This window comes from Paeniglutamicibacter sp. MACA_103, from assembly GCF_045798555.1.
In the GTDB taxonomy this organism is placed as follows: domain Bacteria; phylum Actinomycetota; class Actinomycetes; order Actinomycetales; family Micrococcaceae; genus Paeniglutamicibacter.
Genome location: NZ_JBIXLN010000040.1, coordinates 1 through 46,925, shown reverse-complemented (window position 1 = coordinate 46,925; position 46,925 = coordinate 1). Strand labels below are relative to the sequence as shown.

General features: G+C 67.2%; 44 protein-coding genes, 1 tRNA gene and 1 riboswitch. Of the genes, 22 read left to right on the top strand and 23 right to left on the bottom strand.

Annotation, left to right across the window (positions count from 1 at the left end):
• The 6 genes from ACIPVK_RS17085 to ACIPVK_RS17060 all read right to left on the bottom strand — a co-directional run.
• A partial coding sequence (locus ACIPVK_RS17085; RefSeq protein WP_407613180.1) for an amino acid ABC transporter substrate-binding protein occupies nucleotides 1-805 on the bottom strand: 805 nt, incomplete at its 3' end.
• 197 nt (nucleotides 806-1,002) lie between these two features.
• Nucleotides 1,003-1,929, bottom strand: coding sequence for an AEC family transporter (locus ACIPVK_RS17080; protein WP_407613179.1), 927 nt, complete (start codon nucleotides 1,927-1,929; stop codon nucleotides 1,003-1,005).
• 102 nt (nucleotides 1,930-2,031) lie between these two features.
• Nucleotides 2,032-2,102 (bottom strand) — tRNA-Gly (locus ACIPVK_RS17075).
• 88 nt (nucleotides 2,103-2,190) lie between these two features.
• Nucleotides 2,191-3,378, bottom strand: a complete 1,188-nt coding sequence (locus ACIPVK_RS17070) for a cation:proton antiporter (RefSeq protein WP_407613178.1) — start codon at nucleotides 3,376-3,378, stop codon at nucleotides 2,191-2,193.
• Between the two features lie 16 nt (nucleotides 3,379-3,394).
• Complete coding sequence (locus ACIPVK_RS17065; RefSeq protein WP_407613177.1) at nucleotides 3,395-3,877, bottom strand: cation:proton antiporter regulatory subunit; 483 nt, start codon at nucleotides 3,875-3,877, stop codon at nucleotides 3,395-3,397.
• Nucleotides 3,878-3,950: 73 nt separating this feature from the next.
• On the bottom strand, nucleotides 3,951-4,442 hold the full coding sequence (locus ACIPVK_RS17060) for an SseB family protein (RefSeq protein ID WP_407613176.1): 492 nt from the start codon (nucleotides 4,440-4,442) through the stop codon (nucleotides 3,951-3,953).
• A 110-nt stretch (nucleotides 4,443-4,552) separates the two neighbouring features.
• Between ACIPVK_RS17060 and ACIPVK_RS17055 the strand changes: the two genes are divergently transcribed.
• A complete protein-coding gene (locus ACIPVK_RS17055) occupies nucleotides 4,553-6,259 on the top strand; it encodes a fumarate hydratase (protein ID WP_407613175.1) in 1,707 nt (568 codons plus the stop codon).
• A gap of 120 nt (nucleotides 6,260-6,379) precedes the next feature.
• Here ACIPVK_RS17055 and ACIPVK_RS17050 read toward each other — a convergent pair whose 3' ends face one another.
• On the bottom strand, nucleotides 6,380-6,931 hold the full coding sequence (locus ACIPVK_RS17050; RefSeq protein WP_407613174.1) for a hypothetical protein: 552 nt from the start codon (nucleotides 6,929-6,931) through the stop codon (nucleotides 6,380-6,382).
• A 143-nt stretch (nucleotides 6,932-7,074) separates the two neighbouring features.
• Nucleotides 7,075-7,908, bottom strand: coding sequence for a D-alanyl-D-alanine carboxypeptidase family protein (locus ACIPVK_RS17045; RefSeq protein ID WP_407613173.1), 834 nt, complete (start codon nucleotides 7,906-7,908; stop codon nucleotides 7,075-7,077).
• A 180-nt stretch (nucleotides 7,909-8,088) separates the two neighbouring features.
• Between ACIPVK_RS17045 and dcd the strand changes: the two genes are divergently transcribed.
• A complete protein-coding gene (dcd, locus tag ACIPVK_RS17040) occupies nucleotides 8,089-8,670 on the top strand; it encodes a dCTP deaminase (RefSeq protein ID WP_407613172.1) in 582 nt (193 codons plus the stop codon).
• Nucleotides 8,671-8,756: 86 nt separating this feature from the next.
• On the opposite strand, the gene ACIPVK_RS17035 is transcribed toward dcd, so the two are convergent.
• The 3 genes from ACIPVK_RS17035 to ACIPVK_RS17025 are packed head-to-tail and all read right to left on the bottom strand — an operon-like array spanning nucleotide 8,757 to nucleotide 11,673.
• Complete coding sequence (locus ACIPVK_RS17035) at nucleotides 8,757-9,248, bottom strand: GNAT family N-acetyltransferase (RefSeq protein WP_407613171.1); 492 nt, start codon at nucleotides 9,246-9,248, stop codon at nucleotides 8,757-8,759.
• A gap of 26 nt (nucleotides 9,249-9,274) precedes the next feature.
• Entirely contained in the window at nucleotides 9,275-10,303 is a 1,029-nt protein-coding gene (locus ACIPVK_RS17030; protein ID WP_407613170.1) for a malate dehydrogenase, read from the bottom strand.
• A 26-nt stretch (nucleotides 10,304-10,329) separates the two neighbouring features.
• Nucleotides 10,330-11,673: an MFS transporter gene (locus tag ACIPVK_RS17025; protein WP_407613169.1), complete on the bottom strand. Its 1,344-nt coding sequence runs from the start codon at nucleotides 11,671-11,673 to the stop codon at nucleotides 10,330-10,332.
• A 247-nt stretch (nucleotides 11,674-11,920) separates the two neighbouring features.
• On the opposite strand from ACIPVK_RS17025, the gene ACIPVK_RS17020 reads away from it, so the two are divergent.
• The 6 genes from ACIPVK_RS17020 to mnhG are packed head-to-tail and all read left to right on the top strand — an operon-like array spanning nucleotide 11,921 to nucleotide 18,272.
• Nucleotides 11,921-14,908, top strand: a complete 2,988-nt coding sequence (locus ACIPVK_RS17020) for a Na+/H+ antiporter subunit A (protein ID WP_407613168.1) — start codon at nucleotides 11,921-11,923, stop codon at nucleotides 14,906-14,908.
• Nucleotides 14,905-15,369, top strand: a complete 465-nt coding sequence (locus ACIPVK_RS17015) for a Na(+)/H(+) antiporter subunit C (protein WP_407613167.1) — start codon at nucleotides 14,905-14,907, stop codon at nucleotides 15,367-15,369. The genes ACIPVK_RS17020 and ACIPVK_RS17015 overlap by 4 nt, the downstream gene beginning before the upstream one ends.
• Nucleotides 15,366-16,994: a Na+/H+ antiporter subunit D gene (locus tag ACIPVK_RS17010; protein WP_407613166.1), complete on the top strand. Its 1,629-nt coding sequence runs from the start codon at nucleotides 15,366-15,368 to the stop codon at nucleotides 16,992-16,994. The genes ACIPVK_RS17015 and ACIPVK_RS17010 overlap by 4 nt, the downstream gene beginning before the upstream one ends.
• A complete protein-coding gene (locus ACIPVK_RS17005; RefSeq protein WP_407613165.1) occupies nucleotides 16,991-17,605 on the top strand; it encodes a Na+/H+ antiporter subunit E in 615 nt (204 codons plus the stop codon). Before ACIPVK_RS17010 ends, ACIPVK_RS17005 begins: the two co-directional genes overlap by 4 nt.
• Entirely contained in the window at nucleotides 17,602-17,865 is a 264-nt protein-coding gene (locus ACIPVK_RS17000) for a monovalent cation/H+ antiporter complex subunit F (RefSeq protein ID WP_407613164.1), read from the top strand. The genes ACIPVK_RS17005 and ACIPVK_RS17000 overlap by 4 nt, the downstream gene beginning before the upstream one ends.
• Entirely contained in the window at nucleotides 17,865-18,272 is a 408-nt protein-coding gene (gene mnhG / locus ACIPVK_RS16995) for a monovalent cation/H(+) antiporter subunit G (protein ID WP_407613163.1), read from the top strand. Before ACIPVK_RS17000 ends, mnhG begins: the two co-directional genes overlap by 1 nt.
• A 97-nt stretch (nucleotides 18,273-18,369) precedes the next feature.
• On the opposite strand, the gene ACIPVK_RS16990 is transcribed toward mnhG, so the two are convergent.
• Nucleotides 18,370-18,630 (bottom strand): DUF4235 domain-containing protein, encoded by a 261-nt coding sequence (locus ACIPVK_RS16990; RefSeq protein WP_407613162.1) that lies wholly within the window; start codon nucleotides 18,628-18,630, stop codon nucleotides 18,370-18,372.
• A gap of 71 nt (nucleotides 18,631-18,701) precedes the next feature.
• Nucleotides 18,702-18,823, top strand: a riboswitch (TPP riboswitch).
• Nucleotides 18,824-18,877: 54 nt separating this feature from the next.
• Between ACIPVK_RS16990 and ACIPVK_RS16985 the strand changes: the two genes are divergently transcribed.
• Both ACIPVK_RS16985 and ACIPVK_RS16980 read left to right on the top strand, forming a co-directional pair.
• Nucleotides 18,878-19,501 carry an ECF transporter S component gene (locus ACIPVK_RS16985; RefSeq protein ID WP_407613161.1) on the top strand — a complete coding sequence of 208 codons (624 nt, stop codon included), beginning with the start codon at nucleotides 18,878-18,880 and terminating at the stop codon, nucleotides 19,499-19,501.
• A gap of 15 nt (nucleotides 19,502-19,516) precedes the next feature.
• Complete coding sequence (locus tag ACIPVK_RS16980) at nucleotides 19,517-21,886, top strand: ATP-binding cassette domain-containing protein (protein WP_407613160.1); 2,370 nt, start codon at nucleotides 19,517-19,519, stop codon at nucleotides 21,884-21,886.
• Between the two features lie 84 nt (nucleotides 21,887-21,970).
• On the opposite strand, the gene ACIPVK_RS16975 is transcribed toward ACIPVK_RS16980, so the two are convergent.
• Both ACIPVK_RS16975 and ACIPVK_RS16970 read right to left on the bottom strand, forming a co-directional pair.
• Nucleotides 21,971-22,432 (bottom strand): NUDIX hydrolase, encoded by a 462-nt coding sequence (locus ACIPVK_RS16975; protein WP_407613159.1) that lies wholly within the window; start codon nucleotides 22,430-22,432, stop codon nucleotides 21,971-21,973.
• Nucleotides 22,433-22,488: 56 nt separating this feature from the next.
• Nucleotides 22,489-23,364 (bottom strand): aminodeoxychorismate lyase, encoded by an 876-nt coding sequence (locus tag ACIPVK_RS16970; protein ID WP_407613158.1) that lies wholly within the window; start codon nucleotides 23,362-23,364, stop codon nucleotides 22,489-22,491.
• A 100-nt stretch (nucleotides 23,365-23,464) separates the two neighbouring features.
• Here ACIPVK_RS16970 and cls point away from each other — a divergent pair, with 100 nt between their 5' ends.
• Nucleotides 23,465-24,955 (top strand): cardiolipin synthase, encoded by a 1,491-nt coding sequence (cls, locus tag ACIPVK_RS16965; RefSeq protein WP_407613157.1) that lies wholly within the window; start codon nucleotides 23,465-23,467, stop codon nucleotides 24,953-24,955.
• Nucleotides 24,956-24,987: 32 nt separating this feature from the next.
• Here the strand turns inward: cls and ACIPVK_RS16960 are convergent, their stop codons facing one another.
• Nucleotides 24,988-25,551: a TetR/AcrR family transcriptional regulator gene (locus tag ACIPVK_RS16960; RefSeq protein ID WP_407613156.1), complete on the bottom strand. Its 564-nt coding sequence runs from the start codon at nucleotides 25,549-25,551 to the stop codon at nucleotides 24,988-24,990.
• A gap of 75 nt (nucleotides 25,552-25,626) precedes the next feature.
• On the opposite strand from ACIPVK_RS16960, the gene ACIPVK_RS16955 reads away from it, so the two are divergent.
• On the top strand, nucleotides 25,627-26,523 hold the full coding sequence (locus ACIPVK_RS16955; protein WP_407613155.1) for an alpha/beta fold hydrolase: 897 nt from the start codon (nucleotides 25,627-25,629) through the stop codon (nucleotides 26,521-26,523).
• A gap of 15 nt (nucleotides 26,524-26,538) precedes the next feature.
• Here ACIPVK_RS16955 and ACIPVK_RS16950 read toward each other — a convergent pair whose 3' ends face one another.
• The 6 genes from ACIPVK_RS16950 to ACIPVK_RS16925 form a co-directional block, all read right to left on the bottom strand.
• Nucleotides 26,539-27,738: an FAD-dependent monooxygenase gene (locus ACIPVK_RS16950; RefSeq protein WP_407613181.1), complete on the bottom strand. Its 1,200-nt coding sequence runs from the start codon at nucleotides 27,736-27,738 to the stop codon at nucleotides 26,539-26,541.
• A gap of 103 nt (nucleotides 27,739-27,841) precedes the next feature.
• Nucleotides 27,842-29,884, bottom strand: coding sequence for a chorismate-binding protein (locus ACIPVK_RS16945; RefSeq protein WP_407613154.1), 2,043 nt, complete (start codon nucleotides 29,882-29,884; stop codon nucleotides 27,842-27,844).
• Entirely contained in the window at nucleotides 29,874-30,383 is a 510-nt protein-coding gene (locus ACIPVK_RS16940) for a low molecular weight protein-tyrosine-phosphatase (protein WP_407613153.1), read from the bottom strand. Before ACIPVK_RS16940 ends, ACIPVK_RS16945 begins: the two co-directional genes overlap by 11 nt.
• Nucleotides 30,384-30,498: 115 nt before the next feature.
• The gene (locus ACIPVK_RS16935; RefSeq protein WP_407613152.1) at nucleotides 30,499-31,119 is read right to left on the bottom strand and encodes a LysE family transporter; all 621 of its coding nucleotides are present in this window, start codon (nucleotides 31,117-31,119) and stop codon (nucleotides 30,499-30,501) included.
• 68 nt (nucleotides 31,120-31,187) lie between these two features.
• Nucleotides 31,188-32,678, bottom strand: coding sequence for a glycoside hydrolase family 1 protein (locus ACIPVK_RS16930; RefSeq protein WP_407613151.1), 1,491 nt, complete (start codon nucleotides 32,676-32,678; stop codon nucleotides 31,188-31,190).
• A 253-nt stretch (nucleotides 32,679-32,931) separates the two neighbouring features.
• Nucleotides 32,932-33,396: a MarR family winged helix-turn-helix transcriptional regulator gene (locus ACIPVK_RS16925; RefSeq protein ID WP_407613150.1), complete on the bottom strand. Its 465-nt coding sequence runs from the start codon at nucleotides 33,394-33,396 to the stop codon at nucleotides 32,932-32,934.
• Between the two features lie 110 nt (nucleotides 33,397-33,506).
• Between ACIPVK_RS16925 and ACIPVK_RS16920 the strand changes: the two genes are divergently transcribed.
• The 7 genes from ACIPVK_RS16920 to ACIPVK_RS16890 all read left to right on the top strand — a co-directional run bounded on the left by ACIPVK_RS16920 (nucleotide 33,507) and on the right by ACIPVK_RS16890 (nucleotide 43,432).
• Entirely contained in the window at nucleotides 33,507-35,633 is a 2,127-nt protein-coding gene (locus tag ACIPVK_RS16920; RefSeq protein ID WP_407613149.1) for an MMPL family transporter, read from the top strand.
• Nucleotides 35,634-35,891: 258 nt separating this feature from the next.
• A complete protein-coding gene (locus ACIPVK_RS16915) occupies nucleotides 35,892-37,670 on the top strand; it encodes a DEAD/DEAH box helicase (RefSeq protein WP_407613148.1) in 1,779 nt (592 codons plus the stop codon).
• A 702-nt stretch (nucleotides 37,671-38,372) separates the two neighbouring features.
• Nucleotides 38,373-40,229 carry a molecular chaperone DnaK gene (dnaK, locus tag ACIPVK_RS16910; RefSeq protein ID WP_407613147.1) on the top strand — a complete coding sequence of 619 codons (1,857 nt, stop codon included), beginning with the start codon at nucleotides 38,373-38,375 and terminating at the stop codon, nucleotides 40,227-40,229.
• Between the two features lie 15 nt (nucleotides 40,230-40,244).
• The gene (locus ACIPVK_RS16905) at nucleotides 40,245-40,805 is read left to right on the top strand and encodes a nucleotide exchange factor GrpE (RefSeq protein WP_407613146.1); all 561 of its coding nucleotides are present in this window, start codon (nucleotides 40,245-40,247) and stop codon (nucleotides 40,803-40,805) included.
• Nucleotides 40,806-40,996: 191 nt separating this feature from the next.
• Nucleotides 40,997-41,962 carry a DnaJ C-terminal domain-containing protein gene (locus ACIPVK_RS16900; protein WP_407613145.1) on the top strand — a complete coding sequence of 322 codons (966 nt, stop codon included), beginning with the start codon at nucleotides 40,997-40,999 and terminating at the stop codon, nucleotides 41,960-41,962.
• Between the two features lie 99 nt (nucleotides 41,963-42,061).
• On the top strand, nucleotides 42,062-42,493 hold the full coding sequence (locus ACIPVK_RS16895; protein ID WP_407613144.1) for a heat shock protein transcriptional repressor HspR: 432 nt from the start codon (nucleotides 42,062-42,064) through the stop codon (nucleotides 42,491-42,493).
• 9 nt (nucleotides 42,494-42,502) lie between these two features.
• Nucleotides 42,503-43,432: an alpha/beta hydrolase gene (locus ACIPVK_RS16890; protein WP_407613143.1), complete on the top strand. Its 930-nt coding sequence runs from the start codon at nucleotides 42,503-42,505 to the stop codon at nucleotides 43,430-43,432.
• Between the two features lie 53 nt (nucleotides 43,433-43,485).
• Here the strand turns inward: ACIPVK_RS16890 and trmB are convergent, their stop codons facing one another.
• On the bottom strand, nucleotides 43,486-44,343 hold the full coding sequence (gene trmB / locus ACIPVK_RS16885; protein ID WP_407613142.1) for a tRNA (guanosine(46)-N7)-methyltransferase TrmB: 858 nt from the start codon (nucleotides 44,341-44,343) through the stop codon (nucleotides 43,486-43,488).
• 20 nt (nucleotides 44,344-44,363) lie between these two features.
• Complete coding sequence (locus ACIPVK_RS16880) at nucleotides 44,364-44,633, bottom strand: hypothetical protein (RefSeq protein ID WP_407613141.1); 270 nt, start codon at nucleotides 44,631-44,633, stop codon at nucleotides 44,364-44,366.
• A gap of 337 nt (nucleotides 44,634-44,970) precedes the next feature.
• On the opposite strand from ACIPVK_RS16880, the gene ACIPVK_RS16875 reads away from it, so the two are divergent.
• The 3 genes from ACIPVK_RS16875 to ACIPVK_RS16865 all read left to right on the top strand — a co-directional run bounded on the left by ACIPVK_RS16875 (nucleotide 44,971) and on the right by ACIPVK_RS16865 (nucleotide 46,881).
• On the top strand, nucleotides 44,971-45,378 hold the full coding sequence (locus tag ACIPVK_RS16875) for a YccF domain-containing protein (RefSeq protein WP_407613140.1): 408 nt from the start codon (nucleotides 44,971-44,973) through the stop codon (nucleotides 45,376-45,378).
• A gap of 209 nt (nucleotides 45,379-45,587) precedes the next feature.
• On the top strand, nucleotides 45,588-46,055 hold the full coding sequence (locus ACIPVK_RS16870; RefSeq protein ID WP_407613139.1) for a VOC family protein: 468 nt from the start codon (nucleotides 45,588-45,590) through the stop codon (nucleotides 46,053-46,055).
• Nucleotides 46,056-46,329: 274 nt separating this feature from the next.
• On the top strand, nucleotides 46,330-46,881 hold the full coding sequence (locus ACIPVK_RS16865; RefSeq protein ID WP_407613138.1) for a YceI family protein: 552 nt from the start codon (nucleotides 46,330-46,332) through the stop codon (nucleotides 46,879-46,881).
• Nucleotides 46,882-46,925: the final 44 nt, after the last annotated feature.

Here is a 46,925-nt window from a genome sequence, read left to right as displayed (position 1 = left end):
CCCCGAAGTACTTCTCGGAGATCTTGGCCAGCGTGCCGTCCGCGGAGAGCTCGGCCAGTGCCTTGTCCACGGCCTTGCGCAGGTCCTCGCTGCCCTGGCGGAATGTCACGGCACTGAGTGACTTGTCGGTGGTTTCGGCGGCGATCTTGATGCCGTCGTCCTGCTTGGTCGTCTGCGCATCCAGGTAGGTCAGCTTGTCGTTGACGGTGGCGTCCACGCGGCCCTGCTTCAGCAGCGTGATGGCCTGGGCCCAGCCCTCCACGGCCTCAACCTGTGCCCCGGAGTCCTTGGCCAGCTGGTACCAATTGCTCGTCAGCGACTGGGCGGTGGTCTTGCCCTTCAGGTCCGCGAACGAGGAAATATCGCTGTTCCCGGCCTCGGTCACGATGACGCCGGTGCTAACGGTGTACGGCGTGGAGAACTCGTACTTGGCCTCGCGCTCGGGGGTGATGGAGACCTGGTTGGCGATCACGTCGAAGCGCCCGGATTCCAGCCCGGCAAAGATCGCATCCCACTGGGTTTCCTCGAACTTCGGTTCCACGCCCAGTTTCCCGGCCACCGCGGTGATCACCTCGACGTCGAATCCGGTCAGCGGGCCGGTTCCGCCCTCGTGGAAGGAGAAAGGCTTGTAGGTGCCCTCGGTGCCGACCGTCAGCACCCCGGCGTCCTGGACCTGCTTGAGGGTCAGCCCGGTGGCGGTACCGCTGGCCGCCGGCGAGCCCGAAGGCTCGGAAGAGCCGCCGCAGCCGGTTGCGGCCAGGGCGATGAAGGCGGTGGTCATGAGGGCGATGAGTTGGCGCTTCATGGGGAAACGGTCCTTTCGGTGGCAATCGTCCATGCGCCGGCGGGGGACCGGGGCCCCTGGTGCAAGGAGCCGCTCTACGGAGTGGCACATGGATCCTGATCAGACGCTAACACGGAGGTGGGGCTGGCATAAGCCCCATATTCCGCCATGCGTCGACGCCGCGTCGCATCCGGCCCGTTTGGGACCGCCCGCGCGCCTCAGGTCAGAAGCAGGGGGACCAACATCATGGCCGGCACCGCGACGATCGTGGTGAGCAGGACCGTATCCTTGGCCAACACGACGCCGCGCTCGTAGCGTGAGGCCGTCACAAAGATGTTCTGGGCGGTGGGCAGCGCCGCCATGACCACCGCGACAAACACGGCGTCGCTGTCCAGGCGGAAGAGCCACACCGCCAGGACCCAGGCCACCACGGGCTGGAAGAACAACTTCATACCCGTGGCCAGCAGCGTATCCGCGCGGCGGCCGCCGGAGGCCTCCAGCGGCTTGGAGCCGACCAGGGAAATGCCGAAGGCAATGAGCATGGCCGGGATGGAGGCACCGGCAATGAGCTCAATCGGATCGGCCAGCGGCTGGGGGAGCTCCAGGTCGAAGAGCGCGCACACCAGACCCGCCAGGGAACCGACGATCATCGGGTTTTTCAAGGTCTGGACCAGCATCGAAAACACCGTGGTGCGATGCCGGGACGTGCTGGCATCCAGGATGGCCAGGCACACCGGGGAGAACAATGCCAGCTGCCACAGGATCACGGGAGCAGCGTGGGCCATGTCGCCCAGGACATAGAGGGCAATGGGCAACCCGAGGTTGGCCGAGTTCACGGTGGACGCGCTCATCGCGCCGATGGTCGACTCGGTCAGGTCGCGCCGCAACCACCAGCGCGTCACCAGCACGAAAACGACGGCGGTGGCGAGGGATGAAATCGCCGCAACGCCCAGGAAAGGGCCGAGCACCGATGCGGGGTCCGAATCTGCCAGCGTGGTGAACAGCAGGGCGGGGCTGGCCACGAAGAAGGTGAGCCGGTTCAGCACGTAGCGGGCATTTTCGCCCAGCACGCCGCTTCGACCGACGAAGTAGCCCACTACGATGACGGTCCACACCACGGCAAAACCAGACAGTACGCCATTCATTGGACTTGGATTCCCACTTTCCCCTATTCGGCGCACCGCACCGAGGGGTGCCCCTTTAACGCATTGGGACCCGGCCGCAGGCCGGGTCCCAATTTCATAGCGAGCGGGCGACGGGAATCGAACCCGCGTGTCCAGCTTGGGAAGCTGGCGCTCTACCATTGAGCTACGCCCGCAGTGCTCCGGGAAGCCTATTGGCGTCCCGGGCAGAAAACAGCATATCCCAAGGTGGGGTGCCAAAACCTAATCGGGAATCCCGGCGCGTCAAAAAGCGACGTCGGGCGCCGGCGACGCCTTGGGCATGAACGGCCTGGCCAGCGGCTCGGCCAGGCGGGCTGCCACGGGGCCCAGGACAGCCAACAGCAGCACGTAGGCCGTTGCCAGCGCGGCAAGTTCCCCGGTGATGGCACCGGAGGCCACCGCCAAACCGGCAATGACAATGGAAAACTCGCCTCGGGCAATCAACGCGACACCGGCGCGGACCCGTCCCGGGATCCCGATGCCGGCCCGCTTCGCCGCCCAGACCCCGGTGGCGACCTTCGTCAAAGAGGTGACGATCGCCAACAGAATGGCCATGGGCAGGACCGCGGGAATGCTGGTCGGATCGGTGTTCAACCCGAAGACCACAAAGAAGATGGCGGCAAAAAGGTCCCGCAGCGGTTCAAGGACCTTGGTTGCCGAGTGCGCCGTCGACCCGGAAATGGCGATGCCGAGCATGAAGGCGCCCACCGCCGCGGAGACCTGCAACGCCGAGGCCAGCCCAGCGACCAGCAGCGCGGCGCCGATGAGCTTGAGCAGGAAGTTTTCCCGGTCCGCGGAATGGATCAGCCGTGAAATCTGCGGCCCGAAGCGCAAGGCGGCCAACAACACCAGCGTGATGGTGCCCATCGCAATGCCCACCGCACGCAGGCCGCCCAGGAAACCGAGCCCGGCCAGGGTGGCGGTGAGCACCGGCAGGTAGATGGCCATCGCGAGGTCCTCGAGCACGAGGATGGACAGGACCACCGGCGTCTCGCGGTTGCCCAACCTGCCCAGGTCGGAGAGCACCTTGGCAATGATGCCGGAGGACGACACATAGGTGACACCGCCCAGGACCAAGGCCCCGGCAACTCCCCATCCCATGATCAGGGCCAGGGCGGCTCCCGGGGTGAAATTCAGGACCAGGTCAACGACGCCCGCAAGCCACGAACCCTTCAGGCCCGTGACGAGTTCCCGGGCGGTGTATTCCAGCCCGAGCATCAGCAGCAGCAGGATCACGCCGATCTCGCTGGCGATCTCCCCGAACTCCGAGACCCCTTCCAGGTTGACCACGCCCCCGGTGCCGAAGAGCAGGCCGCCGAGCAGGTACAACGGAACCGGTGACATGCCGATTCTCGCCGCCAGGCGTCCCAGCAGGCCAAGCCCCAAGAAGACGGCGCCGAGCTCAACGAGTATTAGCGCAGTGCCGTGCATCAGCCATGCACCTCCCCTAGCCGTCGTTGATCAGGTGCGCTGCGTTTTCCAACCCTGCAGAGGTGCCGACGATGATCAGCACGTCCCCCGCATTGAGTTCAAAATCGGGGGTGGGGGAGGGGAAGACCTTTCCGCTGCGGGAAATGGCGACGACGGAGGTGCCCGTGCGGGTCCGCAGGCGGGTGTCGCCCAGCGTCTGGTCCACATAGGGGCTTTCGTGGCTCAGCACGAATTGTTGGGTGTTGACCCCGGGCAGCTCGCGGTGTTGGTCGGACAGCTGTGTCACCAGCTGCGGGGCACCGAGCATGGCGCCAATGGCACCGGCTTCCTCAACGCTCAGCGGAATGGACGCGGCACAGGCGTCGGGGTCATCGCGCTGGGAAATGATCAACTGCATGGTTCCGTCACGCAGGATCACCACGCCCACCCGGCGTCCTGAAGCGAGGATTATTTCGCGACGGACGCCGAGCCCGGGCAACGACGTATCTTCAAAATCCATGCTCCCACTGTAGACCTCCGGGCTTGGAAACGGAGTTAGGGGATGGCGGGCGACACCCGGGGGATTTGTGGCCCTACTTCGAGGGGTCCTTCGGTGTTCCGTCGAGGTTGAATTCCTCCCGGATGGTCTTCACCCCGGCGGCATCGATCTCGAAGCACAGCTCGTGCCCCGGGTTGATGACCAGCCCGGTGTCCTGCAGCGAGCGGACGACTGTGCCGCCGAGCACCTGGACGCCATACGGGGCGACGTCGATGTAGGCGCCGGGGATCCGGGCCAGGTGGGTAAACAACGCGATCACCGGGTCGCCCGAGGCGTTTTGCAGGATCATGGGCTGGGCATTGCGGGCTTCGCCGGCGACTTCCTCTCGACTGAGGAAATAAACTTCCGAATTCATCAATGACGAGATGACTTGGCCGTTGAGAGCAGGGTCGTTCTGTGCCGCGCGGATCATCATCTCAAAATGGGTGGCCGGTTCGTTGCCGGTGACCTTCGGTTCGATGCCCAGTGCCGCCTGGATGTCGTCGGTGCCTTCGGTGGACTTGGCTTGCTGGTTCTCTTCGCTCATGCTCCCAAGCATGTCTACTTTGCGCCCGTCGGCGCAACCCAATGTCCGGTTGCCCGCCCAACCGTCCTAAACTAGGGGGAAACGATTTGAATCTTTTGCGAGGAAGCCTCATGCCCGAATTCCAGTACGAAGACCTCCTGCCCATCGGGGCGGACGAGACCACCTACCGCCAGATTTCCACCGAGGGTGTCCGCACCGTCGAGGGTCCGGGTGGCCGGACGTACCTCGAGGTCGACCCCGAGGCGCTGCAGCAGCTGGCCACCACCGCGCTGCATGACATTTCGCACTACCTTCGCCCGGCCCACCTGCAGCAGCTGCGCAACATCCTCGACGACGAGGAAGCCAGCCCCAACGACAAGTTCGTCGCCCTTGACCTGCTCAAGAACGCCAACATCGCCGCCGGCGGCATCCTGCCCATGTGCCAAGACACCGGAACCGCGATCGTCATGGGCAAGCGCGGCCAGCAGGTGCTGACCCAGGGCCCGGACGAAAAGGACCTGTCCAAGGGCATCTACGACGCCTACACCACGCTGAACCTGCGCTACTCGCAGCTGGCACCGCTGACCACGTGGGAGGAAAAGTCCACGGGCAACAACCTGCCGGCGCAGATCGAGATCTACGCCGACACCGAGCCGGGCCACGAGAACCAGTACAAGTTCCTGCTCATGGCCAAGGGCGGCGGAAGCGCCAACAAGTCCTTCCTGTACCAGGAAACCAAGGCCATCCTCAACGAGAACGCCATGCTGCGCTTCCTGGACGAGAAGCTGCGCTCGCTGGGCACCGCGGCGTGCCCGCCGTACCACCTCTCCATCGTCATCGGCGGCACCAGCGCCGAGTTCGCGCTGAAGACCGCCAAGTACGGTTCGGCCAAGTACCTCGACAACCTGCCGACCACCGGGGCGATGACCGGCCGCGGCTTCCGCGACATCGAGCTCGAGGAGCAGGTCCTGGAACTGACCCGCAACTTCGGCATCGGCGCCCAGTTCGGCGGCAAGTACTTCTGCCACGACGTGCGCGTGGTGCGCCTGCCGCGCCACGGCGCCTCGCTGCCGGTGGCCATCGCCGTCTCCTGCTCGGCCGACCGCCAGATGCTGGCCAAGATCACCCCCGAGGGCGTGTTCGTGGAGCAGCTGGAGACGGATCCGGCCCGCTTCATGCCCGACGAATCGCACCCGGCGCTGGCCGCGCACGATGACGAGACCGACGGCGTCACCGGCACCGGCGGCTCCTCCGTGGTGAAGATCGACCTGAACCAGCCGATGGCCCAGATCCTGGCTGAACTGGACAAGCACCCGGTCAAGACCCGCCTGTCGCTGTCCGGCCCGTTGGTCGTTGCCCGCGACATCGCGCACGCCAAGATCAAGGAACGCCTGGACGCCGGAGAGGACATGCCGGCATACCTCAAGGACCACCCGGTGTACTACGCGGGTCCGGCCAAGACCCCCGAAGGCATGGCCTCGGGTTCGTTCGGCCCGACCACGGCCGGGCGCATGGACTCCTACGTGGACCAGTTCCAGGCCGCCGGCGGCTCGATGGTCATGCTGGCCAAGGGCAACCGCTCCAAGGCGGTCACCGACGCGTGCAACGCGCATGGCGGCTTCTACCTCGGCTCCATCGGCGGCCCGGCAGCACGTTTGGCACTTGACTGCATCAAGAAGGTCGAGGTCGTCGAATACGAGGAGCTCGGCATGGAAGCGATCTGGAAGATCGAGGTCGAGGACTTCCCCGCGTTCATCGTGGTGGACAACAAGGGCAACGACTTCTTTGCCGAGACCTCCAAGCCGACCTTCACGGGAATCCCTGTCCGCGCCAAGTAGGCCGCGGCGGGCAGGACCCCGGGGCACCGTCGGATGCGGGCGAAAGCCGGCATCCGACGGTGCCCTTTGTCTTGGGCTGCCGTGCCGAAGTGCCGACCCGTCCCCGCGGCATCGCGATGGTCAGGGCCCGCGGGGAATTTCCCACCAAGGGGCGCGAGGCCGTTCAGGCCACGGTTCCCGGCGGATTGCCAGCTCCTCGATTTCATCCAGCGGCACGTATCCGTGCCACACCGAACGATCCACCTGGTGGAGATGGCGCAATCCCTTGAGCCGTTCCTGGAGTCTTGGCGGCACCGACCCCAGGTAGCCGCCGATCAAGTTGCCCTCGGGCAGGTAATCCAGGCCGCCCATCTTCAGGCCACGCCAGAAAACGGTCCCCAGGCACCGGAAGGTCTCCTCGGCCCGGGACAGGGCAATCACCTTGGTCCATTCCGTGTGGGAGCTTCCCCGGTGCTCGAGTGTCAGTTCCCATTCGGAGCCAGGCCGCTTGCCTGTCTCGATGATGACCAACTGCGGGTCGCTGCCGTTGCCGGTTAACCGGTCCGTGGTCCGACTGGAATACAGCGTGCCGCCAAAGCGCGCATAGTTGCCGTGGATCGGGATGCCGCCCGGCAGAAATAGCTTGAACGGGTGAAAGTTCTCCGTGAGGGCGGCGGATTCAGCGTTGGGCATGGACGCCATGCTATGCGAAATGCCGCCCGACCCCGTAGGCGGAATTTGTTGTGTGGCCGGCGGAAAAGCGCAACGGGGCTCCCCGATTCCATGCAGCATTGCTGCACACCGGGAAGAATGCGGGCAGCTGCCGGGAGGACTGCCTAACGGGCGAAGTCGTAGCCGATCGACCAGTCGCGGTAGGGCGGCAGGAACCGCAGGATCAGCAGCGACTCGCGCTGCTTCTTGATCTGGGCCGCGGTGGGCGGCTTGACCTTGGAGGCCTTGACCAGGGCCGCGTGGAACGCCTCGAAGGTGCCGGCCTTGGACTTTTCCATGGCCTTGGCCTGGTCCACGCCGATAAAGCGAAGATGCCACGGCTCGTATTTGTAGCCGGTCACCTTTTCGCCGTCGGCCGGGTAGCGGATAATGAATCCGAAGTCCGCAGCGTTGGCTGCCAACCACTTTCCGCCCTCGGTCTCGCCGAAGCAGGCCTTGAGGTTGCACACGCCACTGCTGAGACCGATGTCCGCCGCGAGCCCGAGCTGGTGTTCGCTGGTGCCGGCCGGTGCCGAAATCCGCGTGGCGTAGTCGGTCCCGTAGCGGGCCTTGTAACCGTTGAACAGCGCAATCTGCCGGTCGTAGGAGCGGTAGGCGCTGAGCACACTCAGCGACTGTGCGTCCTTGCGCGAGGCCTTGAGCAGGCTCTCGAGCGCCGTGGCCGCATCCTTGCGCAGCTCCATGCCGGTACCGGAAACGGTTCGCAGGTCCTTGGGCTTGTAGTTCGCCGGATCCAACGGGTGGTCGCGGCTCACCAGCGCCAGATAGGAGTCCTGGTCCTTGGTCAGCTCTTTCGTGGTCGGTGGTTTCGCCGGTTTTTCGGCACGCACCTGTGCCGCCGCGGCATCCATGGGGGCGGCCTGTGCGGCGAGCGGGGCCGCCAGCACCAGGCAGGCGCCCAAGAGGAGGGCGGGAAGGCCGGCACGAAACAAAGACACGATGTCCCTTTCGGGGATAAAGCTGGATGGAGCCCTTTCAGGATAACCGCAGACCCCATGGTTCCGCCCATGCAAAGCGGGCGCATATTCCCCGTCCCGGGCCGCGATCGGCCCCTCGCCATGCATGCACCCTGGTCTCCGATGCCGGAACCACGCGCCAAATGGGATATTTTGGGTACTGTGCTGATTTCTGATGGTGATATTCGACGCGAGCTGGCCTCCGAACGTATTAAGCTCGACCCCTTCGACCCGGCGATGGTCCAGCCGGCAAGCGTGGACGTACGGATCGACCGGTTCTTCCGGCTTTTCGACAACCACAAATATGCCCACATCGATCCGGCGTTGGACCAGCCCGAGCTGACTCGTTTGGTGGAAGTCGAGCCGGATGAGCCGTTCATCCTGCACCCGGGAGAATTCGTCCTGGGCTCCACCTATGAAACGGTCACGCTTCCCACGGATATCGCCGCCCGCCTCGAGGGCAAGAGCTCGCTGGGACGACTTGGTTTGTTGACCCACTCCACAGCCGGCTTCATCGACCCCGGTTTCTCTGGCCATGTGACCCTGGAACTGTCCAACATGGCGACGCTCCCCATCAAGCTGTGGCCGGGTTCGAAGATCGGGCAGCTGTGCTTCTTCAAGCTCTCGTCCCCGGCCGAGCACCCCTACGGGTCCGGTGCCTACGGAAACCGCTACCAGGGCCAGCGCGGACCCACCGCGTCGCGCAGCCACCTGAACTTCCACAGGACCACGCTGGAAAACTGACAACAAGACAATGACGCGTTCGGGCCCCGATTCCTCGGGGCCCGAACGCGTCTGTGGGCCGGTGCCGGTGGTTGCGGAGAATCCCTTTAGAACACCAGCTTCATGCCCTCGTGGCTTGCCTCGAACCCCAGCCGCTCATAGAAACGATGGGCATCGGAGCGGCTCTTGTCGGTGGTCAGTTGCACCAGCGAGCAGCCACGGTCGCGTGCGTGCCCGATGGCCCACTGGATGAACCCCTGGCCCAGGCCGCGGCCGCGGAAGTCGGCGTGGGTGCGCACCGCCTCGATTTGGGCGCGCCAGGCCCCGCGGCGGGAAAGACCCGGAATGAAGGACAGCTGCAGCATGGCGACCACTTGACCCGCGCTCTCGCACACCAGCAGCCGGTGCGCCGGATCCCGGTCGATGGCGGCAAAGGCAGCGAGGTAGGGTTCCAAGTCTGCGTCGAAGCCGGGATCGCGGGATGCGCCCAAGGGGTCGTCGGCGAGCATCGCCAGGAGCGCGGGCAGGTCGCCCTGGACGGCATCGCGCACCGCGACCTCCAGCCCGTCGATATGCAAAACTGCGCCGTGCTCCACCATCCGGTTCCTTTCCGGGATTCCCCGTCTTAGACAAGCCCCAGGGACTTGACCATGTCGCGTTCCTCTTCGAGTTCCCTCACGGAGCCCTCGATCCGGGCCCGCACGTCCGCGGCCACCGAAAGTCCCTGCTGGATCTCCCAGGCACCGTCACGGGAGTTGACCGGGAAGGAACTGACCAATCCCCGCGGCACGCCATAGGATCCGTCGGAAAGCACCGCCGCCGAGGTCCAGGAACCCGTGGTTCCCCGGACCCAGTCGCGGACGTGGTCGATGGCCGCGGCCGCCGCCGATGCCGCCGAGGAAGAACCCCGGACCTCGATGATCTCCGCCCCGCGCTTGGCCACCCGCGGAATGAACGTCTCATCGAGCCACGTCGCCACCTTGCCTGCACCGCCGAGGGCCTCGGCCAGGGCGTCCGGCAGGGGGCGTTGGGCGCCATCGGCGCCGGTGAGGACGCCGTGGGAGATGTCGGGGACCTGGGTTGCCGAGTGGTTGCCCCAGATGATGATGTTTCCGATCGAGGCCACCGGGACATCCAGGGTGCCGGCCAGCTGCGCCAGCGCCCGGTTGTGGTCCAGGCGCGTCATGGCGGTAAAGCGTTCGGCGGGGACATCCGGTGCATGGGCCGCGGCGATCAACGCGTTGGTGTTCGCGGGGTTGCCCACCACCAGGACCCTTACGTCGTCGGCGGCGCCGGCGTTGATGGCCGCGCCCTGGGGGCCGAAGATGGCGCCGTTGGCCGAGAGCAGGTCCCCGCGTTCCATGCCCGGGCCGCGCGGCCGGGCACCGACCAGCAGCGCAACATTGGTGCCGTCGAAGGCGCGGGCGGCATTTTCGGTGACCTCGACCGAGTCCAGGGCGGCGAACGCGCAATCCTGCAACTCGAGGGCGGTGCCCTCCGCGGCCTTCAGGCCCGCCGGGATCTCCAGCAGGCGCAGCCTGACCGGGGTGCCCGGCCCGAACACGGCCCCCGAGGCGATGCGAAATAGCAACGCATAGCCGATCTGCCCGCCGGCACCGGTCACGGTCACGGTCCGGGGTTCCTGTGCGCTCATGGCACCCATGCAACCATCAATGCCCGTCAAAGGCCACGTTCCAGCGGCGTCGGCCCGTGGCGCGGTGCACGCACCGGAATCAGCAGGAGCAGCCCGAGCAGCAGGACGGCCAGGATGCCCAGGATGCCGTAGCGCTGGGCCTCGGCCACGTGGGGTGCCGCCAGGGCGATTGCCGCCGCAAACAGTGCCGGGGCCAGGAAGCTGACCGCGCGCCCGGTGGTGGCGTAGAGGCCGAAGAGCTCGCCTTCCTGTCCGACGGGGGCCAGCCGGGCCAGGAACGCGCGGCTGGAGGACTGGGCCGGACCGACGAACAGGCAGAGCAGCAAACCGAAGATCCAGAAGCCCGAGGCGCCGGGGGAGAGGAAGACCCCCGTGCCGGCCACCAGCAGCCCGATGAGCGAGGCGATGATCACGCGCTTGGGGCCGATCTTGTCATCGAGCAGCCCGCCGACCATGGCGCCGGCGGCCGCGACGACGTTGCCGACGATGGCGAAGATGATCACCTGCTGCAGCGGGAACCCGAAGGTGCCTGCGGCGATGATGCCCCCAAAGGTGAACACGGCCGCCAGCCCGTCGCGGAAGACCGCGCTGGCCAGCAGGAAGAAGACGGTGTGGCGGTCGGTGCGGGCCAGGGCGACGATCCGGCGCCACAGCTCGGCGTACGACTGCAGGACGGTGAAGCGCGGCCCGCCCGATTCGCCGGGGATCTCGGGGACGGCGAAGAGCACCGGGAGCCCGAAGCCCAGGAACCAGACCGCGGAGAACACCGCGACAAGGCGCAGGTTCAGGGCATCGGCCTCCGAGGCGCCCGCCCAATCGAAGAGCGGGGTCACCAGCGTGAACAGGACGATGGCCAGGGCCAGGATTCCGCCGAGGTAGCCCATGCCCCAGCCAAACCCCGAGACCTTGCCAATGGTGGAGGGCGTGGAAATCTGCGGCAGCATGGCGTTGTAGTTCACCGTCGCAAACTCGGCGAAGACCGAGGCCAGCGCAATGAGCGTAACGCCGAGGACCAGGAATCGCGGTTCGGGGAAAACGAAGAAGCAGGCCGCGGTGAGCACCGCGACGATCACCGTGTTCACGCCCAGCCATAAGCGGCGGCGCCCCCCGGCATCCGAGCGCAGCCCGGTCACCGGGGCCAGCAGCGCAATGGCCACGCCGGCGATCGCCAGCCCATTGCCCAGGACCACCGAATTGGCGTCCTTGTTCCCGAAGAGGTCGCTGGTCAAGTAGACGGTGAAGACGAAGGTCGTCATCACCGCGTTGATGGCGGCCGACCCCCAGTCCCAGGAAGCCCATGCCACGACCGGCTTGGTGACAATTCTCTGCCGGTCGGTCGAGGCCGACGGTGCCGCAGGAAACTCGCTCATGGGTGCATCGTAGCCGCATCGAACCAACAACGGGGACGCAACGGAATAATGCCCGCTGACGTGCCGCGGAAATGTCCATTGCGGCACGGGTCTTAAACAATCCGGAAAGGCGAATTATTCCGCGAGATTTCATCAGCTTAATCCCGGGTCAAATCGCTTGGCGGGAGGTGTCGGCTGATAGGCTGGAATCTGCCTTTTTGACCGTTTTGCTGCCAGGGCACTGGCCCGCCGACCATAGGAGATACGTGTGCTCCTTGTCCTGATTGCGCTTTTTGCAGTTGCCGGAATTGCGCCATTAATTTTTCGACTTCTGGGCCGATCGACGTTCTACGTTTTGGCTGCCGTTCCGGCGTTGGCCTTCGTCTGGCTGGTGGCGAATTTTTCGGCATTCACGGGCTCCGACCAGGCCGTCGCCAGCGGCGGGCCCAATGCACCGCCGTCCGAGCTCTACAGCTGGATCGGCCCGCTGAACGCCCATCTTGATTTCCGGATGGATGCGCTTTCCGCGGTGCTGTGCCTCCTGGTGCTGGGCATCGGGGCCCTGGTGCTGTTCTACTGCGCACGCTATTTCAAGAACGAGGATCCACACACCGGTGCCTTCGGCGCCCAATTGCTGGCCTTCGCGGCGTCCATGTTCGGCCTGGTGACCGCCGACGACATGCTCCTGCTCTTCATTTTCTGGGAACTGACCACGATCCTCTCGTTCCTGCTGATCGGTTTCAACCGGACCCGCATGAGCGCCCGGCGTTCGGCACTCACCGCCCTGATGGTCACGACCTTTGGCGGCCTGACGATGCTGGCCGGGCTGATCATGCTCGGCCACGCCGCGGGCACCTACCGCATCTCCGAGATCCTGGCCAAGGCGCCGGAGCTCACCGCCCTGGGCACCTACATCGACGTGGCCATTGCCCTGGTGCTGATCGGGGCGATCTCCAAGTCCGCGTTGGTCCCCTTCCACTTCTGGCTGCCCGGTGCCATGGCCGCCCCGACTCCCGTCTCGGCCTACCTCCACGCCGCGGCCATGGTGAAGGCGGGCATCTACCTGGTCGCGCGCCTTGCCCCCGGCTTTGCCGAGACCGCCTTCTGGCAGCCCATGCTGCTCTGGGTCGGGTTGGCCACCATGCTGATCGGCGGCTGGCGGGCGCTGCGGCAACACGACCTCAAGCTGCTGCTGGCCTACGGCACGGTCTCCCAACTCGGCTTCCTGATCCTGATCCTGGGCATGGGCACCCCCAACGCCTATCTGGCCGGCCTGGCCATGATGCTGGCACACGGGTTCTTCAAGGCAACGCTCTTCCTGATCGTGGGCATCATCGACCACAAGTCCGGCACCCGGGACATCCACCAGCTCTCCGGGCTCTACAAGTCCTCGCCGCTGCTCTTTGCCGTCGCCGCGATCGCCGCCGCCTCCATGGCAGGGCTCCCTCCGGTCTTCGGCTTCGTGGCCAAGGAAGCGGTGTTCGAGTCCCTGCTGGAACATGCCAACGGCAATGGCGCCGCCGGCGCGGTGCTGCTCGTCGGCGTGGTCATCGGGGCCATGCTGACCTTCGCCTACTCCGCGCGCTTCCTCTGGGGCGGCTTTGCCGCCAAGGCCGGCATGAAGGCCACCGCCTTCCCGAAGGTGCCGTTGCTGTTCCTCACGCCGCTGCTCGTGCTCACCGCGGCCACCGTGGTCTTCGCCTGGATCCCGCAAGTGCTTGAGGGGACCATCGAGCCGTACCTCGGGCTCTTCGCCGCCGCGGACGCCCCCATCCACCTGGGACTCTGGCACGGGTTCACCCCGGCGCTGGGCCTGAGCGCCCTGACCATGGTGGCCGGCACACTGCTCTTCCTGGCCCGCGGCAAGGTCTTTGCCTTCCAGGCCAAGGTCCCGCCGGTCTTCGACGCCGAACGCGACTACAAGTTCACGATCACCGTCCTGGACAACCTGGCGATCTGGCTCACCGGCCGCACCCAGCGCGGTTCCCTCTCCTTCTACCTCGTGGTGATCCTGACCGTGGCGCTGGTGCTGCCGGCGACGACCTCGATCTGGCTCAGCACCCCGGCCCCGGGGAACTTCATCGCCTTCGACCACCCCGCGCAGCTGGTCATCGGGCTCGTCATGGTGGTGGGCGCCATCGGGGCCGTGCAGGCCAACCGGCGCTTCCTGGCCGTGCTGATGGTCTCGGTCAGCGGCTACGGCATGGCGGCGATCTTCGCGCTGCAGGGCGCCCCCGACCTGGCCGTCACCCAGCTTTTGGTGGAAACCATCGTGCTGGTGGCCTTCGTGCTGGCCCTGCGCGCACTGCCCGTGGAACTGTGGGCCAAGAACCCCACGGGCCACCGGTTGGGACGTGCGCTGATCGGCATCGGCTTCGGCGCCTCGATGATCTACATCGCCGCCACCGCCATGGCCTCGCGCGTCGCGGACCCCATTTCGCTGGCCTACCCGGAACTCGCCTATACCGGCGGGGCGGGCAAGAACATCGTGAACGTGACCCTGGTGGACATGCGCGCCTGGGACACCTTCGGCGAGATCACGGTGCTGGCCGCGGCCGCCACCGGGGTCGCCTCGCTGATCTTCGTGCGTGGGCGCGGGGACAAGCGCCTGCGCGTCTCCGCGGTGCCCTCCGGGTCGGTGGACCACGGCTCCGAGGCCATCGGCGGGAAGTCCCCGAGCCGCGCGGGACTGTCCGTGGCGCGGAACTTCGCGATCTCCAAGAAGGACTCCTGGCTGGTGGCCGGCCACACGCTGGCGCCGGAGCGGCGTTCCATCACCTTCGAGGTCGTCACCCGGCTGCTCTTCCACACCATCCTGCTGGCCTCCGTGTACCTGCTGCTGGCGGGGCACAACACCCCCGGCGGCGGCTTTGCCGGCGGCCTGCTGGCCGGGCTGGCCCTGACCATCCGCTACCTGGCCGGCGGCCGGGTGGAGCTGACCGAGTCCACCCCGGTGAGCCCGGGAACGCTCATGGGCACCGGGCTGGGGCTCGCGGCGCTCACGGCCGTGGGACCGCTGTTCTTCGGCGCGCAGATGTTCACCTCCGCCGCCATCGAATTCACCTGGCCGCTCTTCGGGGAGCAAAAGTTCGTGACCTCGACGCTCTTCGACATCGGGGTCTACCTGGTGGTGGTCGGGCTGGTCATCGACGTGCTGCGCTCCCTGGGCTCGGAAATCGACGACCGCTCCGAGGGCCGCAGCCCCACCGACACGCATGACATGGTTTCCGACGCGGAGACGGGAGTGGGACGTTGAGCACCAATATCACCTTGCTCATAGTGATGGGCATCCTTTTCGCCGTGGGGATCTACCTCCTGCTGGAGCGTTCCCTCACCCGGGTGCTGCTGGGCATCGTGGTCCTGGGCAACGGCGTGAACCTGCTGATCCTCTCCGCCGGCGGCCGCCGCGGGCAGGCCCCGCTGTACCAGGCGGGGCTCGACGCTGAGCAATACAGCGACCCGCTGCCCCAGGCGCTGATCCTCACGGCCATCGTGATCACCTTCGCGGTGACCGCGTTCATGCTGGGCATCATCTACCGCTCCTGGGTGATCTCCCGGGCCGACGTGGTCGCCGACGACGACGAGGACCGTCGCGTCTCGCAGCAGTCGACCTTCGACTTCGAGGAAGACTCCCCGGTTCCCGAGGACACCACCGAATTCGAGGGGGACGGGCTCGTGCCCGCAGAAGACACCAAGGACGAGGGGCCGCGCGCATGATCGATGCACCACTGACCGCCGTTTCATTTGCCCCGCTGGCGGTGGCCCTGCCGATCTTCGGCGCGGCACTGGCCTTCATCCTGCGCCGCAAGCAGCGCACCCAGCGCGCGGTGACCATCGGCGTCCTCGTGGCCACCCTGTGCCTCGAGGCCTGGATGCTGGCCCTGGTCTGGGACGGCGGGACCTACTCGGTCACGCTCGGCGGCTGGGCACCGCCCTTCGGCATCTCCATGGTCGTGGACGGGTTCTCCGCCTTCATGCTGGTGGTCTCCACCATCGTCTCCCTGGCCGTGTTGCTCTACGCCACCAGCCAGGGCCTGGCCGACGGGGACGAGGACGGGCCGGTGTCCATCTTCCACCCGGCCTACCTGATCCTGGTGGCGGGCGTGTCCAACGCCTTCCTGGCCGGGGACCTGTTCAACCTGTACGTGGGCTTCGAGATACTGCTCACCGCTTCCTACGTGCTGCTGACCCTGGGCGGCACCACCGCGCGCATCCGCGCCGGGACCACCTACGTGGTGGTCTCGGTGGCCTCCTCGCTGCTGTTCCTGATCTCCATCGGCATGATCTACGCGGCCGTGGGCACCGTGAACATGGCCGACCTGGCCCAGAAGCTGCCGGACATCTCCCCGGGCACCCAGACGGTGCTGCACGTGATGCTGCTGGTGGCCTTCGGGATCAAGGCCGCGGTCTTCCCGCTGTCCTTCTGGCTCCCGGACTCCTACCCGACGGCGCCAGCGCCGGTCACCGCGGTGTTCGCCGGGCTGCTGACCAAGGTCGGCGTATACGCCATCATCCGCACCGAGACCCTGCTCTTCCCCGGGAACCAACTCTCCGACGCGCTGATGCTTGTGGCGGGGCTGACCATGCTGGTGGGAATCCTGGGCGCCGTGGCGCAGACCGACATCAAGCGCATGCTTTCCTTCACGCTGACCAGCCACATCGGCTTCCTGATCTTCGGCGTCGCCGTGGGCAACCAGCTGGGCCTGGGCGCCACCATCTACTACGTGGCCCACCACATCGTGGTGCAGACCTCGCTGTTCCTGGTGGCCGGGCTCATCGAACGCCGCGCCGGGACCTCGAACATCGACCGGCTCGGCTCCCTGGCGAAGCTCTCCCCGCTGCTGGCCCTGCTCTTCTTCGTCCCGGCCATGAACCTGGGCGGCATCCCGCCGTTCTCCGGGTTCCTGGGCAAGCTGGGGCTGGTCCAGGGCGGCGCCGAGCTGGGCACGCCCATGGCCTGGGTGCTGGTCGGCGTGTCCCTGCTGACCTCGCTGTTGACGCTGCTGGCCGTCGCGCGCATCTGGAACAGGGCGTTCTGGCGCAATGCCGAGGACGCCACGGACCCGGACCCGCTGCTGCTGGTGGGCGTCTCCGCGGCCCGCGGCGCCACCTACGACATCGTCGCCGACGAACCGGCCAGCCGCTATTCCGACCGCGGAAACGCCGCCCTGCTGCCCAACGGCATGCTCGCCATGACCGCGGCCCTGGTGCTGGTGGGCGTGGCCCTGACGGTGTTCGCCGGGCCGCTCTTCGACTTCAGTGACCGGGTGGCCGGGCAGATGCTGGACGAGGGCAACTACATCGAGGCCGTACTCGGCGCCGGAGAGGGGCAATCGCGATGAGCCGGGAACAACGTCTGGCCGATGCCAAGGACGAGCACGGGCAGCGCCAGCGCTCCACGCTGCGCCAGGAAATTCCGCTGCTGCTCGGCATGACGCTGGTCTGGGGCGCGCTCTGGCAGGACTTTGCCCTCGGCAACCTGGTCTTCGGGCTGCTGATCTCGCTGTTGCTGGTGCGGGTCTTCCGCCTGCCGCCGGTGATCCTCTCGGGACGCTTCAACATCTGGCGCGCGGTGGTCTTCGTCGGGGCTTTCCTGCGCGACGTGACACTGGCCAGCTTCGAGGTCATGTACCTGGCGGTGTTTCGCGGGCCGCGGACCACCAGCGCGGTCATCACCGTCACGCTGCGCACGGAGTCGGACCTGCTGGTCACCTTCGTGGGCCACGTGCTGACGCTGGTGCCCGGCTCGTACGTCGTGGAGGTGGACCGCCGGAGCTCCACGCTGTACCTGCATGTGCTCAACGTCAACGACCAGGCGGGCGTGGAAAAGGCCCGCGCATCGGTCCTGCTGATCGAGGAACGGCTGATCCGGATGATGGGCACCACCGAAGAGCTGGCCGCGCTGAAGGCCGAGAAGAAGGCACCGAGCAAGGAACACGGAGCAACCTCATGAACATCGTCTTGTGGATCTGCGGAATCACGCTCTCGATTGCCGCCTGCCTGGCCATCGCCAGGCTGGCGATGGGACCGTCCATCCTGGAACGCGTCATCGCCACCGATGTCCTGTTGCTGATCATCTCCGCGGCGCTGTGCATCGAGATGACCGTCAACAGGCACACCAACAACCTGGTCTTCGTGCTGCTGGCATGCCTGGTCGGGTTCGTCGGCTCGGTCACGGTTTCCCGCTTCGTCACGGACCGGAGGAACGCCTGATGCTTGACACCATCATCGACATCGTCGCCGGGACGTTCATGATCGTCGGATCCCTGATGTCCCTGGCCGCGGGAATCGGCATGCTTCGCTTCCCCGACCTGCTCTCGCGGCTGCACGCCGCGACCAAGCCGCAGGTGCTGGGACTGTTCCTGCTGCTGGCGGCGCTCGGGCTGGAACTGCGTTCCTGGGCCGTGCTGCCGGTGCTGGCGCTGGCGTGGCTGCTGCAGCTGCTCACCGCACCGGTCTCGGCGCACATGGTGGGGCGCGCCGGCTACCGGACGCGGCACCTCAAGCGCGAGACCCTCGTTGCGGATGAGCTGGCGGCGGTCGTCGAGGCCGCTGAACAGCGGGAGGAAGACGAAAGCGGCCGGGGCGGAACGCGGGACCGCACCGACTTCATCGACTAGGCCCCGCGGCGCGCATCCCTGCCCGGGATCCAGGGGAGCGCCGGAAACGATTCAGGTGCCCACGGGAAATCCGTGGGCACCTGAATCGTTTGTGGTGTTAGGCCTTCTTGGCGAACCGGGCCAGGGCCCTTTGGGTTCCGCGGTCGGTGAGCACCTGGATCAGGGCGGCGGTCGTGGCCGAAAGCACGGCGAAGACAATCGCCTGGCGCATGCTGGCCTCGGCCTGGGCCTCCTTGTTGCCGTGCTTGGGCGGCTGCTGGCCGGTGAATCCGATCCAGGCCTTGTCAACGATCTTTCCACCCACGAATCCTGCGGCGATCGAAATAAGCGGGCCGACGAGTTTCATCAAGCTGTTCACGGGAACTCCCAAATGTTGCGGGCAACGGTACCTGCCCCAGCATAGCGTGAGGTAGCATCATAGGACTGAAACAATCACGACAGGGGAGCGTCGTGCGGAGAAATTCGCACCAAGGCGCTGAGAGTGCGGAGAGCCGCAGACCCTCGAACCTGCCCCGGCTAGTACCGGCGAAGGAAGTCGAGTTCTCAGGGGTGCGTTCGCATAGACGCGTTCCCTCCCCTCCTTGAATCCAAGGAGGATCTCCACCATGAGCATCGCCAACCAGCCCGCCGGGCACCACACGGCCAGCAAGTCCTGGCGTGTCGTCGACATCGTCATCGCCGCCGTCATCGCCGTGTCCTCGGGCGTCATCTTCTGGGCCTGGAACAGCACCCACCACCTGCTCGACGTGCTGTTCCTGGCCTTCCCGCCCTCGGCCGCCCTGGTCTCGGGCATGTGGCTCTTCCCCGCGGTGCTCGGGGCGCTGATCATCCGCAAGCCCGGCGCCGCACTGTTCTGCGAACTGGTCGCCGCCATGGTTTCGGCGCTCATGGGTTCGGAATTCGGGCTGACCGTCCTGGCCTCCGGCCTGATCCAGGGCCTCGGCGCGGAGCTGGTCTTCGGCGCGTTCCGCTACCGCAAGTTCAACCTGCCCGTGGCACTGCTGGCCGGTGGCGCGGCGGGACTCTTCGGCAGCGTCAACGACACCTTCATCTTCCGCTGGTTCCCCGAATACACCACCGGCATGCTCTTCGCATACATCGCGTTCATGACCATCTCGGGAGTCGTCATCGCCGGGCTGCTGTCCTTCTTCGCCACCCGTGCCCTGGCCAAGACCGGCGCCCTCGGAGCCCTTGCCAGCCGCAAGGCAGCCACCGAACCCATCATCTAGGCCGCGGTCGCCTTCATGACTTCACATTCGATGCTGCACCGTGAAGCCGACGCCCCCGGCAAGGAACGCCGGCTGGCCTCGGCCGTGTCCGTCAGCGCCCGCAACTGGGGGTGGCGGCATGCCGACCGCGCCCAACCTGCACTGTGGGGCCTTGACCTGGAAATCCGCGCCGGGGAGCGGGTGCTGCTGGCCGGGCCCTCGGGTGCCGGCAAATCCACGCTGCTCTACGCCCTGGCCGGGGTCCTGCACGAGGACGACGATGCCTATTCCTCCGGCGAGCTCCTGCTCGACGGAACGCCGGCGGCACAGGGCCGGGGACTGGTCGGGCTCATGCAACAGGACCCCGAGACCCAGGTCGTCCAGGCCCGGGTCGGGGACGACGTGGCCTTCGGCGCCGAAAACCTCTCCGTGCCGCCGGAAGAGATCTCCCGGCGCATCATCGAGGCCCTCGACGCCGTGGGGCTCGACGTCCCGCCGGAGCACCCCACCGCGGCGCTCTCGGGCGGGCAAAAGCAACGCCTGGCCCTGGCCGGGATCCTGGCCATGGGCCCGGGGCTGGTCCTGCTGGACGAGCCGACGGCGAACCTCGACCCGGCCGGCGTGCTGGAGGTCCGCGACGCGGTGATCCGGGCCTTGGATGCCACCGGTGCGACCCTGCTGATCGTCGAACACCGGCTGGAAGCCTGGGCGCCGCACATGGACCGGGTCATCGTGCTGGAACCGGGCGGGGGCATCGCCCACGACGGGACCCCGCAGGAGCTCTTCGGGCCCGGCGAGGTTCGCGAGGAACTGATCTCCGCCGGGGTCTGGGTGCCCGGATACACCCCCGCCATCGGCGCCGGGGATGAGCGCGCGGAAGGCGGCACCCTGCTGCTCGAGGCCAGTGCCCTGGCCGTCGCCCGGAAGCGCGGCGGTGTTCCGGCCGCCGACGGGCTTGACCTGCGCCTTGCGGCGGGCGAGGCCTGGTGCGTGCGCGGGGCCAACGGCTCGGGCAAGTCGACCTTCGCGCTGACCCTCGGGGGATTGCTGCCGGCGGCCGCCGGCACGGTGCTGGCCACCGCGGAACTGGCGGCCGGCTCCGAATCGCGCCCCTACCATTGGCGCGCCACCGAGCTGGTGGGCCGCATCGGCTCGGTGTTCCAGGAACCCGAACACCAATTCGTCACCAACACGGTGGCCGAGGAACTGGCCTTCGGCCCGAAGCACGCGGTCAAACAGGGCACCCGGGACCCGCTGTTCACCGATGAGGAAATCGCCTCGCGGGTCGAGTCATTGCTGGAGCGGCTGCGGCTGGGCCACCTGGCCGAGGCAAACCCCTTCACCCTTTCGGGCGGGGAAAAGCGGCGGCTCTCGGTGGCCACGGTCCTGGCTTCCTCCCCGCAGGTCCTGATCCTGGACGAGCCGACCTTCGGGCAGGACGCCAATACCTGGCGCGAGCTTGCACTGCTGCTGCGCGAGGAGCTGGAGGGCGGCACGGCGATCATCGCCGTGACCCACGACGCCGACTTCGCCCGCGCACTGGGCGCCCACGAATTCGTCCTCGATGCCCGGGGCACCCGGGACCGGACCCCGGACGCGGAGGTCCGCCCCGGGTTGCTGGAGGCCGATGTCCGCGGCGGGGCCAGCTTCCTGGGCCGGGCGAACCCGCTGGCGAAGCTGGTCGCCGTCGCACTGGCAACGATCCCGCTGGTGGCCTCGATGGACTGGGCCAGCAGCTCCCTGGTGGTCCTGGCGACCGTCCTGGCATTGCCGCTGGCCGGGCTCTCGATCCCGCGCTTCCTGGCCCGGGGCTGGCCGCTGCTGCTGGCGGCGCTCTTCGGCGCCTGGGGGACCGCGCTGGTGGGCAACGACTCCGGGGCGGTGTTGTTGGACCTGGGCATCTTCGACGTGACCGAGGGGTCGCTGGCGGCCGGTGCCGCCACCGGCCTGCGGGCCTTCGCCGTGGCCATCCCCGCGGTGCTGGTGCTCTTCACGACCGACCCCACGGACCTGGCCAATGCGCTGGCGCAGAAGGCGCGGCTTCCGCACCGCTTCGTGCTCGGGGCGCTTGCCGGCATGCGGCTGCTGGGGTTGCTGATCGAGGAATGGACCACGCTGGGCATGGCCCGGCGCGCAAGGGGCGTGGGCAGCCGCGGCTCGGTGGGCCAGCGGATGCGCGCCAACCTGGGGCAGGTCTTTGGCCTGCTGGTCCAGGCCATCCGCCGGGCCTCGCGCCTGGCGGTGACCATGGAGGCCAAGGGCTTCGGCACCAACGAGCGGACCTGGCTCAGGGAATCGGTGTACGGGCGCCGCGATGCGGGCATCGTTGCCGCGGGCCTGCTGCTGGGCGCCGCCGCCACCTGGGCCGCGGTCGCGCTGGGAACCTGGAACCTGGTCTGGACCTAGTGGTGGAGACACGATGGGTCCCGGTCCCGGTGCATCTTGCCATGCGCGCAGGGAGGGGGACCCGTTCGTTTCCCGGAGCGGTGGCTAGGCACCGAAACCCATGGAGGCGATGGCCGGCAACGCCCCGGCCGCAAGGTTTTCAAGTACGTAGCGTTCGTGTTCCGGCATGGGATCGGGCAGCTTATCCAAATCGAACCATTCAAGGGCCGCGCACTTCTCCGGCTCCATGATCCTCGGCTCCCCGTCCCAGCGGGTGGCGGCGAAGAAGAAGTCCACGCGCTGGGCGCGCGGGGAATCCCCGCCGTTGGTGCGGTGCAGGGTGGCCAGCGGGAGCAGGTCCCGCGGCTCCAGCCGCAACCCCGTTTCCTCGGCCGCCTCGCGCACCGCTGCGGAGCCCACCGATTCTCCGGCCTCGACGTGCCCGGCCGCGGCGCAGGCCCAGTGCCCGTCCATGAAACCGGTGTTTTGCCGCAGCTGCAACAGCACCTGGCCGCCGCGGCGCAGCACCACGTAGGCGGCGGGCACCAGCTGGAACAGTTCTTGCATGGGATACCTCGATTCCTGCGCGGCATCCGCCGGGGGACTGGATGCGGGAAAGTCCCTTATTGGATGGCGTCGACCATGGCGGTGAGCTCGGCATGCAGCTGGCCGTCGCGGGCGATGGCGGTGCCGTCGATCGAATTCACCGGGGTGAGCAGCCTGACGCTGGAGACCAGCCAGACGCCCTCGGCATCCATCAGGTTCTGCGGGGTCAACGGCCCGTAGCCCAGTTCCCACCCGGCTTCCCGCGCGGCGGTGAAGATGGCGCCCTGGGTCGTGCCCGGAAGGATGCCGGTCTCCAGGGTCGGGGTGATCAGGCGCTTGGTGTCCCCGTCGCGGTGCGCGATCAGCACCGTGGAGGTCGGGCCCTCCAGGACGATTCCGTCGCTGGAAACGAAGATGACGTCATCCGCTCCCATTTTCTTGGCATGGCGCAGTGCGGCCATGTTCACCGCGTAGGACAGCGTCTTGGCGCCCATCAGCAGCCAGGGGGCGCGCTCGGCAACCTTCGAGTCGTAGCCGCGGTCCAGGAAGATCACCGAGACCCCGCTCTCGCGCTGCCGGCGTCCCAGCTCGGGGGCCGCGGAGACCATGACCCAGGACGTGCCGTGGTCCGTACCCTCGGTGCCGCGGGTGGCCACGAGCTTTACGACCGCTTCCTCGCACGGGGTGGCGGCATCGAACTCGGCCACGGCGGTGGCGATCGCCGCGCGCCAGGCCTCCTCGTGCGGAATCAACAGGTCGCTGGTCGAGGCCGAGACGCGCAACCGCGCCAGGTGGGCGTCGAGCTTGCGCACGACCCCGTTGGCGTAGAGCGCGGATTCGAAGATCCCGTCCCCGCGGGTCACTCCCTGGTCGAGGACCGAAAGCTGGGCGGTTGCGGCATCGGCGACGCGGCCGGCGGAAAAGTCGGGGTCAAGGAACACAAGTGCAGTCATGGCTACCAGATTACCGCCGCGAAAGTGGTTCTCCGGTGCGCGCCGTGCTGGCGGTAGGGTGGGGTATGGCCGGGAAACCGACTTTGGCAAGGAGGGATCCATGGAAGCAGGCAACGACGCGCTGACGGTTGGTGCCGCCCTGTGGTCGATTGCCGTGGGCGTCGAGCTGACCATCCGCATCACCATGGTGGGAATCGTGCCCGGCAACCGCCGCCCCACCACCGCGATGGCGTGGCTGCTGGCCATCTTCTTCCTGCCGGTCGCGGGCCTGCTGCTCTACCTGCTTTTCGCCAACATCAAGCTGTCGAGGCGCCGCATCGAGCGCCAGCGCAGTGTCAACGAATCGATCCTCGAGGCCACCCAGCACCTGAGCGGGGGCACCTGGGCGCCCGAAGCCCCCGACTGGGTGCTCTCGGCGGTCGAGCTGAACCGGAAGCTGGGGGCGCTGCCGCTGCAGGACGGCAACGCGGTGGAGTTCATCACCGGGTACAAGGAATCCCTCGAGGCGATGCGCCTGGAAATCGACAGGGCCAGGCTATACGTGCACGTGCAGTTCTACATCATCGGCGACGACGAGCACTACGTCGCCCCGATCCTCGAGGCCCTCGAGCGTGCGGTGGCCCGCGGGGTCAAGGTCAGGGTGCTTTTCGACCACCTGGGCTCGCTGCGCGTCAAGGGCTATTTCGCCCTGCTGCGGCGGATGAGCGCCGCGGGCATCAACTGGCGGCGGATGCTTCCGCTGGCACCCTTCCAGCGCAGGTGGCGGCGCCCGGATTTGCGCAACCACCGCAAGATCGTGGTGGTGGACGGGCAGGTGGCCTTCACCGGCAGCCAGAACCTCATCGAACCCGGGTACAAGCGCGGCAGCGCGCACAAGATCGGCCGGGAATGGGTCGAGCTCATGGTCAAGGTCCACGGCCCGCTGGTGACCAGCCTGGACGTGGTCTTCGCGACCGACTGGTCGCAGGAATCCGACGAGGACCTGCTGCACGACCTGGCGGTCGTGGAGGAGGCGATCCGCGAGGCACCGGACGCGGGGGAGGACCTGGGGCAGGTGGTGCCCAGCGGACCGGGCTTCGAGACGGAAAACAACCTGCGGCTGTTCAACACGCTGATCTATTCGGCCACCGAGCGGCTCTCGATCACCAGCCCCTACTTCGTGCCGGACGACTCGCTGCTTTATGCCATCACCACCGCCGCCCAGCGCGGGGTGGCGGTGGAGCTCTTCGTCTGCGAGAAGGGGGACCAGGCCCTGGTGCAGCATGCCCAGCAGTCCTACTACGAGGCCCTGCTGCGGGCCGGGGTGCGGATCTACCTCTACCGGGCCCCGGCGGTCCTGCATTCCAAGTGCATGGCGGTGGACGACGACGTGGTGGTCATGGGGTCCTCCAACATGGACATGCGGTCCTTCTCGCTGAACCTCGAGATCACCCTCATGCTGCTGGGGGCGGATTTGGTCAGCGAGCTGATGAAGGTGCAGGACAGCTACCGGGAAAACTCGACCGAGCTGACCCTGGAGCAATGGAACCGGCGCACGCCGGTGAACCGCTGGATCGACAACGTGGCGCGGCTCTCGGCGACCTTGCAGTAGGCGGCGGGACCCGGGACGGTGAACCAGGGGACTTAGTGCGGTGGCGCCGCGGGCCGAGGCAGGGCAGCGCGCAAGACCATTTCTAGCACCGGTTGCGGGTCCGGCCCGTGGCCGCGGGCCAGGTGGTAAAGCAGCATCCCCTCGTAGGCGGACATCAAGGCCGTGGCGGCAACCTCGGGGTCCGCCGACCCGAGCCTGCCCAGCAGCGGAACGACCAGGGCCTCAAACCCGGCGCGTCCCCGGGAGACCGCATCGCGGACCTCCTGGTGGCCGATGCCCTCGACGAACAGCGCGAAGCGCGCGGCGCTAAGCCGCCGGTCGCCGGTGGTGGCGGCACGGAATTGCGCACCGAGCATTTCCAGCAGGCCCTCGGCGCTTTCGGGGGGCGGGGCAAGGGCCAAGGCCGCGGAGTCCCGGGCACCGAGTTCCTCCACGGCACCGACCAGCAGGGCGGAGCGCGTGCGGAAGTGGTTGGAGGTCGAGCCCCTGGGCAGCCCGGCCCGGGCATCGACGCGCACATGGGTCAGGGACCGGATTCCGCCGGTTCCGAGCAGCTCGAGGGCGGCCTGCAGGGCCCTGGCCTTGGTTGGTGGCATGGGTCCAGAATAGGGGCCCAAACGTTGTACTACAACCATAGTGACTCGATACTACAGCGATAGTATTTTCGTGCCATGGATACCACCACGGGCTCCGTACCGGCCACCCCCGGGATCGGACACAGATTCATCGACTTGCCGGACGTTCGGCTGCACGTCGCCGAGGCCGGAACGGGATCGCCTTTGCTCCTGCTGCACGGGGTTCCCCAGGACGCCACGGTCTTCACGGGCATGATCCCGGAGCTCGCCCGGAACCACCGGGTGATCGCCGTGGACCTGCGCGGCTGCGGACAAAGCTCGGCTCCGGCCGACGGATACTCGCTCGATTCCCAGCTGGCGGACCTGGTGGGCCTGCTCGATGCCATGGACATCAAGCAAGCCCGGATCATCGCCCACGACCTCGGCGCCCTCTACGCGTTCATGTTGTGCCTGCGGCATCCCGAACGGGTGCGCTCGCTGGTGTCGCTGTCGATCCCGCATCCCTTCCTGCGCTTCAACGTGAGATTTCTGCCCGTATTCAAGGACGCCTGGTTCGAGCCGCTGCTCGCGACCCCTGGCATGGCCACCTTGCTGATGGGCCGCGGCAGGCAGCCGATGGCCCGCCTGATGTTCAGGCATTACGTGATGGACCCGGGCATCTGGGACCCGGAACGGCTCGAATACCACCTGGCGAAGTTGCGCGAACCCGGGCGGGCGGCGGCAATCGGCGCGATCTACCGCCAGTGCGTGTTCCCGACCTTCATCAAGCTGATGCGCGGGGGCTACATGGACCAACGGCTCACCACGCCCACGCTGCTGGCCGTGGGCGACCAGGACAACGCGGTGCCGGCGAGATTGCTGGAGGGCTACGAGTCGCACGCCGATGAGATGGAACTGCTGCGCATCCCGGGGGCAGCGCACTTCATCCTCGACGAGCAACCCGGGAAGGTCGTGTCCGCGGCGCTGGAGTTCTTCGCCCGTGAAGGCCACTGATCCGGCACCGGAGGTTCACGGGGCAGGGTGCCCCTTGCCCACCACGGAGGCGCCAAAGACGCGCCTGGCGATGACGGCGTTCACCGGGCCCAGGCTCATCAGGTGCAGCGACCACCGGCGCAGCAACAGCGCCCTGCGGCCGGAGGGCACAAAGAACCGGGCGTTGCGCCGTCCGGCTTCCTGCTGCTGTTCCACCACGGGACGCCAGCTCGCTTCGTAGCCGGCCAAGGCCGCGGGGATGTCGTTGCCGCCGGAGCCCAAGGCATCGGCGAGCACCTTCGCCCCGGAAATGGCCAACGAGGCGCCCTGCCCGGCAAGCAGCGAGACGGCGAAGGCAGCGTCCCCCAGCAGCACGCAGCGGCCGGCGCTCCAGGCGGGCACCACGGCCAGGGCGACCACATCCTCGAAGATCTCCGCCGGGCGTCGGGCCAGGGCGCGGTCGACGTGCGCGCCCAGGCCGCGGAACTGCTTGATAAGGTCTTCCCGGGCGTCGCCGTCCGGGTCGGGATCGCTGCACTCCACGACCCCGAAGAACGTCACGCGCCCGTCGGAGAGGGCGTACAGCGTCGCCTGCCGAACCAGGGAATCGCTCAGCACCACGTCGCGCCCGAGGCTTGCGGCAAGCTCTGGATCATAAAAGACGTATCCGAAGACGTGCAATCCCAGATGCCGCAGCACCCCGGAAGCTGGTGTGCCGGGCAGGAAACCGCGCACCGCCGAGTGGATGCCGTCCGCCCCGACGAGCAGGTCGGCCTCGAAGCTTCGCCCATCGGCCAACAAGGCACGTGCGGGCATTCCCGGGTCCTCGGCGTCCGGGCACCGGCCCGGTTCGACGGAGACGACCTTTGCGCCCTGGACGATGGTGGCCGAATTGCCGACCCATTCACGCAATCCCGTTTCGATGTCGGGGCGAAGGATGGAGAAGAACTTCCCGTGCGCGGCATTCAGGAAGGAATCCATGGGGAAACGGGCCCGGGTGCGTCCGGTCGGATCGACGTAGCGGGCCCGCTCATAGAGCTCGCTGCGCCGCTGCAGGTGCGTGATGGCTCCCAGCGATTCGGCCGCCACGAAGCCGGGGCCGAAGAAGTCGATCATGTAGCCGGCCGTGCGGGGTCCCGGCGCCTGCTCCAGCACGGTGACCTGCCAGCCGTCGCGCGCCAGCGCCCCGGCAACGGCCAACCCGCCAATCCCCGCACCCACGACCAGCGCCTGCATGGCCACTCACCCGATTCCATCGCCTGGACTGCAGCTGCCCCCACGGGTGCCACGATACCGGGGCGGGGCGCCGAGCTGAACACCGGGCGCCGGAGGCGCGCGCCTACTGGCCGGGGAACACGCTGCCGAGGGCGGAGAGCACCCCGAAGGCCTTGGTGCGTACCTCGTCCCATTCCTCCTCGGGCGATGAATCCGCGGTGATGGCCCCGCCCACGCCCAGGGACAGGTCCCAGCCGCCGGGGGACGAGCCGCGGCCCATGACCAGGGTGCGGATGACCACCGACAGGTCGGCCGCCCCGGTGGCGGAGAAGTACCCGACGGCCCCGGAATACAGCCCACGGGCCGCACCGTCCTCGAGCGTATCGAGGATCTCCATGGTGGAGACCTTGGGCGCCCCGGTCATCGACCCGGCGGGGAACGCCGCGGCGATGGCCTCGGCGCGCGGGGCACCGGGACGCAACCTGGCATCGATGGTGGAGACCATCTGATGCACCGTCGCATAGCTTTCAATGGCGCACAGCCGCGGCACCGAGAGGGTGCCGGGATCGGCGAAGTGCGAGAGGTCGTTGCGCAGCAGGTCCACGATCATGATGTTCTCGGCGCGGTCCTTGGACGAGGTCGCCAGCTCCTGCACCAGGGCCAGGTCGGCCTCCGGCGTTGCCCCGCGCGGCCTGGTGCCCTTGATCGGCTCGGCGCGCATCCAGCCGTCCGCGCCGATCGACATGAAGCGCTCGGGCGAGGTGCTGGCCGCGGCCATGTCGCCGAAGCGGACGTAGTGGGCGAAGGGAGCGGGGTTTGCCGCGCGCAGCCGCAGGTAGTTTTCCCACGGGTCGCAGGGCACCGCCTGGGCACGCAGGGACGTGGTCAGGCAGACCTCGTAGCTGTTGCCCAGGCGGATCTGTTCCTGCGCGGCGCGGACCTTGCCCAGGTAGGCGGGGCGGTCGTCGTGGGAGGCGAAGGCCGGTGCCGGGTCCAGGGGTGCGGGCACCGGGACCGCGGCGGGGAGCCGGGCCAGCAGTTCCCGGACCCGGTCGAAGAATCCGTCGGCATCCGCGGCGGCCGTGGCCAGCAGGTGCACCGTGGATTCGTGGTGGTCAACGACGACTACCCGGGAGGGCCTGATCAGCGCGGCGTCAGCCGGCTGCCCGGTGGCCCCGGGCGCGGGCCGGATGTCGCTGCCGCCGGTTTCCCGCTTGAGTTCGTATCCCAGGTAGCCCAGCCAGCCGGGCACGAAGGGGAGCTCGCCCTGCTCCGGCAGGAAGCCGGCCGCGTCCCAGCTGCGGGCGAGCCACTCGAAGAAGCCGCCGGTGAACCTGGCGGTCGCGGTGCCCTCGCGCAGCATCCCGGCCCCGCCGCGGTGTTCGTAGACCGCGCAGTTCTCGGTGGTGGCCGCGGCCATGATGGAGTAGCGGTTGCGTTGGCGCGGGTCGGCAAAGCGGAGGTTGCTGGATTCGAGCAGGACCGCGTGGTCCGCCCCGGCGTACAGCGCCTCGAAGAGGGCGGCGGCGTCGGGCGCAGCCCGCAGCACCGTGTGTGCCGGGGCCTGGGCCGCGGACTCGGTGCGTTCGGGGGAGAGCACGGAGGAACACCGGGGCAGCGCCTTCAGCACACGCAGGACATGGTCCGGGGCGCTTCCGTCCGCCCTGTTCTCGACGGTGACGTCTGCATGCTCGGGCACCGCGTCGCCGTCGAGGTACGCGTGTTCCTGGGCAGCCCAGCGGTCCCAGTGCGCGGCGAAGACCTCCCCGTCGCGTTCCAGCGCCCGGCTCTTGCGGGTTTCGTCGGGCACCTGGACCCACACCAGGGCATCGAGCAGTTCGCGGGCGGCGGCGCAGCCCGCGCCCACGCCCTCGATGATGACCACGGGGGCGGGGGACAGCGCGGAACGCGGACCGGTGGCGTTGGCCGCCCAGTCCCAGCCGTTCCAGCTGGCCGCCTCGCCGCGGGCCAGGGGCGCCAGGACCTCGGTGACATAGGCGTGGGTGCCGGCTTCCAGGCCGTCCCATCCGGGGTAGATGTCCTCCAGGTGGAAGAGGGCTACCTCGCGGTGGCGGCGCAGCGCGGTCGCCAGTTCAGCGGCAAGCGTGCTCTTCCCGGCGCCGGATCGCCCATCGATGCCAAGGAGCAGTACGGGGCTAGTTGCCACGTTGGGGCATGGTGTGTGCGCGCACGTAGTCGAGCACTCCGGGGATGGCGGCGTTGACCATTTGCCAGCACAGGCGGAAATCCGCCGAGTCGCCAAACCACGGATCGTAGATGCCCTGGCCCTCGACCGGGGCGGAGGCCAGGGTCGTGTCGAAGGAGCGCATCATGCGCAGGTCGGGCCGGGGAGCAGAGGGGTCGGAGGGCAACATCTTGGCCAGGGCCGCCAGGTGTTCCTGGTCCATGGCCAGCAACAGGTCGGCACCCGTGATCATGTCGGCGTCCAGGACCCGCGCCACGTGCTCCTCGGCGTTGATGCCGTGGGACTGCAGGATGGCGGCGGCCCGCGGATCGATCCCGTGGCCGGCCTCGCCGTCGCTGGTGCCGGCGGACTCGACCGAGACATCAAGGATTCCTGCATCGCTCAGGGCGGTGCGAATCATGTACTCGGCCATGGGGGAGCGGCAGATGTTGCCCGTGCACACTGTCAATATCCGGAACATGGTTTTAGTCTAGGGCCCTTACGCACCTAGTGACAGGCCCAAACACGGTTCATGGCGATGGTTATCGGATTGTGCCCTTGACAACCGGGCCCACCGGTGGCGTGACGGCGACGGCTCAGTGGATGAAGACGAGCAGGGCGGCGACGAAGATGAACAGCGTGCCGAAGACGAGGTTCAGGATCCGCTGGCCGCGCTCGGTGGCGGTGAAGCGGCTGAAGCTCTTGGCGGACGCGGCGAAGAACAGCCACATCACCGCGATGTCCACTGCCACGATGGTGCCGATGAAGACGAGGTACTGCGGCAGCGCCGGGGCGTCGAGGCGGATGAACTGGGGCGTGAAGGCCAGGAAGAAGACGATGGCCTTGGGGTTGAGCAGGTTGACCCACAGCCCGCGCCGGAACATCGAGAGCGCCGATTCGCGGCCCTGCACGTCGATCTCCGCCGCTCCCTGCGGCTTGGCCAGTATCAACCGCACCCCCAGGTACACCAGGTAGGCGGCGCCTCCGTAGCGGATCAGGGTGAAGGCGAGCGGGGAACGGGAGACCAGCAGCCCGACGCCGGCGGCGACCACGACCACGTGCACCAGCAAGGCCGCCTGCTGTCCCAGGATGCCCCACATGGAGCGGCGGAAGCCGGAGTTCAGCGAATTGGTCATGGTGTTGATGGCCCCGGCGCCCGGGGTGAAACTGATCAGCGTCGAGGCGCCAAGAAGCGAGAGCCACAGGGAAAGAGTCACCGGTCAAGCTTAGGGCAGGGCACCTGCCCCGCCGTACCCGAGGTGCCCGGCAGGCGGGCGGTCCGAGGCTACGGGCGGGCCGGTACCCGGTGCGATGCGGCAACCTGCGCGTACCACCGGGCCGAGGCCTTCGGGATGCGCCGCTGGGTTTCATAGTCGACGCGCACGATCCCGAACCGCTTGTCGTAGCCGAACGCCCACTCGAAATTGTCCATGAGCGACCACACCAGGTACCCGCGCACGTCCGCGCCCTTTTCCATGGCCCGGTGGGTGGCGCGCAGGTGCGCATCGATGAAGGCAAGCCGGTCCGCGGAGTCGTCGACGAAGCCCGATGCGTCGGCGACGTCGTTGTAGGCGGCGCCGTTCTCCGTGATCACCATGGGGATGCCCGCCGGTCCGGTGTAGTGCTCCTGCAAGCGCAACAACAACCGCTCCAGCCCCTCGGGCTGCACTTCCCAGCCCATGGCGGTGCGCGGCAGTCCGCGCGAGACCCGGGCGACGCGTTCGCTGCCCACGATCGGGGAGCGGCGGGGCAGGCCGCGTTCGGAGGCGAACACCAGGGACTCCTCCGGCCCGGGCGGCAGCTTGTTTCCGGCGACCAGCTCCCCGTTGTAGTAGTTCACGCCCAGCATGTCGATGGGGGCCGCGATGATTTCCAGGTCGTTGCCCCGAATCTGCTTCTCCAGCCCCGCCTCGGCCATGTCCCCGAGCACGTCCTGGGGGTATTGGCCGTGGAAGATCGGGTCCAGGAACACGCGGTTGAAGGCGCCGTCGATGCGCCGGGCGGCATCGACGTCGGCCGCGTCTTCGGGGTCGGCGGGGTCGGCCACGGTGAAGTTCAGCGTGATCCCCAACCGGTGGTCCTTGCCCGCGACTTCCCGCATGGCGCCCGTCGCCAAACCGTGCCCCAGCAGCAGGTGGTGCGCGGCGGCCACCGCCTCGGCGGGGTTCGTGTGCCCAGGTGCGTGGTCGCCGCCGGCGTAGGAGAGGAAGGAGGAGCACCAGGGTTCGTTCAGCGTGGTCCACTGGCTGACGCGGTCCCCTAGGTGCTCGAACACCTCCAGGGCGTAGTCGGCAAAGCGGTAGGCGGTGTCGCGGTTCGCCCAGCCGCCGCGTTCCTGCAGGGCCTGGGGCAGGTCCCAGTGGTAGAGGGTGAGCCACGGGGCGATCCCGTGGCCCAGCAGCTCGTCGACGAGTCGCGAGTAGAAGTCCAGTCCCTTCGGGTTCAGATCCCGGTCCCCGGGCTTGATGCGCGCCCAGGAGGTGGAGAACCTGTAGGTGTCCAGTCCGAGCTCGGCCATGAGCGCCACGTCCTGCGGCATCCGGTGGTAGTGGTCCGCGGCAACCGATCCGTCATGGCCGGCGAACACCGCCCCGGGCACCCGGCAGAAGGCGTCCCAGATGGAATCCTCGCGGCCGTCTTCGTGGCCGGCACCCTCGATCTGGAAGGCCGCGGTGGCGGAGCCGAAGTGGAATCCGGGCGGAAACTCCAGGGTGCGCGTGGAATCGAATCCCGCGGCAAGGGGAGCGGGCGTGCCCGTGGTGGGGTGTTCGGTCATGGTGGGGCTCGTCCTCAACAATCATGAACGCACCAGCGTTCGGCCGACAGTGGTCCCGAGCCTAGTGCGAATCGTCATTTTGAACCAGAGGCCGCAAGGCAGCCGGAAAGCGGGATCCTGTCCGGGCGCGAACCCCGCGTCGCCGATCTTCTTGCGCATGTGGAGGGGGGAGCGTCCGTCCTGCACCGGGCGCTCGCCGGGGAGTCCTGTGGTGTTCATTCCCCCCGGCGTGCATTGCCCGTCGTTGCGCCGGTCAGGGACTGTCGGCGTCGTGGCGTGCCTTGTCGACACCGGCCGTCGCGTCGGCCATGAAGCGTGAAATCAGTTTCACTTCGTCATCGGTGTAGGCGGAAATGACATCCATCATGCTGGCCGCCAGGGGTGCGAACATGGCGCGCCCGTCGGCTTGCGCCTTCGGGGTCATCTTGATGCGGACGACGCGTCGGTCCTTGTCAATGCGGAGCCGTTCGATGTGGCCAATGCGTTCGAGCCTGTCCAGCATGGCGCTGGTGGCCGGTGAGCTGAGCTGCAGGGACCGCGAGAGGTCGCCCGGCGTTGGCGGGGTTCCCGCACGCTCGAAGCGCATGATGACGGCCAGGGCGTTCATGTCCGTGCGGTGGGTCTTGTGCCGGGTGCCGGTGGACTCGACGTACCTGTCCGACGCCTGTCCGAACTGCTGAAGCAGCATGACGAGTTCGAAGGCGGCGGTGGGATCCATGATGGCCATTCTATGCCGTTACTTGTAATAGTTCCATGATGGAAATACTCTTTGATGGAAACGCAGTGGATCGACGAGCGGAAAACCGTCCGAACAACGAGGAGTGGATCGTGGGTAAACAAGTCTTGGAGGCCGGGATCGACACCGGCCGGCACGGAACGGCGAAGGCGGTCTTTCGCGCGCTGCTGGCCGTTGTGCTGGTGGCGATCTGGCTGGGTGTTGCGGGAGTGGGCGGGCCGACCTTCGGCAAGCTCGGCGAGGTGCAAACCAATGACCAGGCCGCATTCCTGCCGGCCACGGCCGAGGCGACCCGGGCCCTGGAATGGCAGGCCAAGTTCCGCACCTCCGACGCCATCCCAGCGGTGGTGGTGATTGCCGGGGAATCGGCCATCGACCAGGAAGAGATCAAGGCGCTGACGGCATCGCTGAAGGACCTGAACGGACTGGACGGCGACATTGTCGGTCCCTTCGCCTCCGAGGACGGACTTGCCGCCCAGTTGCTCGTTCCGCTGGATGGCAGCGGCGAGGTCGAGGATGCCGTCGAGACGCTCCGGGCCGAACTGGCCGACCGGGTCCCCGGTGGCACCCGTGCCTACGTCACCGGGCCGGCCGGCTTCAGTGCCGACCTCGTTGAGGCCTTCGGCGGGATCGACGGCGTACTGCTGGGCGTGGCGCTGGGCGCGGTCTTCCTGATCCTGCTGCTGGTCTACCGCTCCGTCCTGTTGCCGCTCACGGTGCTCTTCACCGCAGTCGCCGCGCTCTGCGCAGCCATCCTGGCGGTGTACTTCATGGCCAAGGAAGGCTGGATCCGGTTGGACGGGCAAAGCCAGGGCATCCTCTCGATCCTCGTCATCGGTGCGGCGACAGACTATTCCCTGTTGTTCGTGGCCAGGCACAAGGAAGCGCTGTCCGGCGGGAAAGATCGCTGGGACGCGGTGGCGACAGCGTGGAAGCGATCTGCGGAACCGATCCTGGCCTCCGGCGGCACCGTGACCGTGGGCCTGCTGTGCCTGCTCTTTTCCGACCTGAATTCCAACAAGGCACTGGGCCCGATCGGTGCCAGCGGCATCGTCTTCTCCGTCGTCGCCGCGCTGACATTCCTCCCCGCCGCCTTGGCGTTGCTGGGCAGGAAGGCATACTGGCCCTTCATGCCCAGGCCGGAGGTCCAGCTGGCCGCCGAGGAGTTGCCAGCCGGCATGTGGGGACGCGTCGCCGGATTTGTCGGCCGCCATCCCCGACCCATTTGGGTGCTGACCGTGCTGGTCCTGGCCGCCGGGGCATTGGGCATGACCCAGCTGAAGGCCACGGGTGTGCCGCAGAGCGAGCTGGTCCTGGGCCAGACCGATTCCCGCGACGGGCAAATCGTGCTGGGCGAACATTTCCCGGGTGGCACCGGGAGCCCCTTGTTTGCCATCGTCGATGAATCCGAGGCGAACGAGTTGCTGGCCTCGGTGCAGGACGCCGACGGGGTGGCCTCGGCCTATCTGCAGGCCGAGGACGGCGGCCCCGCGATGGCCCGGGCCGGCCGGGATCCCCAGGTTGTCGAGGGCCGCAGCCAGATGTCCATCACCCTGAACGACGCCGCGGATTCCGATGCCGCCAAGTCCACGCTGATCGACCTGCGCGAGATGCTCCACCAAGTGGATGCCGGCTCGCTGGTCGGCGGAACCACCGCAACGCTGGCCGACACCGCGAGCACGGCGCAGGCGGACCTGGTCAAGATCATCCCGCTGGTCCTCGGTGCCATCCTGATGATCCTGATGTTGCTGCTGCGCTCGATCCTGGCCCCGGTGCTGTTGGTGGCCACGACCCTGCTGTCCTATGGAACGGCCATGGGCGTCTCCGCCTGGGTGTTCAACGGCGTCTTCGACTTCGTCGGGGCAGATCCCTCGGTTCCGCTCTTCGGCTTCGTGTTCCTGGTGGCGCTGGGAGTTGACTACAACATCTTCCTGATGACCCGGGTCAGGGAGGAGTCCCTGGTCCACGGGACGCGTTCCGGGGTCCTGCGCGGGCTGGCGGTCACCGGAGGGGTGATCACCTCCGCGGGCGTGGTGCTGGCCGCGACCTTCGCCGCCCTGGGCATCATCCCCATCATGTTCCTGGTCCAGCTCGGATTCATCGTGGCCTTCGGCGTCCTGCTCGACACCTTGGTCGTGCGATCGCTGCTGGTCCCGGCGCTGGTCCGCGACATCGGCCCTAAGGTCTGGTGGCCGAGCAAGCTCGGAAGCACAAGGTAACGGATCTCTCGTTCGGCGACGGGCCGGGTACTGATAAGCTGGTTACTTGTAGATCGGTAAGGTGCGAGCACTCTGCTTGCCATCCGAGGGTCTATGCGTCGACAGACTGGATTTCCCGACCCGCCGCATGCTCCGTCTCCCCTTGCGGGAGCCGCTCGCGGCCGGTCGATGTGCGCCTAGCGCCATCAAGGTTCTCTCTTTTCTTCGGCGACCACGCGCGCCGAAACCGTCGTGCGAAGCTTTGAGAGAAAGTACCACGTGAGTCCTTCATTCACTTCCCTTGGCGTGCCCGCAACCTTTGCCGACGTCCTCGCGGCGCAGGGAATCGAAAGCGCATTCCCCATCCAGGAAGCCACCCTTCCCACCACCCTGAACGGCGGCGACGTGCTCGGCCGCGGTCAGACAGGCTCGGGCAAGACCCTGGCCTTCTCCCTCCCGGTGGTTGCCCGACTGGCAGCCAACCCCAAGCCGCGCAAGGCCCGCTTCCCGCGTGCCCTGATCATGGCACCGACCCGCGAACTGGCCACCCAGATCGCCAAGGTCGTTGAGCCGCTGGCCAAGGCCGTTGACCTGCGCGTTGCCGTCGTCTTCGGCGGCGTCTCGCAGCTGCGCCAGGAAAAGGACCTGAACGCCGGCGTTGACATCCTCATCGCCTGCCCGGGCCGCCTCGAGGACCTGCTCAAGCAGCGCGTCGCCGACCTGTCCCGCGTGGAAATCTCCGTGCTGGACGAGGCCGACCACATGGCCGACCTCGGCTTCCTGCCGGTCGTCAAGCGCATCCTGGACCAGGCACCCCGCGGCATCCAGCACATGCTCTTCTCCGCCACCCTGGACAACGGCGTGGACAAGCTCGTCCAGCGCTACCTCGAGAACCCGACCGTGCACTCGGTCGATGCCCCGACCGCCGCCGTGAACACCATGGAGCACCACGTGTTCCTGGTGTCCAACGACGACAAGAAGGAACTGGTTCGCACCCTGGCCTCCGGCTCCGGGCGCCGCATCATGTTCATGCGCACCAAGCACCACGCCAAGAAGATGGCCGTTTGGCTGTCCAAGTGCGGCATCCCGACGGTTGACCTGCACGGCAACCTGAGCCAGAACGCCCGCGACCGCAACCTTGCCGCCTTCTCGGCCGGGGATGCCCGCGTGCTGGTGGCCACCGACGTTGCCGCCCGTGGCGTGCACGTCGACGGCGTCGAGCTCGTGGTCCACATCGACCCGCCGGCAGAGCACAAGGCCTACCTGCACCGCTCGGGCCGCACGGCCCGCGCCGGTTCGGACGGAACCGTTGTCACCATTGCCACCCCGGACCAGCAGAGCGACGTGAAGTCGCTGCTCAAGGCCGCCGGGTTGAAGGTGCCGATGGTCAAGGTGACCCCGAACGCGCAGGTCGTTTCCGACGTCGTTGGCGAGCGTGCCGAGCCCGTTGCCTATGTGGCACCGCAGCTGCGCAGCACCGCCACCGTCCGCAAGGACACCCTGAACGACTCCGACGCAGCAGGCGGCCGGGGCCGTCGCCGCGGCGGACGCGGCACCGCCAAGAGCAGCACCGGCGAGGCCCCGCGCACCCGCACCGAGAACCGTGGCGGAGAACGCCGCACCGAAAACCGTGGAGAGGGTCGCGGCAACGCTGCCCCTGCCGGTCGCGGTGGCGAACGCCGCACCGAGAACCGCGGCGAGGGCCGTGGCTACGCTGCAGCCGGGGGCCGTGGCGGCGAACGCCGCACCGAGAACCGCGGCGCATCTGCTTCCCGCGGCGGCGAACGCCGCACTGACAACCGCGCGGATCGCCGCACCGACGTGCGCCAGGACGACCGCGACGTGGCCCGTCGCAGCGCCGTTCCCAACCGTGGCTCGGCGGCTGCACGCAACAATGCGGGCCAGCGCCAGGGTTCCGGCGCCGGTTCCCGTCCGCGCGGCGGCAACACCATCGCCGACGCACTGGGTGCTTCCAAGGTCGAAGCCGCAACCGGGGCAGGCCGTGGCCGCGGTCCGCGCCGCGCTTCGTCGCCGGCCTCGAACGGCCGCAACTTCTAAGGTCTCTCCGGCCACCCCGGGTGGCCGGGCTTGAGCCTTTGGCTGGGTCCGGGTTCACAACGAAAGTTGTGGACCCGGACCCAGCCGCGTTTAAGGGACCCTGTCGAACTTTTCGGCTTCATCCCCTTGTCTGGATCCGGTGGGTTCCGGACACCGGGAGATCATCCTTTCGAACGTCGAGCACGGCGTGGCCAACCAATAATCTTGGGGAAACACCGCGCGCCGGTGCCGGCGGAATCGAATCATTCATTCCGCATGGCGCCTGCGCTCGCGGCATCGACCCGTGCGGCACTGGTGAAAACCTTGATCGAGTCCCTGCGGCCGCGGATTGCTGCAAATGCCGGTGCCGGCAGTTCCGTTCATTGGGTCCCGTTTGTATCGGTCTTCGGCATGGCCATCGGCATCAATCCGCTGGTTGCGATTCTCGCGGCCGGCGGCGTTCCGGGGCATGACGAGGGGAGCCCTTCGGCTCGATCTCTGTCAGCGAACGGGTTTCACAGCCAACTCGAAGTTCCCCGGAATTCCGGGGAACTTTTCCGGTTTCCAGGCATCGAAACGCCCGCAGGACCCAAAGTTGAGTCACATTCACTCAACTTTGAATTGACATCGTTTTGCCCTTCGGTAAACTTGAGTCCAGAACGCTCAACCGATGCGAATCGGGCCGGCGTTGGATCATTTTCCCAAGGTAAGAAGGAGCATCCCATGTCTCGTGCCGTAGGTATTGACCTCGGAACCACCAACTCCGTTGTATCCGTCCTCGAAGGTGGCGAGCCCACCGTCATCGCCAACGCCGAAGGCAACCGCACCACCCCGTCGGTCGTCGCCTTCGCCAAGAGCGGCGAGGTCTTGGTTGGCGACATCGCCAAGCGCCAGGCCGTGAACAACATCGACCGCACCATCGCCTCGGTCAAGCGCCACATGGGCACCGACTGGAACGTCGCGATCGACGACAAGAAGTACACCGCGCAGGAAATCTCCGCACGTACGCTGATGAAGCTCAAGACCGACGCCGAGTCCTACCTGGGCGAAAAGGTCACCGACGCCGTCATCACCGTCCCGGCATACTTCAACGACGCCGAGCGCCAGGCCACCAAGGAAGCCGGCGAGATTGCGGGCCTGAACGTCCTGCGCATCGTCAACGAGCCGACCGCTGCAGCCCTGGCCTACGGCCTGGACAAGGGCAAGGAAGACGAGCTCATCCTGGTCTTCGACCTCGGCGGCGGAACCTTCGACGTCTCCCTGCTCGAAGTCGGCAAGGACGAAGACGACTTCTCCACCATCCAGGTGCGCGCCACTTCGGGCGACAACCGCCTCGGCGGCGACGACTGGGACCAGCGCGTCGTTGACTGGCTGCTGGCCCAGGCCAAGCAGAAGGGTGCGGACCTGTCCAAGGACAAGATCGCCCTGCAGCGCCTGAAGGAAGCAGCGGAGCAGGCCAAGAAGGAACTCTCCAGCGCCACCTCCACCAACATCTCCCTGCAGTACCTCTCGGTCACCGCCGACGGCCCGGTCCACCTGGACGAGCACCTCTCGCGTGCCAAGTTCCAGGAACTGACCAACGACCTGCTCGAGCGCACCCGCAAGCCGTTCAAGGACGTCATCGCCGAAGCCGGCGTGAAGGTCTCCGAGATCGCCCACGTGATCCTCGTCGGCGGCTCGACCCGCATGCCGGCAGTCGTCGACCTGGTCAAGGAACTGGCCGGCAAGGACGCCAACAAGGGCGTGAACCCGGACGAGGTCGTCGCCGTTGGCGCCGCACTGCAGGCCGGCGTGCTGAAGGGCGAGCGCAAGGACGTTCTGCTCATCGACGTCACCCCGCTGGCACTGGGCATCGAGACCAAGGGCGGTGTGATGACCAAGCTGATCGAGCGCAACACCGCGATCCCGACCAAGCGTTCGGAGACCTTCACAACCGCCGAGGACAACCAGCCCTCGGTTTCCATCCAGGTCTTCCAGGGCGAGCGCGAGTTCACCCGCGACAACAAGCCGCTGGGTACCTTCGAGCTGACCGGCATCGCCCCGGCGCCGCGCGGCATCCCGCAGGTCGAGGTCACCTTCGACATCGACGCCAACGGCATCGTGCACGTTTCGGCCAAGGACAAGGGCACCGGGGTCGAGCAGTCGATGACCATCACCGGCGGCACCGCTCTGTCCAAGGACGACATCGAGCGCATGGTCCGCGAAGCCGAGGAGCACGCCTCCGAGGACAAGGCCCGCCGCGAGGCAGCCGAGACCCGCAACGCCGCCGAGCAGGCCGCCTACTCGGTCGACAAGCTCATCAAGGACAACGCCGACAAGCTGCCCGAAGAGGTCAAGACCGAGGTCCAGGCCGACGTCGACGCGCTGAAGGCCGCCCTGGAGAAGCAGGACAACGACGACGAGGTCAAGACCGCGTTCGAGAAGCTGCAGGCTTCGCAGACCAAGCTGGGCGAGGCCATCTACTCGCAGGCACAGAGCGAAGGCGCAGCAGCAGCCGACGACGCCGAGGCACCGAACGCCGAGGAAGACATCGTTGACGCCGAGGTCATCGACGAAGACGACGAAAACGTCAAGAAGTAAAGGGGCGCATCGACCATGTCAGAGGAAAATCACGACGAGGCCGCCTCACACGAAGAGGTCACGCCCGTTGACGAAGCCCATGACTCGGGCGACGCGTTGAGCCAGGCCGAAGCCATCCTCAACGAGGCAGCCAGCGCGACCGGGGACGAGACCCCGGCCGTCGACAAGGAAGCCGAATTGCGCGACGACCTGTTGCGCCTGCAGGCCGAATACGTCAACTACCGCAAGCGCGTCGAGCGCGACCGCGACGTGGCACGCGAAGTCGCCGTACAGTCGGTCATCGCCAACCTGCTGCCGGTGCTCGATGACATCGACGCGGCACGCCAGCACGGCGACCTGGTCGACGGTCCGTTCGCATCGATCGCCAACAAGCTCGACGCGGTGCTCGAGGGCCTCGGCCTGGAGCGCATCGCCGAGGCCGGAGTGGCATTCGACCCGAACGTGCACGAGGCACTGATCCAGCAGCCGAACGCCGAGATCCCGGCGGATCACGTGGCACAGGTGCTGCGCCCCGGGTTCAAGAAGGGTGAGCGCATCCTTCGCGCGGCCCAGGTGATCGTCTCCCTCGGGGAGTAACCACCACACGCGGCACCTGCAGCACTGCAGGCGCCGCACCCCCCACCAATGTGCGGCGGCTCGCCTCGGTTCCAGTGATGGAACAGGCGATCCGCCGCATACTTGGTGGAGCACATCACGGATTTTTCCCCCCGCCAAGATCCAACGGCGGGCGGGCCACAAGGATTTTTTTACAGCAAAGGAGGCGCCCGGTGGCAAGTCAGGACTGGGTCGATAAGGATTTCTACGCCATTCTTGGCGTCTCCAAGGACGCCAGCGACGCGGACATCAAGAAGGCGTACCGGAAGATGGCGCGCAAGTACCACCCGGACACCAACTCCGGCGATGCCGAGTCCGAGCGCAGGTTCAAGGACATCACCGAGGCCCATTCGGTGCTGTCGGACCCCGAGGACCGCCAGCAGTACGATGCCATCCGCGCCATGGGATCGGGGGCACGGTTCAGTGCCGGCGGCCACGGCGGAGCGCCGGGCAACGGCTTCGAGGATGTCTTCTCCAACCTCTTCAACACCGGCGGCGGGGGCCGTCGCGGCGGCGGCAGCCAGGTGCCACCGGACTTTGCCGACCTCTTTGGCGGAGGCGGCGGCTTCGGCGGCTTTGGCCAGCAGGCACCGCGCAAGGGCGCCGATCGAACCGCCAGCACCACGATCTCCTTTGCCGGATCCATGAAGGGGACCACCATCGGCCTGCGCGAGGCCAACGGCGAGGTCATCGACGTGCGGATTCCCGCGGGGATCAAGGACGGGCAATCGGTGCGCGTCCGCGGAAAGGGTGCGCCCGGCACGGCCGGCGCCGGGGACCTGATCGTCAAGGTCACCGTCAAGCCGCACCCGTTCTTCATCCGCGAGGACAACAACATCCGGATCCACGTGCCGGTGACCTTTGGCGAGGCCGCCCTGGGCGGGCAGATCGAGGTTCCCACGCTGGGCGGAGAGACCGTCAAGCTCAAGGTCCCGGCAGGCTCCTCGCATGGCCGCACCCTGCGCCTGAAGGGACGCGGCGTGAGCACCTCCAAGGCCACGGGCGACCTTCTGGTCACCCTGGACGTGGTGGTCCCGCAGAATCTTTCCAAGGAAGCCAAGGCGGCGGTCGAGGCCTTCGCCGAGGCAACCAAGGCAGAGAACCCGCGCGAGGGCCTGCTCGCACGAGCCACGCTCTAACTACCGACCGTCCCCGTGCCGCCCACCAGCGGCACGGGGGCGCCTCGCCTGACCAAGAAGTTGGCTACGGTGGATGAAAACGATTGAAAGGCAGGGATCATGGGCAATGACCGACTAAGGCCGATCTTCGTCATTTCAGTGGCAGCCGATCTGGCCGACATGCACCCCCAGACGCTGCGCCAATACGACCGCCTGGGCCTGGTTTCGCCCTCGCGCCAGGGCGGCAAGCAGCGCAGGTACTCCGAACACGACGTGGAGCTGCTGCGGGAAATCCAGCGGCTTTCCAAGGACGGGGTGTCCCTGGAAGGAATCAAGCGCATCATGGCACTGGAAAACCAGGTTGCCGCCCTGCGCTCCCGGGTCGGTGAACTCAGCAACGAGGTCTTCGCCCTGCGCAGCGCCCACCAGGCGGCCGGGCTCGGACGCGTCTTTGCCGCCGGCAGCACCGGCGACGTGGTGTCGCTGGCCCGGGGCCAACGACCGCGCGGCCGCAGCCAGGCCGTGGTGGTGTGGAAGCCGCGGGGCAAGTAGCCGCGATGGATGCGCCTCGAGCAAGCGTCGACGCCCATGGGTGAGGGCTACGCCCGGCTCACGGCCGAGGCCCACGACCGGTTCGAGGCCCTGTGTGCAATCCGCGGCAGGCTGGGCCGGACCCACCGCCAGGGCCTGGACGGCACCGCGCATGCGCTGCGGCCGGGATCGATGGATCCGGCCATCCCCGCACGCCACCTGCTGTACCTCGACCTCTCCGCACGCGAACCTCTGGCAGCCATAGCCGTGGGCAACCTGGACACCGCCACCCACATCACCTTCCAGCTCTCCGGGACCGGGATCCGGGCCCGCAACGCCCTGTGGGGCAGCGTGCGCGAGGCCGGGCAGCTGTACCTGGAACAGCGGAAGGTCGGCATCCCTTCTCCCGCCGTGGTCGCCTGGCTGGGCTACCGGACGCCGAACCTTGCCGGCGCCCTGCTGAACCAGGCCGCGCGGCGCGGCCTGCACCTGCTGGGGCGCGACCTGGCCACGTTTGCCCGACTGCGGCCCGACCACCCGCACCTGGCCGTGGAGGCACACTCCTATGCGGCGACCCTTGCGGCGCAGGTGCTCGATGCGGACTCCGGGTACGGGCTGCGGGCGCAGGCCCTGGCCATGGTTGGCTCGGCCGGGATTCCCCGGCGCTTCGTCCGCGAGCCGGGCCGGCTCAACGTGCCGGCGCAGAACATCTACGAGGCCATCGCCGCCGGGGACTGGCTGGCAGGGCTGGGTCACCTGCTCTCCGGACGCAAATTGCTTTCCGGCCACACATTCAACGTCGGGGCCAGACCCGAGCTGGGACTCCATGCCGCCACGGGCCACAACACCTCCCAGTTCCGGGAGGACCAAGCGTCCCCGACGCGGGGCTATCGGGACCCCGGCACGCTTTCGCTGCGCAACCTGGCCCTGATCACCACCGGACAGCAACCCCTGCCTTAAACGCGGCGGGCGGTGCCGGGCCCGCGCCCGACACCGCCCGCCAACCGTTGTTCCTAGAGGGCCTTGCGGTAGGCCAGGTCAAAGATCAGGCGTCCGGCCTTCAGCGCCTTGCCCTCGAAGCTGGTCAGGGTGCGGCCCTCGAAGCGCGGGGCCCAGCCGCCGAGCTCGTCGATGAAGTCCGGGTCCTTGTCCTCTTTTTCCAGGCCGAGGCGGCGGACCTTGGTGAGATTGCTGTCCTCGCCGGACAGCTCGCCCGGGTGCAGGTTGGTGAATGCGGGTGCCGCGTCGAAGACTTCGCGCATCTGCTCGGCATAGTTGGACCAGTCGGTGGCGAGCCGAACGATCCCGCCCGGCTCCAGCACGCGTTCGAGCTTGGGCAGGAACGACTCCTTGATGAGTCGGCGCTTGTGATGGCGGATCTTGTGCCACGGATCGGAGAAGAAGATCCAGATCTCGGAGGCGGAGCCGGCCGGGAGCATGGAGTCCAGGGCTTCGGGCGCGTTCGCCTGCACCGCGCGCACGTTGGTCAGTTCGCTGTTTTCCACGCGCACCATCAGCGCTGCCAGCCCGGGTCGGTAGACCTCCACGGCCAGGAAATCCGTCTCGCGGTCCTGGCCGGCGGCATAGGCCATGGCCTCGCCCAGGCCCGAGCCGATCTCGACAATCAGCGGCGCCTTGCGCCCGTAGATCTCCTGCGAATCGAAGGTGTAGCCTTCACCCACCGAGGTGTCGGTACGGTCCCGCGGAAGATCAATAATGTACTTGCTGGCCGTCCGCTCCCAGGCGTCGGCGCGACGGCCATGCAAACGGCTCCCGCGGCGGACAAACGACACGGGTTCGGGTTGGTAAAAGCTGGGGTCGTCGACGGCGCGGCCGCTGATCGGCAGCTTGCGCTCTGGGGGAATGCTCATGGAGTTAAGGGTAGCGAACTTCAGCGTCCCGCTTTCCCCGTCTCCCGGTTGTCCGGCTTCGCGGGCCGAGGCGCATGGGCATAGGCTTCACCGGCGTCGGGTCCCGCAAGCCCCATGGGCTCGGAGACGGTGACAAAGGTATAGCCCTCGGCGCGCAGGCCCGCAAGGATCCTGGGCACGGCTTCGACGGTGTCCGAGTGGATGTCGTGCATCCAGACGATCGACCCCGGCTTGGTCTGTTTAATCGCGGCGTCAACCATCTTTTCGGTGTTGCGGTGCTTCCAGTCCAAGGTGTCGACGTCCCACAGGACGACCGGGGTGCTCGTCAGCCTGTCACTGATGGAATGGTGCGCGCCGAAGGGGAGTCGAAACTACGTCTCCGGTTGGCCGACGGGCCGGGAGATCACGTCGTTGGTGCGGTCAATCTCACTCCTGGTTTTGGCCGAGGACAACGAGGGGATTCTCGACCGACCGCCGGCGGCGTCCAATAATCTCGCCCGTTTGAGGCTCGCCAACCGAATCCCCAAGGTCTTCGGGCCGAATCGTGGGCAAGCGTTACCGATCTGGGGGACCGATCAGGGTGATACCCCATGGTGCCCCCCTGGGGTCGTGGGAGAGACTTGAGCTATGCGAAACACTCTCTCCGTGGTCCTGAACGTCATCTGGCTGGTTTTCGGCGGAATCTGGTTGGCGGCGGGTTACGTCCTGGCCGGCATCATTTGCTGCCTGCTCATTGTCACGATCCCCTTCGGCATTGCATCGTTCCGCATTGCCCTCTATGCGCTGTGGCCGTTCGGGCGCACCGTGGTGGACCGCGGCCGAGTAGGTGCATTTTCAACCATTGGAAATGTCATCTGGGTCCTGGTGGCCGGGATATGGATCGCCATTGGCCATGTGCTGACCGCGATCCCCATGTTCGTGAGCATCGTTGGCATCCCGCTGGGACTTGCGAACCTGAAGATGATCCCGATTTCCCTCATGCCGCTGGGCAAGGAAATCGTTCCGAGCAACCAGTACCTGCCGATGTCGCGCTGAGGCCATGCGCCGTGGCGAGTACGCCGCCCGTGCGGCTCGCCATGCCGGTGCCCACGGACAAGGGCCGGCCGGCCGCCGTGGCCCAATCCGGGATCGACCGTGTGATCTTCTGCCACCGGTTTCGGTGCCGCCCTTGTATCTTGACCGGGCGATTTCTAGGCTTTGGGTGTTGGAAGCACTGCCAAACGCCGACTGGATGAGGCCAACCCATGAAAGACCTGATTAGCTGCCTGTGGTTCGACGGACAGGGGCTGGAAGCGGCCCGGTTCTACACCGGCATTTTCCCTAACTCCCGGATAGTCTCGCAAGTCGACCTGGACACGGAGGGGCATCCGACGAACGAGCCCCTCACCGTGGAATTCAGTCTCGACGGCCGCCCCTTCGTTGCCCTGAACGGCGGCCCGCTCTTCAAGTTCAACGAGGCCATTTCGTTCCAGATCATGTGCGAGGACCAGACCGAGGTCGACTACTTCTGGGACAAGCTCACTGCCGGGGGCGAGGAAAGCCAGTGCGGATGGCTCAAGGACCGCTTTGGTGTGTCCTGGCAGGTTGTCCCGGTTCGCATGGTGGAATTGCTTGGCGATCCAGATCCCGAGGTTGCCCGCCGCGTGACCGAGGCGTTCATGCCCATGAAGAAACTGGATATCGCAGTCCTTGAGGCCGCGGCCAGGGGCTGAGCGCATAGGCATCGCCTCGGCGCACTATCCGCCAGAGTCCACCGAATGCGCTCGCGATCCGGCCTCGGCGCTTTGGTGTTGCCCTTCTGCCGGTCCCGATCCCGCGGGTCGTGGAACGTAGTCCCGCCGCCGGTTCCCGCCCGCGGGGAGCGGCGGGCGGAAACCCACCGAAAAATCATCAGGAACTACTAAAGACGGGTGTCCGCGGCCTTGGTAATGTAAGCAGCAGTCGGGGGGGGGACTAGTGCACTCGTACTGCGACCAAGGGGGAAAAATGACCCAGCTCGATCCGGCCTACGCGGGGACGTGGCGATTCGATCCAGGGCACACTCGCATCGGCTTCAATGCGCGCCATGCGATGGTGACGAAGGTGCGGGGTGCCTTCAACGAGGTGGAGGGAACCCTGCACGTCGACGTCGAGGATGTCGGCAAGAGCAGCGTTGAGATGAAGGTCAAGGTGGCCAGTGTCGACACGCGCAATGCCGACCGCGACCAGCACCTGCGTACCAACGATTTCTTCGATGCGCCGAAATACCCCGACATCGTCTTCCGCTCGACGCGAATCGACCAAGTGGACGAGAACAGCTTCATCGTCAACGGCGAGTTGACCATTAAGGACACCACCCGTGAGATTGCCGTCCCGCTGGAATTCACCGGCGTCGAGACCGATCCGTTCGGCAACCTCCGCGCGGGCTTCGAGGGCAGCCGCCGCATCGACCGTCGCGAGTATGGCGTGAGTTGGAACAAGGCGCTAGATTCCGGGGGCGTGCTGGTCTCCGAGCGGGTGCTGCTTGAGTTCGAGATCTCCGCCATCAAGGAAGCCTAGGCACGGACCGGCGGGCAATTGTTCCGGATCTGGATGCCGAAGCG

What these genes read in the sequence shown, in the direction of transcription:
- ACIPVK_RS17035 (WP_407613171.1), bottom strand. Translation starts at nt 9,248, where the DNA reads ATGGTGGAGCACGGCGCAGTTTTGCATATCGACGGGCTGGAGGTCGCG.
- ACIPVK_RS16930 (WP_407613151.1), bottom strand. Translation starts at nt 32,678, where the DNA reads ATGACCGAACACCCCACCACGGGCACGCCCGCTCCCCTTGCCGCGGGA.
- ACIPVK_RS16890 (WP_407613143.1), top strand. Translation starts at nt 42,503, where the DNA reads ATGCGCCTCGAGCAAGCGTCGACGCCCATGGGTGAGGGCTACGCCCGG.
- ACIPVK_RS16925 (WP_407613150.1), bottom strand. Translation starts at nt 33,396, where the DNA reads ATGGATCCCACCGCCGCCTTCGAACTCGTCATGCTGCTTCAGCAGTTC.
- ACIPVK_RS16950 (WP_407613181.1), bottom strand. Translation starts at nt 27,738, where the DNA reads ATGCAGGCGCTGGTCGTGGGTGCGGGGATTGGCGGGTTGGCCGTTGCC.
- ACIPVK_RS17060 (WP_407613176.1), bottom strand. Translation starts at nt 4,442, where the DNA reads ATGAGCGAAGAGAACCAGCAAGCCAAGTCCACCGAAGGCACCGACGAC.
- ACIPVK_RS17080 (WP_407613179.1), bottom strand. Translation starts at nt 1,929, where the DNA reads ATGAATGGCGTACTGTCTGGTTTTGCCGTGGTGTGGACCGTCATCGTA.
- ACIPVK_RS16905 (WP_407613146.1), top strand. Translation starts at nt 40,245, where the DNA reads ATGTCAGAGGAAAATCACGACGAGGCCGCCTCACACGAAGAGGTCACG.
- ACIPVK_RS17000 (WP_407613164.1), top strand. Translation starts at nt 17,602, where the DNA reads ATGAACATCGTCTTGTGGATCTGCGGAATCACGCTCTCGATTGCCGCC.
- ACIPVK_RS16960 (WP_407613156.1), bottom strand. Translation starts at nt 25,551, where the DNA reads ATGCCACCAACCAAGGCCAGGGCCCTGCAGGCCGCCCTCGAGCTGCTC.
- ACIPVK_RS16875 (WP_407613140.1), top strand. Translation starts at nt 44,971, where the DNA reads ATGCGAAACACTCTCTCCGTGGTCCTGAACGTCATCTGGCTGGTTTTC.
- ACIPVK_RS17055 (WP_407613175.1), top strand. Translation starts at nt 4,553, where the DNA reads ATGCCCGAATTCCAGTACGAAGACCTCCTGCCCATCGGGGCGGACGAG.
- mnhG (WP_407613163.1), top strand. Translation starts at nt 17,865, where the DNA reads ATGCTTGACACCATCATCGACATCGTCGCCGGGACGTTCATGATCGTC.
- ACIPVK_RS17025 (WP_407613169.1), bottom strand. Translation starts at nt 11,673, where the DNA reads ATGAGCGAGTTTCCTGCGGCACCGTCGGCCTCGACCGACCGGCAGAGA.
- ACIPVK_RS17010 (WP_407613166.1), top strand. Translation starts at nt 15,366, where the DNA reads ATGATCGATGCACCACTGACCGCCGTTTCATTTGCCCCGCTGGCGGTG.
- ACIPVK_RS16955 (WP_407613155.1), top strand. Translation starts at nt 25,627, where the DNA reads ATGGATACCACCACGGGCTCCGTACCGGCCACCCCCGGGATCGGACAC.
- ACIPVK_RS17005 (WP_407613165.1), top strand. Translation starts at nt 16,991, where the DNA reads ATGAGCCGGGAACAACGTCTGGCCGATGCCAAGGACGAGCACGGGCAG.
- ACIPVK_RS16865 (WP_407613138.1), top strand. Translation starts at nt 46,330, where the DNA reads ATGACCCAGCTCGATCCGGCCTACGCGGGGACGTGGCGATTCGATCCA.
- ACIPVK_RS17050 (WP_407613174.1), bottom strand. Translation starts at nt 6,931, where the DNA reads ATGCCCAACGCTGAATCCGCCGCCCTCACGGAGAACTTTCACCCGTTC.
- ACIPVK_RS16985 (WP_407613161.1), top strand. Translation starts at nt 18,878, where the DNA reads ATGAGCATCGCCAACCAGCCCGCCGGGCACCACACGGCCAGCAAGTCC.
- ACIPVK_RS16975 (WP_407613159.1), bottom strand. Translation starts at nt 22,432, where the DNA reads ATGCAAGAACTGTTCCAGCTGGTGCCCGCCGCCTACGTGGTGCTGCGC.
- ACIPVK_RS16940 (WP_407613153.1), bottom strand. Translation starts at nt 30,383, where the DNA reads ATGTTCCGGATATTGACAGTGTGCACGGGCAACATCTGCCGCTCCCCC.
- trmB (WP_407613142.1), bottom strand. Translation starts at nt 44,343, where the DNA reads ATGAGCATTCCCCCAGAGCGCAAGCTGCCGATCAGCGGCCGCGCCGTC.
- cls (WP_407613157.1), top strand. Translation starts at nt 23,465, where the DNA reads ATGGAAGCAGGCAACGACGCGCTGACGGTTGGTGCCGCCCTGTGGTCG.
- ACIPVK_RS17065 (WP_407613177.1), bottom strand. Translation starts at nt 3,877, where the DNA reads ATGGATTTTGAAGATACGTCGTTGCCCGGGCTCGGCGTCCGTCGCGAA.
- ACIPVK_RS16870 (WP_407613139.1), top strand. Translation starts at nt 45,588, where the DNA reads ATGAAAGACCTGATTAGCTGCCTGTGGTTCGACGGACAGGGGCTGGAA.
- ACIPVK_RS16970 (WP_407613158.1), bottom strand. Translation starts at nt 23,364, where the DNA reads ATGACTGCACTTGTGTTCCTTGACCCCGACTTTTCCGCCGGCCGCGTC.
- ACIPVK_RS17070 (WP_407613178.1), bottom strand. Translation starts at nt 3,378, where the DNA reads ATGCACGGCACTGCGCTAATACTCGTTGAGCTCGGCGCCGTCTTCTTG.
- ACIPVK_RS17030 (WP_407613170.1), bottom strand. Translation starts at nt 10,303, where the DNA reads ATGAGCGCACAGGAACCCCGGACCGTGACCGTGACCGGTGCCGGCGGG.
- dnaK (WP_407613147.1), top strand. Translation starts at nt 38,373, where the DNA reads ATGTCTCGTGCCGTAGGTATTGACCTCGGAACCACCAACTCCGTTGTA.
- ACIPVK_RS16895 (WP_407613144.1), top strand. Translation starts at nt 42,062, where the DNA reads ATGGGCAATGACCGACTAAGGCCGATCTTCGTCATTTCAGTGGCAGCC.
- ACIPVK_RS16980 (WP_407613160.1), top strand. Translation starts at nt 19,517, where the DNA reads ATGACTTCACATTCGATGCTGCACCGTGAAGCCGACGCCCCCGGCAAG.